Source organism: Buchnera aphidicola (Cinara cuneomaculata) (assembly GCF_900698865.1).
Taxonomy (GTDB): domain Bacteria; phylum Pseudomonadota; class Gammaproteobacteria; order Enterobacterales; family Enterobacteriaceae; genus Buchnera_F; species Buchnera_F aphidicola_AA.
On record NZ_LR217695.1, the window covers coordinates 346,029 to 403,699 of the forward strand.

Sequence of the window (57,671 nt, forward strand, 5' to 3'; positions counted from 1 at the left end):
AAATCACTATTTTAAAAATAGGAATAAAATATGACCTTGATTAATAACAATAATAATATAAGATATGATAATTCCTTAATACCTTTTGTAATTGATAAAAGTTATCAAGGTGAACGTTCTTATGATATTTTTTCACGATTATTAAAAGATAGAATAATTTTTATAACTGGCGCAATCAACGATCATCTTGCTAGTATTATTATATCGCAAATATTATTTTTAGAATCAGAAAATAAAAAAAAAGATATTTTTTTATATATTAATTCTCCTGGAGGAATAATAACATCCGGTCTCTCAATTTATGATACCATGCAATTTGTTAAACCGGATATAAATACAATATGTTTAGGTCAAGCTTGTTCAATGGCCGCTATACTATTATGCGCAGGAAAAAAAGGAAAACGATTTTGTTTACCTCATGCTAGAATTATGCTGCACCAACCTCTGGGTGGATTTCAAGGACAAGCATCAGATATTATAATACATGCTAAAGAAATAAAAAAAATAAAAAAAATAATAAATAATTTATTATCTTATCATACACAACAATCTATTGAAAAAATAACACAAGATATAGAGCGTGATTATTTTTTTTCTCCACAAGAAGCTATTAAATATGGTCTTATCGATTTTATTTTAAAAAATAGATAATGAAATTTATATAAAAATTAAATAATAAATGATTATAGAGAAAAATATGGATAATACTGTTAATAGTCAAAATCATATATTTTGTTCATTTTGCAAAAAAAAAGAAAATGAAGTAACAAAAATTATTAGTGGACCATCAGGACATATTTGTGACCAATGTGTTTTACTATGTTATGATATTTTAAATAAAAAAAATTTAAATACAAATAAATCAATCATTCCTTTACCTACACCAAAAACTATAAAAAAATATTTAGATAAATTTATCATAGGCCAAAAAAAAGCTAAAAAAATAATTTCTGTCGCTGTATATAATCACTATAAAAAATTAAATTCTTTAGTAGATAAAAATACAGTACACATAGAAAAAAGTAATATTTTATTAATTGGACCTACAGGAACAGGTAAAACTCTAATTGCAGAAACATTAGCAAAATATTTAAAAGTACCTTTTTCTATTTCAGACGCTACAACTCTAACAGAAGCAGGTTATGTAGGGGAGGATGTCGAAAATATTTTAAGAAGATTAATAGAAAATAGTAACTATGACATTAAGCAAGCAGAAAGAGGAATTATATATATTGATGAAATTGATAAAATTACAAAAAAAACAGCAAATGTTTCAATAACTCGTGATGTATCCGGAGAAGGTGTACAACAAGCTTTGTTAAAAATTCTTGAAGGAACAGTGGCTTCTGTACCTATTACTGGCGGTAGAAGACATCCACAACAAGAAACCTGGAAAATTGATACTTCTAAAATTTTATTTATTTGTGGAGGATCATTTTTTGGTTTAAAAAATATTATATCAAATCGTATTTATAATAAATCTAATATTGGATTTTATAAAAATAAAAAAAAAAATGTTTTTATTAAAAATCATCATAACTTAAGTAATAAAACTGTACATACACAAGATCTTATTAAATACGGATTAATACCTGAATTTATTGGAAGATTACCAATAATAGTAAAACTCCATGATTTAACGCAAGACGATTTAATAAAAATATTAAAGAAACCAAAAAACGCTTTAATTAAACAGTATAAACAGTTATTTTTATTCGATAATATTAAATTAAAATTTGATAATTCTGCTGTAATAGAAATTGCTAAAAAAGCAATAAGAAAAAAAACTGGAGCTAGAGGATTACGCTCTATTCTAGAATATTCTTTATTAAAAATAATGTATAAAGCACCTACTTTAAAAAATATAAAAAGTATTTATATTGATGCATCAGTTATTCAAGGAAAAAGTTCACCTAAATTATTTTTTTTAGAAAAAAAAATATAAATAAAATAACGATTTATCAGAAAAAATATAAAAATAAACATAAACTCTATTTATAAACATCTTAATTAAAATATACAACTATAAACATTATGTTTATATATCAATACTAACAGAGAGAAATATATATGAATTCTGGGTATTCTGAAAATATTAATATTCCAATACTACCTTTACGAGATATTGTAATTTATCCATATATGGTGACTCCTTTATTTATCGGTCGCAAAAATTCAATAAAATGTATAGAATTTTCAATGCAACATGATAAAAAAATACTACTAATTACACAAAAAAAAGCAACAATAAAAAATCCAAAAAAAAGTGATTTATTTGCTATCGGTACAGTAGCAAAAATTTTACAAATTTTACATTTACCGGATGGAACAATAAAAATATTAATTGAAGGAAAAAAACGAGCAAAAATAAAAAATATAAAAAAAAATGATACTTGTTATATTGCACAAATTAATTACATTAAATCTATTAATATAAAAGAAAAAGAAAAAAAAGTATTAATTAATTTAACAATTAATCAATTTAAAAAATATATTAATATAAATAAAAAAATGTCTCCAGATATAGTAAAAATACTAAAAAAAACCAATAATATAGAAAAATTAAGTGATATTTTATCACATCACATGCCGTTAAAAATACAAGATAAACAATCTTTATTAGAAATGTCTCATACTAGTAAACGTTTAGAATTTTTAATTAGCATTATGAAATCTGAAATAGATTTATTGAAAGTAGAAAAAAGAATTAGAAATAGAATTAAAAAACAAACAGAAAAAAATCAAAGAGAATATTTTCTAACTGAACAAATGAAAGCTATTCAAAAAGAACTAGGATATCCTGAAAATTCTATTGATGAGAATAAAAAATTAAAAAATAAAATAAATTTAGCTAAAATGCCAAAAGAAGCAGATATAAAAACACGAACAGAATTAAAAAAATTACAAATGATGTCACCCATGTCAGCAGAAGCAACAGTTGTAAGAAACTACGTTGAATGGATGATACAAATACCATGGCATAAAAAAAGCAAAACGAAAAAAAATCTTAAAACTGCTCATAAGATATTAAATATCGATCATTTTGGTTTAAACGAAGTAAAAGAACATATTTTAGAATATTTAGCCGTACAACACCGAACAAAAAAAATTAAAGGACCAATTCTTTGTTTAGTAGGTCCACCAGGTATCGGAAAAACTTCATTAGGAAAATCTATTGCTCGAGCAACAGGAAGAAAATATGTTCGTATGGCTTTAGGGGGTATTAGAGATGAAGCAGAAATTCGAGGACATAGAAGAACATATATTGGATCTATGCCCGGAAAATTAATGCAACAAATAACTAAGTCAGGTGTAAAAAATCCTTTATTTTTATTGGATGAAATTGATAAAATGGCATTTGATATACGAATAGATCCAGCCGCTGCTTTGTTAGAAGTATTAGATCCTGAACAAAATAATTCATTTAATGATCATTATTTAGAAATAGATTATGATTTATCAGAAGTTATGTTTATCGCTACTTCTAATTCAATGAACATACCTACTCCTTTATTAGATCGTATGGAAGTTATACGATTATCAGGATATACTGAAGAAGAAAAAATAAATATCGCCAAAAAATATTTACAACCAAAACAAATGAAAGAAAATGCTCTAAAAAAAACAGAATTATCTATTAATGATAGTGCATTAATAGATATTATTAGATATTACACACGAGAATCAGGTGTAAGATCTTTAGAAAGAACAATATCAAAAATTTGTAGAAAAACTGTAAAAAAAATTTTATTAAATAAAAATTGCAATAAAATTATTATAGATAAAAAAAATTTAAAAAATTATTTAGGTATTAAGAAATATGCGTATGGAAAAATAAGTAAAAATAATCAAATAGGACAAGTAACTGGATTAGCTTGGACAGAAATGGGCGGAGATTTATTAACTATTGAATGTACTAGTGTACCGGGTAAAGGAAAATTAATATATACCGGATCACTTGGAAAAATAATGAAAGAGTCCATACAAACAGCTTTAACCGTTATACGAGCACAAGCGCATAAATTATGTATTAAACAAGATTTTTATAATACAATCGATATTCATATACATGTACCGGAAGGTGCAACTCCTAAAGATGGACCGAGTGCCGGAATAACAATGTGTACCGCTATAGCCTCGTGTTTAACGAATAATCCAGTTAAATCAAATATTGCAATGACAGGAGAAATTACTTTACGAGGACAAGTATTAAATATTGGCGGATTAAAAGAAAAGTTAATAGCTGCCCATCGTGGAGGAGTAAAAACAGTATTGATACCTTTTGGAAATAAAAGAGAATTATCAAAAATTCCGAAAAATATTTTATCTGGTTTAAATATATATCCAATTAAGCACATTCAAGATATCCTCACATTAGCTTTAGAGAAAAATCCTTATGTCAGTAACATAGATAAATAAAAAAATGTGAAAAAATTGAATAATTTTCATTATACATAACACAACTAGCAAATTTTATTTTTTTTTGCTAGTTATTAATCAATTTTTAAATATAAAAATATCCTAAATAATTAAATAATATTCCAAAAAGGTCTATACAACAATGTCCTTGTTACAACATTTTTATAAGAAAAAAATTTTAATAATCATTACAATTGGGATCATATCTTCTACAATATTAGGTAGCATGTCAAATTTATTTATACGTAATAATCAATTACCTATTTTAGAAATTAATAAAGAAAAAATTTATCCTGAAATATTAAAACTAAATTACTATATAAACAAACACATTAATGATAAAAATATTAAAAATATATTATCACATCATATTCAGAAACAAGAATATTCTCAATATATTTTCAAACAAACAATTATAAAATTAATTAATGAATCGCTTCTAAAGCAATATGTCGATAAAATCGACTTACATATATTAAAAAAACATGCAATAAAAATAATCATGTCTTCAAAATATTTTCAAACAAATAATTCTTTTGATTATACAAAATATTTAAAATTTATTAATTCCATAATGTATTCAAATAATAAATATGTTGATGCATTAAAAAAAAAAATTGCAGTACAATATTTTATTAAAATTTTATTAAAATCAATGATTATACTAAAATCAGATATAAACAAAAAATTAAAAAAAATAATAGATAGAAAAAATATACAAATTACTAATTTTAAAATTCATCTTACAGATCTTATAAAAAAAAATAGTATATCTACAATCAAACGATCTTTGTATTTAAATAAAGATAAATTTTATAATCCTGAATTTTATGAAATAAAGATAATACATTTAAAAAAAAAAACTACTAAAAAAAATCTTAAATATCATACAAATTTATATTTAAATCAAATAAAAAAAAAATATCATTATACATGCATACAAACAAATGACCTAAAAATAGCACATACATTAATACATAAAATTAAAAAAAATCAAGATAATAAAAAAATTAATAATATAATCTTAAAAAAAAATAAAAAAAAATTTAATTTTATAAATTTAGGATGGATAAAAAAAAAAAACATACCTCATTTTATTAAAAATTGCCACTTAAAAAAAATTGGCGACTATTCTAAAATAATTTTATATAAAAATAATTTTTTTATATTTAAATTAAATGATATAAAATATATAAATACTACAAAATCAGAAATAATTAAAAATTATATTAAAAAAATAATAAAATTTAATAATATATTTTTTAAAAATATAATAAAAAAAAATAATCTTAATTTTTTATTAAAAAATCACCATTTAAAATTAAAAAAATTATGTTCTCAAAAAGTATTAAAAATATACATAACTAAACCGATGATATATAAAAACTTAATTAAATATTCTCATTCTAAAGCATTTAATAAATATATAAAAAAAAATTTTTCTTATAAAGAAATTCATAATCAAACATCACCTATAAAAATATATAAAAATATAAATAATCATATTTATTTAATACAAATTAATTCTAAAAAAATATCAAATATTCAACAAAAACAAATAATTTATCAAGAATTTTTAAAAAATTTAATACTAAAAACGACACAAGAAAAAAATTCTTTATTAATAAAAAAATTTTTATTAACTAATAATAATAACAAAAAAAATTTTTTAAAAAAAAATCACATATATATTAATCAAAACAACACATTATCTTATCAAAAAAACAAAGAAATAATTAAAATTATTAAACAATTACCTAAACCAAAAAAAAATAATTTTATATATTTTTTGTTACGTGATTTTAGAAAAAACGATACATTAATAATACTAACGAATGAATTTTTTAAAAAATTCAATACCATTGAAAAAAAAATTATCATAAAACAAGCTAAAGAATACATGAAAATAAAAATTATTAATACTATTTTACAAAATTTATATAAAAAATCTAAAATCATATATAATTCTAATGAAAAATAATCTCTACTAAATAAAATCATAATGAAAAAATTTATCTAACTAAATTAGAAAAACATTATTTATATTTCGCTATGGATAAATAAATATCCATGATAGTTTTTAAACATCTCATCAATATATAAAAAATAAGGTAAATATGTGGAATTATTTAAAGAATTGAAATGGTACTTTATACAAGAATGGAAAAGATATACGGGAGCATTAATATTACTCTCTATAATGACAATATTACAATTATTACCATCTAAAATAATAGGAAATACAATAGATTTAATTTTAAATTATCATTCTTCTAATCAAGATATAATATTAAAAATATTACAAGTCGTATTAATATCTATTGTTGTGTATACATTACGATATTTTTGGAGAATTTTATTATTTGGTGCATCAAATCAACTAACATCTCAATTACGAGAAAAATTTTGTTCTGCTTTGCTACAACAGGATGCATTATTTTATTCAAAATATAGAAACGGTGATCTTATATCTCGAGCAACAAATGATATTGATAGAATTGTATTTGCTGCCGGAGAAGGAATACTCACTATTATTGACTCCTTTGTTGTAGGATGTTCTGTAATTGTAATGATGTGTATACAAACTAATTGGAAATTATCTTTTTTTTCTTTAATTCCTATGCCAGTAATGGCTATTATGATCAAAAGATATGGAAAATTACTATATATAAATTTTCAACAATCACAAAAATATTTTTCTTTTTTAAATAATCAAGCCCAAGATAGTCTCAGTAATATCCATATGATACGAAATTTTGGATTAGAAGAAACAGAAATAAAAAAATTTTCTACCGTAGCTCATAATGTCGGTAAACAAGATTTTCAAGTATCAAAACTAGATGCTCAATTAGATCCGATTATTCATATTTCAGTGGCATTATCTAATTTATTTGCAATATTAGGAGGCAGTTTTTTAATTACAAAAAATCAATTAACATTCGGACAATTAACTAGTTTTATTTTATACTTAGGATCTATGATTTGGCCAATATTAGCGTTTGCTTGGATGTTCAATATATTAGAAAGAGGAAATGTTTCTTGGAAAAGAATAAAAAAAATAATTTCATATAATAAACAACAAAATATTCAATCAAATATTTTTAATATAAATTTATTACAAAATTTAACTATAAATATAAAAAATTTTTCCTTTCCTGACAGAAAAAATAATTCGTTGTATAATATAAAATTATATATACCTCATTGCACAACTTTAGGAATTTGCGGTCCTACAGGATCCGGAAAAACTACTTTAATTCGATTAATTCAACAACATTTTATTTTATCAAAGGGATATATCCGATATCATAACTATAATATAAAAGATATATCTCTAAAAAATTGGCGTAAAATTATATCTGTTGTAAGTCAAACACCATTTTTATTTTCTGATAGTATATTTAATAACATTGCATTTGGAAAAAATAATGCTTCTATTCAAGAAGTTAAATATGCAGCTAAACTTGCTTGTGTTCATGATGATATAAAAAAATTACCACATGGATACTATACTCAAATTGGAGAAAAAGGTATAAAATTATCAGGAGGTCAAAAACAACGTATTACAATTGCTAGAGCTTTTTTAGCGCCATCAAAAATTTTTATATTAGATGATCCATTATCATCAGTAGATCACGATACAGAATATAAAATTATTAAAAATATTCATAAATATACACAAAAAAATAAATTAACCACTATAGTATCTACACATAGACTATCAATATTAGAACAATTTGATAATATTATTGTTTTAAAAAATGGTACTATTTTACATGAAGGTTCACATAAAAAATTACTATCTACAAAAAATTGGTATTCTAAAATGTATAATTATCAAAAATTTAAATAAAACAATTTTTTATATGATATTTTCCCTTATACAGGAACAACAGAATGGAAGAAAAGCAGTACTCTTCATGGAAGATAATAAAAAGATTATTATCTTATTATTCCAAAAAAAAACATTTATTACTATTTTCATGTACATTAATTTTCTTATCTACAATAACAGAAATTTCTAGTCCAATTATATTAAGTAATTTTATTAATAATATTTTAAAAAATAGAATAGTTAAAATAGAATCAATAATATTTCTAACAATTTATTTTATAACATTACAACTATTATCATCATTATTTAACTATCTTTATAGTATATATTTTAGTAAAATATCTACTGATATTGTTCAAGAATTAAGAATTAAAATGGTTGAAATTGCATTAAAACAACCCATGAAAATATTTGACCAAAAACCAATCAGTTCTATAGTTACTAAAATAACTAGCGATACGGAGTCAATAAAAGAATTTTATGAGGTAATTGTATCGTCATTTATAAAAAGTTTTATACTATTTAGTATCATTCTAACTACAATGTTTATTTTAGAATGGCGTATGGCATTGATTAGTTCTATAATAGTACCAATAATTATTATAATAATTACCACTCATCAATATTATAGTAAACCAATCATCAAAAAAATAAAATACTCATTATCAAAATTAAACAACACTATTAGTGAAATTATTAATGGAATAGCAATTATTCAACAATTTAATCAAGAAAAAAATTTTATTAAAAAAATTAAAATTATTAATAATATTAATTATTCAAATAACATGAAAATGTTGAAAATAGATGGATTACTACTCCGACCATTATTAAATTTAATATCTTCAATTATTTTATCTGTTATTATATTAATAATAAAATTATTTCCCACTGAAATTATAAAAATTAGCATTTTGCATACTTTTATAAATTATTTACGATATCTAAACGAACCGATCGTTGTTATTGCAAACCAACAATCTTTATTACAACAAGCTATCGTTTCATCAGAAAGAATTTTCCGATTCATTGATTCACCCATACAGATATACGGAAAATATACTGATCCATTAAAAAGCGGTAAAATAAAATTACATAATATATGTTTTTCCTATCCTAATACAAAAAAAACTATATTAAAAAATATAAATATTAATATACCAGATAAAAGTTGTATAGCATTAGTAGGTAAAACAGGAAGTGGTAAAACCACATTATCTAACTTAATTTTAGGACATTATCCAACTACAAGCGGAATTCTGTATATAGATGATAAACCAATTAATTCACTTTCTAACGAAACATTACGAAAAAATATTTCTATTGTCCAGCAAGATCCGACTATCTTATATGATAATTTAATCAAAAATGTATCTTTAAATCGAAATATAACACGCGAAAAAGTTATTCAAGCACTACATCAAAGTCAACTAAAAGAATTAATTGACACACTCCCTAATGGATATATGTCGATATTAGGACAAGGCGGTAATAATCTTTCACAAGGACAAAAACAACTAATTGGTATAGCTCGTATATTAGTATCTAATCCTAAAATATTAATTTTTGATGAAGCAACCGCTAGTATAGATTCAGAATCTGAACAAAAAATACAAAAAATATTATCTTCTATTCGAAAAAAATCTACAGTAATAATTATTGCACATAGATTATCTACTATAATAGATTCCGATCTTATCATAGTATTAGATCATGGAAAAATAGTTGAAAAAGGAAATCACAATCAATTATTACAGAAAAAAGGATTATATCATACTATGTATACTTATCAAAATAATAACAACTCTCTATAAACGAGAGTATATATAGCATAAAAAATATTTTTAAAATCTGCTAGAGATCTAATAACACCTATATTATTTAATTTGGCTGCTTCTTTCCAGACCTGACCAGTTATTTAAATAGATAGCGTTATTATAACCTCTAACAGATTATTAAAATATAATACAAAATAATATAAGTAATAATAGTTAATAACCATTAAATATTAATTTATTATATAAGTCAAGAAAAATTTAGATATTAATATATAAATTTTTAAATACATATTTTATTCTACGGAGAAAAATGAAATACCAAATTTTATCTAATAAATGGCGCCCACAAAGTTTTAATCAAATAATAGGACATAAATATATAATCAATATCTTGAAAAATAGTTTAGATTTACAACGAATTCATCAATCATGGTTATTTTCTGGTATGCATGGAGTAGGAAAAACAACTATAGCTAGAATATTAGCTAAAAGTTTAAATTGTAACAATGGAATTACATCTCAACCATGTCGAATTTGTAAAAATTGTATTTCAATAGAAAAAGGAAATTTTTTAGATGTTATAGAACTAGATGCTGCATCTAAAACAAAAGTAGAAGATATTAAAACCATACTAGATTCTACCAAATATCCTCCTATAACCGGAAGATTTAAAATTTATTTAATTGATGAAATACATATGCTATCTAAAAATAGCTTTAATGCATTATTAAAAATTCTAGAAGAACCACCTAAATATATAAAATTCATTTTAGCGACAACACATGTTAAAAAAATACCAAATACAATCATTTCTCGTTGTCTTCATATACATTTATCCGCTATTACTAATAAACATATATCTAATTATTTGAATGATAAATTAAAAAAAGAAAATATTCATATTAATAAAGAAATATTAGATCTCATTTCTAATTCTGCTCAAGGTAGTATTAGAGATGCTATTAATACTCTTGAATTAATAATGTGTTCAAATAACAATAAATTAATAAAAAAAAAAACTATTAATCAATTATTAGGAACATTCGGTAAAAAAAAGATATTATTATTAGCAAAAAATATTATTACAAATAATATTGACGATACATTAAAAATAATAGATGATGCAGAACAACAAGGGATACAATATAATAATATCGTACTATCACTAATTACTTTTTTTCATCATTTATCTATAGTAAAGATTGCTTCATCTCAAAAAAAATATTTAACAGATAAATTATCTGAATATGATAAAATCATTTATACTTTATCTAAAAAAATTTTATTTAAAGACATACAGATCTATTGTAAAATTCTTATTCAAGGAGAAAAATATATAAGATATGCTCCAAATCCTAAAATTGGTATAGAAATAATATTATTTCAAATTTATCAATATATAATAGATAAACATAATATTTAATTAAAATATTTATTAAAATAAACCTTAACAAAAATTCAATGTAATGAAAAAAAATATGTTTACCAATGAAAAAATCAATGAAATAATGAAACAAGCTAAAAAAATTCAACAAAACATCGAAAAAATACAAAAAGATATCACTACTACTAGTATTACTGGAAAATCAGGAATTGATTTAGTATCTGTAGTTATGAATGGAAATTATATATGCAAATCTATTATAATAAATGATGAATTATGGAATGAAAACAATAAATTATTACTACAAGATTTAATTGTTGCAGCAGTTAATGATGCCGTTACAAAAATTTCAAAATTACAACAAAAAAAAATGTCAATAAACTCTAATTTTTTACAACCAAATAATAAATAAAATAATTTTTAACCTTTAAAAATCAGTTATACTATATAATAAAATATTATTTTTAATACATATATATTATAAAATACAATAGGATTTAAAATGAATAATAATAATAAAAAAACTCATATATTTAAATCAGAAGTAAAAGAATTATTACATCTCATGATTCATTCATTGTACTCCAATAAAGAAATTTTTTTAAGAGAGCTGATATCAAATTCATCTGATGCAATAGAAAAAATAAGATTTGAAAAATTATATAATCCAGAAAAATATATAAAAAATTCATACATTCCAAAAATACAAATTTCTATTAATAAAACAGAAAAAAAAATTATTATTTCTGATAATGGTATCGGGATGAGTCCTGAAGAAGTCATAAAAAACTTAGGTACAATAGCAAAGTCTGGGACAAAATCTTTTTTAAATCAAATTAAAAATATAAAAAATAAAGAAAAAAATGAATTTATTGGTCAATTCGGAGTAGGATTTTATTCATCTTTTATTGTTTCTGAAACAGTTTCTGTATACACAAAACATGCATCAAATACTACAGATTCTGGTACATTATGGATATCGAACGGACAAGGAGAATATTCTATAGAAACAGTTTCAATGAAAGAATATGGTACAAAAATTGTCTTATCACTTAAATCATCAGAACAAGAATTTTTAGAAACTTGGAAAATTAAACAAATTATAAAAAAATATTCTGATCATATTTCGATACCTATTGAAATTGAAAATTATGACGAAAAAACCAAAACAATTTCTTGGGAAAAAATTAATGAAGCACAAGCTTTATGGACTCAAAATAAAAATAATATTACAAAAGAATCATATCAAAAATTTTATAAATATATTACTAATGATACCGAAAACCCCTTAATTTGGAGTCATAATAAAGTTGAAGGTAACCAAGAATACATTAATTTATTATATATTCCTAAAAAAGCAACATGGGATATGTGGCATCGTGAAAATAAACACGGATTAAAATTATATGTAAAACATGTCTTTATTATGGATGAAGCAACACAATTTTTACCAAATTATTTGCGTTTTGTTAAAGGTATTATAGATTCTCAAGATTTACCTCTAAATATTTCGAGAGAAATATTACAAGATAGCGCAATAACCCATATTTTACGTAAAACATTAACTAAACGTATTTTAAATATGTTAAATAAATTAGCTACAGATAATAATAAAAAATACCAAAAATTTTGGAATATATTTGGATTAGTTATAAAAGAAGGTATAGCTGAAGATTCCGAAAATCAAAAAATAATTTCTAATCTATTAAGATTTTCATCCATCAGCACTCAAAATAAAGAACAAAATTTATCTCTAAAAAACTATATTCATCAAATGATTGACGGACAAAAAAAAATATATTTTATTACTTCTGATAGTTACAAATCTGCTTTAAATAGCCCACACTTAGAAATATTTAAAGATAAAAAAATTGATGTATTATTACTATCGGATAGAATTGACGAATGGATGATGAATTATCTAACTGAATTTAATAATATAAAATTTCAATCGGTCAGCAAATCGGATGATTCTCTTGAAAAATTAGTTTCAACAAAAAATAATGATACTGATAATGAATTAAATAATTTTATTATAAAAATAAAAAAAATATTAAAAAATAAAATTAAAGATGCCCGTATAACATATCGATTAAAAAATACACCAGCAATAGTGTTAACGGATTCCGCTGATATGAGTACTCAAATGGCAAAAATATTTAGTGCAGCAGGACAACCTGTACCTAAAATAAAATATATATTAGAAATTAATCCAAAACATCCTTTAGTTGAAAAAATAAAAACAGTAAAAGATGAACAAGAATTTTCTAATTGGATTGAATTATTACTTGAACAAGCTATATTAGCTGAAAAAGGTAGCTTAGATAATCCTCATGTCTTTATTAATAGAATTAATAATTTACTTACACTATAACAAATTAAAGCAAAGAAATAGTCAATATCATCTGTGAAGAATTAAATAATTTTTAAGGAAAAATTTTTTATGACACGTATTATTATACTCGGAGCGCCTGGAAGTGGAAAAGGAACACAAACACAATTATTATCCCAATATTTTTGTATACCTTTTATTTCTGCTGGAGAAATATTACGTCAAGAAATTAAAAATAACAAACAAAATAAAAAATATATAAAAAAAACAATAAATAAAGGAAAATTGGTAAATAATTCTTTTATTATAAAATTAATAAAAAAAAAAATTCAAGAAAAAATTTATTTAAATGGATTTATACTGGATGGTTTTCCTAGAACAATTGAACAAGCAGAATTTTTAAATAAAGATATAAAAATAAAATTTATAATATATTTAAAAATTAAATTAACAAACATTCTGAATAGAATTGAAGGAAGATTAATACACGAACCATCAGGTAGAACCTACCACAAAATACTAAATCCACCCAAAAAAAAAAATTTAGATGATTTAACTGGAGAAATTTTAACTAAAAGAAAAGATGATAATAAAAAAATAATTAGCACAAGAATAAAAGAATATGAAATATTTACTAAACCTTTAATCCAATGGTTTAAAAGAGAAACATTAACAAATTCAATTAAATATTTTGAAATAAACTCTAATAACTCTATTCAAAAAATACATCAAGATATAATCAAGAAATTAAATATAAATTTAAAAAATTAATTAAATTTTTGTGCGCTCTACAGGAATTGAACCTGTAACCTACAGCTTAGAAGGCTGTTGCTCTATCCAAGTTGAGCTAAGAGCGCGAAAAGTATATATTCTTGATAAATCACATTATAGACAATACAATATAAAATATCAATATAAAACTGTATATAGGTAAAAATACGTCAGTTTATCCATATCAAAATGAATAAAGATATAAATTATTATTTTTTATATTTTTATTCATTTTATTTTGATTACATAGGCATATTTAAAATAATAAAAATTAAAATAAAACTATAAAAATCCAATCTAGATAACTTATATTTATATCAATCAAAAATAAAACAAGATCTATATATAGAACTATTTTTAGTTTAATTTAAAATTTAAAATTTATATTAATAAACTGTAAAATAAAATATTTTTATATATATATAAAAAAATATATTTATATTATTTTTTTGTAAACGTATACGTTGAATTTATACGATTATCCTCAATAACAACTCCTAACGTTAATAACTTTTTCCGGATAATATCTGCCAAATGCCATTTTTTATCTAATCGATAAATATGACGCATATGTACCAATTTTTTAATAATAAAAATATCTATTTTATGTTGTTTATGATTAGGAAATAAAAACTGTTTAGGATCCTGATATAATAAACCTAATATATTACCAAAATAAATGAGATCTTGAGCTAATACATTCGATAACAAAATATTTTTTTGTTTAATTTTATTGATATACTTGGATAATTTTTGTAAAAGCAAACAGACTTTAGGAGTATTAAAATCATCATTCATAGCTGCATAAAACTGATTTTTAAATAAATTACGTGTTTTAATTTCATAATCATCTGGTATAGAACAGACCATAGTACAATTTAATAATGAAGTATATATTTTAGTTAATATATTTTTTGATAAATATAGTTTTTTTTCCGTAAAGGATAACGGATGACGATAATGTGTTAATAAAATATAATACCTAATAATCTCAGAATCGTATTTCTCTAATAAATCACGTATAAAAACTGTATTTGATAATGATTTTGACATTTTCTGGTTATCAATAACAACCATTCCTACATGAATCCAAAAAGGAACAGAAAAAGAACGATTTAAACTTTTTAATTGTGCTATCTCATTTTCATGATGCGGAAACAATAAATCAATCCCTCCCCCGTGAATATTTACTCTATTTTTGAAAAATTTATTGATTATCGCAGAACATTCAATATGCCAACCAGGGCGACCTGGTCCCCACGGAGTTTTCCAAAAAGGATCAGAATTATTCGTATGACTTTTCCATAAAACAAAATCATTAGAATGATTGAAATCAACAGAACAACAAGATGCTGGATTATTACTACCATAATTTTTTAATCTATGAGATAAAAATCCATAATTTTTATATTTATTAATAGAAAATAATACATCTCCGTTATTCTTAATATAAGCATATTCTTTTTTTAATAAAATATTTATTGAAGAAATGATATCTATCATGTATTCTGTTACACGAGGTTCATAATCGGGTATTTTTAAATTTAAACGTAAAAAATCTTCATGCATCAATTTAATCATACGATCAACAAATAAATTAATGGATTCTTTTTGATTATTTGCTTTATAAATAATTTTATCATCAATATCTGTAATATTACGTACGTAAAAAATCTTATAACCTATATGTTCTAAATAACGTATGATAATATCAAAAACTAAGAAAGTACGTGCATGACCGATATGACATAAATCATATACTGTAACACCACATACATAAATATTAATAATTTCTGTATATAAAAATTTAAATGGCTCTTTTTTTTTAGTTAAAGTATTGAAAATTTTTAACATACTAATACTCTTAATATATATAAATAAAATTTATATAATCAATGTTATATAAAAATTAAGTATATAAAATAATAAAAATTCAATCATACAATTATTTGTAATATAAATATATACATATTTATTTTATTTAATAATTAAAATGAAATATAATATATAAAATTCATTTAAAATGATATGATTTAAAAATAAATAAAATAATTAAAATTAGATAAATAAGAGAATATCAATGAATAATAAATTAGAAAAAATGTTAAAATTTCCTTGCACGTTTACTTATAAAGTAATAGGGTTAGCACAACCAGAACTTACAAATAATATTATTAAAATTATACAAGCACATATACCGGGAGATTATGCACCACAAATAAAATCAAGTAATAAAGGAACATATTTATCAATATCTATAACAATTTGTGCTCAAAATTTTAAACAAATAAAAAATTTATATAAAGAACTTAGTAAAATTCATTTAGTTAGAATGGTATTATAAAAAATTTTGCGATGCGAAATTTTTAAAATCCGCACCGCAAAAGTACTACTAATACATTAGATTAATAAAAATCTTTAAAATAATTTATTATAAACTAACTACATTAGCAGCTGATGGCCCTTTTGCGCCTTCGGTAATTTCGAACTCAACACTTTGACCTTCCGCCAAAGTTTTAAATCCGTTGCTTTGGATAGCAGAAAAATGAACAAAAACATCTTTGCTTCCATCTTCCGGTGTAATGAAACCAAAACCTTTAGATTCATTAAACCACTTTACATTACCTTTAATCTTAGACATCTATATATTACCTTAGAATGAAAAATGTAAACTAAAACTTATACCTATAGTAAATGCACAATTTATAAAATAAATCTATTATATATATAATATATATATATTTTTTTAATAAAATATTTCAATTAAAAATTAAAATTTAAAAACAATAGATATAAATAAGAATGTAAAAATTTTAAAAATATGATAGAAAATCAAAAAAATAATACCTGGCAATTTCCTACTCTCACACAAGGAGACCTTGTACTACCATCGGCGTTGATACGTTTCACTTCTGAGTTCGGAATGGATTTCAGGTGGTACCATATCACTATTTTTACCAGGTTTTATTTTTTAGAAAAACACCTCTGGTGTTGTAAGGTTAAGCCTCTCGGGTCATTAGTACTAGTTAGCTGAACATATCACTATGCTTACACATCTAGCCTATCTACGTCGTAGTCTCCAACGTCCCTTCAGTAAATATATTTACATATATTTCAGGGAAAACTAATCTTGAGGCAAGTTTCGTGTTTAGATGCTTTCAGCACTTATCTTTTCCGTATTTAGCTACCGGGCAATGCCATTGGCATGACAACCCGAACACCAGGGATACGTCCACTTCGGTCCTCTCGTACTAGAAGCAGCCCCTCTCAATTTTCCAACGCCCACGGCAGATAGGGACCGAACTGTCTCACGACGTTCTAAACCCAGCTCGCGTACCACTTTAAATGGCGAACAGCCATACCCTTGGGACCTGCTTCAGCCCCAGGATGTGATGAGCCGACATCGAGGTGCCAAACACCGCCGTCGATATGAACTCTTGGGCGGTATAAGCCTGTTATCCCCGGAGTACCTTTTATTTGTTGAGCGATGGCCTTTCCATACAGAAACCACCGGATCACTAAGACCTGCTTTCGCATCTGCTCGCATTATCATGCTTGCAGTTAAACTGGCTTATGCCTTTGCACTAACCTCACGATGTCCAACCGTGATTAGCCAATCTTTGTACTCCTCCGTTACTCTTTGGGAGGAGACCGCCCCAGTCAAACTACCCACCAGACACTGTCTCTGTATCGGATAACGATACTAGATTAGATAACCAATTTTTATAGGGTGGTATTTCAAGGTCGACTCCTTTGACGCTAGCGCATCAAATTCTCTGTCTCCCACCTATCCTACACAACAAAAATCAATTATCAATGTCAAGCTATAGTAAAGGTTCACGGGGTCTTTCCGTCTTGCCGCGGGTACACTGCATCTTCACAGCAAATTCAATTTCACTGAGTCCTGGATGGAGACAGCCTGGCCATCATTACGCCATTCGTGCAGGTCGGAACTTACCCGACAAGGAATTTCGCTACCTTAGGACCGTTATAGTTACGGCCGCCGTTTACCGGGGCTTCAATCAAAAGCTTTAGGTTTCCCTTAACTTCATTATTTAACCTTCCGGCACCGGGCAGGCGTCACACCGTATACGTCCACTTTCGTGTTTGCACAGTGCTGTGTTTTTAATAAACAGTTGCAGCCAGCTGGTATCTGCGACTAACTTAAGCTTCAAAAGTAAATTTTTACACTTATATGTTAGCGTGCCTTCTCCCGAAGTTACGGCACTATTTTGCCTAGTTCCTTCATCCAGGTTCTCTCAAGCGCCTTAGTATACTCTACCTAACCACCTGTGTCGGTTTCGGGTACGATTTATTTTTTATGTATATACTTAGAGGATTTTCTTGGAAGCGTGGTATTAGTTACTTCATTATTTAAATAATTCGTATTCGTACCTTAGATTTTTATATAGAAAATCGGATTTTCCTAATTTTCCATCCTACATACTTAAACCGAGACTACCAACACCCGGATAACCTAACCTACTCCGTTTCCCCATCGCAATAAAAAACAAGTACCAGAATATTAACTAGTTTCCCATCGACTACGCCTGTCGGCCTCGCCTTAGGGGTCGACTTACCCTGCCCCGATTAACGTTGGACAGGAACCCTTGGTTTTTCGGCGAGCAGGTTTTTCACCTGCTTTATCGTTACTCATGTCAGCATTCGCACTTCTGATACCTCCAACATTTTTTTCAAAACATCTTCACAGGCTTACAGAACGCTCCCCTACCCAATAAAATAAATCTTTATTGCCGTAGCTTCGGTACATAATTTAGCCCCGTTATATCTTCCGCGCAAGCCGACTAAACCAGTGAGCTATTACGCTTTCTTTAAATGATGGCTGCTTCTAAGCCAACATCCTGGATGTTTATGCCTTCCCACATCGTTTCCCACTTAATTATGATTTGGGGACCTTAGCTGACGGTCTGGGTTGTTTCCCTCTCCACAACGAACGTTAGCACCCGCTGTGTGTCTCCCGTGATAACATTCTTCGGTATTCGGAGTTTGCGTTGATTTGGTAGGCCGGGATGGCCCCCTAGTCAAAACAGTGCTCTACCCCCGAAGATGAGTTCACGAGGCGCTACCTAAATAGCTTTCGGGGAGAACCAGCTATCTCCCGGTTTGATTGGCCTTTCACCCCTAACCACAAGTCATCCGCTGATTTTTCAACATCAGTCGGTTCGGTCCTCCAGTTGGTTTTACCCAACCTTCAACCTGCTCATGGCTAGATCACCGGGTTTCGGGTCTGTATCTTGCAACTAAAAATAATAGTACGCCCATTTAAGACTCGGTTTCCCTACGGCTCCCCTAAAAGGTTAACCTTGCTACAAAATACAAGTCGCTGACCCATTATACAAAAGGTACGCAGTCACTTTAAATATATCTAAAAGCTCCTACTGATTGTACGTATTTGGTTTCAGGATCTATTTCACTCCCCTAACCGGGGTTCTTTTCGCCTTTCCCTTACGGTACTAGTTCACTATCGGTCATTCAGGAGTATTTAGCCTTAGAGGATGGTCCCCCTATCTTCAAACAAGATTTCTCGTGTCCCGTTCTACTTTTCGAATCCTAGAAAAAAAATATTTCGTATACAGGACTATCACCTTGTATCGTCAGTTTTTCCAAACTATTCTACTATATTTGAATTCTTTTTTGATTCTGGGCTGATCCCGTTTCGCTCGCCACTACTCAGGGAATCTCAATTGATTTCTTTTCCTCAAGGTACTTAGATGTTTCAGTTCCCTTGGTTTGCTTTATTAACTTATTTTATTTGGTTAATAATGTTGTCTAAACAACGGGTTTCCCCATTCGGAAATCACCGGATAATAACGCTTCATATCAGCTCACCGATGCTTATCGCAGATTAGTACGTCCTTCATCGCCTCTGAATGCCAAGGCATCCACCAAACACGCTTATTATGCTTAACCTTACAACCCACAGGTGTTTTTCTAAAATTTCTATCATATCTAAATTTTTAAAGAACTGCACTATTAATCTATTTCAATTAAACAAAATGATTATATCATATATTTTTTTTTTAGTATACAAAAATATTTTTAATTTTTGTCCTCTAGGGGATTTGAACCCCTGTTGCCGCCGTGAAAGGGCGATGTCCTAACCACTAGACGAAGAGGACATAAAAAAACCATAACATATTTATTACTTTTAATGTTACAGAATGTATTTAAAGTGTCAAGTGTTTTTTTTAAATTCTATAAAATATATATGTTAAAAACATTTTTATTATAAAGAAAAATAATATTATTAAATAAGTTAATTAATTAACTTATTTATACAAACTAATTAAATTATTTTTTTAATAAAATCAATGTTTTTTTTAATATTTGGTAATACATTAAACCAGACATAACAAGAATAAGCCGCTTGAGCTACTAACATTCCTAAACCATCCGATACATATTGACTACCTAAAGATTTACATAATGATAAAAAGGGAGTTAAAAGGCGCGTTTTAGAATAAGATATATCATAACATTTAGTATTATAAAAAACTAAATTTTTTGGAAAATTAGGAATTTGATTATATAAACCACATGAAGTAACATTAATAATAATATCAATATTATTAATAGAAATATCAGTTGAAAATAAACAAATATCTCCAAATATTTTAAATCTATCTACCAATTTAATTGCTTTACTAACTGTTCTATTTAATACATATATAAAACATTTTTCTTTTAATAAATGATACACAATAGAATAAGCAGCTCCACCAGAACCTAATAATAATATTTTAGAATATTTTTTAATATACTGTAATCGCTTTAAATCAAAAATTAAACCTATACCGTCCGTATTATCACCCAAAATACTTTGATCTGATATCTTCATTAACGTATTAACAGAACCTGAAATTTTTGCTATTTTTGTATATTGATTTGGTATAATAAAAGCTTTTTTTTTAAAAGGAACAGTAATATTACATCCTAAACCTTTATTTTTAAAAAAGTTTGTTACTTGTTTAAAAAAATTTGATTTTGTACATAAAAAAGAGTTATAATTATAATTAATTTTTATTTCTTTAGAAAAATTTTTATGTATTAACGGAGATAATGAGTGATGTACCGGATTTCCGAATAAAGCAACGTAATTCATCTTTTTATTAAAATTTGTGATATTCATATTTACTCCTATAAAATATAAAAAAACTACTATTAAATCGATAAAAAATTAATTAATCTATCAATATATTAAATTCTATATAATAATATTTATGTCAATACATAAAATTTTACAATTTCCAGATAATCGTTTACGTTTAAAATCAAAACCCATAAAAAAAATTAATAAAAAAATAATAAAAATTATACATGATATGTTTGATACTATGTATGCCAACAACGGAATTGGTTTAGCAGCACCACAAATAAATATATTAAAAAAAATTATCGTAATTAGTTCACTCACATCAAATCAATCAGAATTAATTTTAATTAACCCTATAATTTTAAAAAAAAATAAAAAATATATACATACACAGGAAGGTTGTTTGTCTATACCTCATAAAACAGCGATAATTAATAGATCTAGTTACATAAAAATACAAGCTTTCAATCATCTCGGTAAATCATTTATATTAGAAGCTAAATCGTTATTGTCTATTTGTATTCAACATGAAATGGATCATCTAATCGGGAAATTATTTATAGATTATATAAAATAATATATATCTTCTATAAGATAAATTATCATATTTATTATATGTTAAAAAAAAAATTAAAAATTATTTTCGCGGGCAGCAATGAATTTTCATTTGCACACCTTTATTCATTATTTTATTCTATACATAAAATTCAAGCCATCATTATTAAACCGGACAATATTTTTTATAAAAAAAAAGAAAATCAATATTCAAATATTAAAAAATTTGCAATTCAACATAGTATTCCAATACTACAAACAAATAATTTAAACAAAAAAAAATTTTATCTATCTATTTATAAAATACGTGCAGATTTGCTAATTGTATCCTCATATGGATCCATTATACCCGATAAAATCTTGCAACTATTCCCATTAGGAGGTATTAACATACATGCTTCTTTACTACCCCGCTGGAAAGGAGCAGCACCTGTTCAATGGGCAATATTATCAGGAGATGATTACACCGGAATGAGTGTTATCAAAATGACCTCTAAAATTGATTCCGGCGAAATAATTTATCAATTATCTTGTCCTATTCATATAACTGACAACACGATAACATTATGTGCTAAATTAATTCCTATTTCATTACAATGTATGTATCAATCATTAAATATTCTATTAACACCTCATATAAAAAATCGTTATTCAACAAAAAATATTGTCGAAACTATAGCGCCAAAAATAAAAAAAACAGATGCTAAAATATGTTGGTCCCTTCCGGTAATACAAATAGATCGATTAATTAGAGCTTTTATTTTATGGCCGTGTTGTTATTTTTTAATCAATAATATTTGTATAAAGATTAAAAAAGCTTCTATTTTATCATTTAAGAAGAAAAATTTTAAAAACGGAGAAATTATTAATGTCAGCGTTACGGGAATAGAAGTAAATACTCAAAAAGGAGTATTAAATATAGAAAAAATACAAATACCCGGTAAAAAAACTCTACATATAAAACAAATTTTAAATTCCAATAAAAAATTTTTTATTAAAAATACTATATTAAAATAAATTTATAACTAATTTATATACTAAATAAATAATTTTTAAATAAAAAAGAACGGCATAAAAATGCCGTTTTATTTAACTAATATATTAAAAGTATAATACAAATGCTGTTTAATAATTTTTATGAATTTCGATCTACTAACTCTATATATGCTAATGCAGCATTATCACCTTTTCTAAAACCATATTTTAATATACGTAAATAACCACCGGGACGAGAATAAAAATGAGGACCTAGCTCACGAAATAATTTTTTTACTGTAAAAATATCACGAATACGAGAAAATACTATTCGACGATGAGCAACAGTATCATATTTTGATATTGTGATAATAGGTTCTATAAAACGGCGTAATTCCTTCGCTTTAGGTAAAGTAGTTTTAATATGTTCATATTTAATTAACGAACACGTCATATTTTTTAACATAGATTGTAAATGACTACGTTTTCTATTTAATAATCGTCCTATTTTTCTATGTCTCATAATTTATATAGCCTTTTTAAAATATGTAATAATTTTGATATTAGTGTCAAAAAATACTATCCTGCAAAAGCATTTAATTTTCAATAAGATCCTTAGGAGGCCAGTTATCTAACTTCATTCCTAATGATAAATCTCGAGCTGCTAATATATCTTTAATTTCCGTCAATGATTTTTTTCCTAAATTAGGAGTTTTTAATAATTCAACCTCAGTTTTTTGAACTAAATCACCGATGTAATGAATACTTTCTGCTTTTAAACAATTCGCAGATCGTACTGTTAATTCTAAATCATCAACTGGACGTAATAATACAGGTTCAAATTCAGGTTTTTCTTCTTTTACTTCTGGTTCACGTACTCCTCTTAAATCTACAAAAGATTCTAATTGTTCTGCTAAAATAGTAGCTGCTTTTCTAATAGCTTCTTCTGGATCAATTGTTCCGTTTGTTTCCATATCTATGATTAATTTGTCTAAATCAGTTCTTTGTTTTACTCTAGCAGCCTCAACGTGATACATTATTCGTTCTATAGGACTATACGCTACATCCAAAAATAACTTTCCAACAATACGATCATTTTTCATCAAGTCTTTTTTAGATTGAGCAGTAACATATCCTCTTCCACGCATTACTTTCATATGCATATCAATAAAAATATCCGGACAGGTAATATTACAAATAACATGATTTAAATTAAGAATTTCTGTAGAAGCGTCATGATCAATATCTGCAGCAATTACTGGACCGATCCCATTCTTTTTTAAGTGCAATATAACTTCATCTTTTCCAAATAGTTTTATCGATAAACCTTTTAGATTCAATAATATGTCTAATACATCTTCTTTGATGCCTTCTTTACATGTATATTCATGTAAAACACCATTTATTTCAACTTCAGTTACAGCACATCCTGACATAGAAGATAATAAAATTCTTCTTAACGCATTACCTAACGTATATCCAAAACCACGTTCTAATGGTTCTAATATAATTTTAGCATGCGTTGAACTAATTTGCTCAACATTAACTAATCTAGGTTTTAAAAAATCTTCTACAAATTCCTGCATTTTGTCTCTTCTCTGGATATAAATTCTATTTAGAATATAATTCTATAATCAAATGTTCATTAATATCTGAAGATAAATCGTTACGTTCAACAGCACGTAAAAAAATACCTTCCATCATTTTATAATTTACTTTTAACCAACTAGATGGTTCTCGTTGTTTCATAATTTCTATTGCAGCCTGAATTCTTAATTGATTACGAGATTTCTTACGAATAGATATTTTATCATCGACAGAAACTTGAAATGAAGGAATATTAACTACTCGATTATTAACGCAAACAGATTTATGATTAATTAATTGACGTGATTCAGCACGTGTTGTACCGAAACCCATACGATAAACTATGTTGTCTAAGCGATTTTCTAGTAAAAATAATAAATTCTGTCCTGTATTACCTTTTAATTTAGAAGCTTTTTTATAATAATTATGAAATTGTCGTTCTAATATCCCATATAAGCGTCGTAATTTTTGTTTTTCTCGTAATTGTTTAGCATATTCAGATAATCGTAACTTACGTAATCCATGTTGACCAGGAGCTTGATCAATATTACATTTTGATTCAATAGCGCGTACTCCAGATTTTAAAAATAAATCGGATCCCTCTCGTCGACTTAATTTTAATTTAGGACCTAAATATTTTGCCATATATATTAATTTCCTATATTCATTTATATGTAATAATTACACTCTACGTTTTTTAGGAGGCCTACATCCGTTATGAGGAATAGGCGTTACATCAGTGATGTTAGTAATACGAAAACCAGAAGCATTTAATGCACGAATAGTAGATTCACGACCTGGACCAGGACCTTTAATCATAATTTCTAAATTTTTTATTCCATAATCTTTAACACGATCTACACATTTTTCTGCAGCTACTTGTGCCGCAAACGGGGTTGATTTTCTAGACCCTCTAAAACCAGAACCACCAGAAGTAGCCCAACCTAATGTATTACCTTGACGGTCAGTAATAGTAACAATAGTATTATTAAATGATGCATGGATATGCGCAACACCATCTAAAATTTTTTTTTTTATACGTTTTTTAGAAATACTTATTTTTTTTTTTAACATAATTTATTGTCTTTTTAATTATCTACTTTTTATTAATTTTCTAGGTCCTTTACATGTACGAGCATTTGTTTTAGTTCTTTGTCCACGTACAGGAAGATGTTTACGATGACGTAATCCTCTATAACAACCAATATCCATTAATCTTTTAATATTAATAGTATTTTCTCTACGTAAATCTCCTTCTACTAAAAGATTCGATATAATCAACCGTAAACTTTCAATCTGCTGTTCATTTAATTCATTAACTTTAATATCATATCGAATACTAGCATCATTACAAATTTTTTTTGAAGCAGATATTCCGATTCCATAAATTTTAGTTAATGCTATTAATATATGCTTATAATCAGGAATATTAATTCCAGCAATTCTTGTCACAAATATTTCTCCGTATATATATAGTGTACTAATAAATGATTAATATCTAGGATAAACTGTTTATTCTTATTTATTGAATTCATGATACATTCATAAAATATAATACTATTGTATTAACCTTGTCTTTGTTTATGTTTTGGATCATTGCTACAAATAACACGAATTACATTTTTTCGACGTATAATTTTACAACTACGACATAATTTTTTTACTGATGCGCGAACTTTCATAAATTCTCCAAAATTTAAAAACATATGATTTTTAATTTTTTAAATATAAATTTGCTTTTTTTAATATTTTTTTATATTGAGTTGACATCATTAACGTTTGTATTTGAATAATGAATTCCATAAGGACTACTACTACTATTAATAAAGAAGTACCACCAAAATAAAAAGGTACTTTCAACCATTCGCGCATAATATCAGGTACTAAACATATAAATACAGTATATATAGAACCAATCGTTGTCAATTTTAAAACAATTTTTTTAATATATTGCATGGTACGTATACCAGGCCGTATGCCAGGAATAAAAGCACCAGATTTTTTTAAATTCGTAGCTGTATCTTGTACATTAAACATGATACTAGTATAAAAAAAACAAAAAAATATAATTAATATTACGTTGGCAAACATATAAATATTTCGATTAAATTTAAAAAAATCTAAAAATTTTGTTACATAATAAACATTATTAAATATATGACGACAATACGTTATAATAATTGATGGAAATAAGAGAACACTAGATGCAAAAATAACAGGAACTACCCCGGCCATGTTAATTTTTAACGGTAAATAACTATGATGTAACGCATGCATTCGTCGACCTTGTTGACGTCGAGCATAACATACAATAATTTTATGCTGACTTTTTTCTATAAAAACTACTATAAAAATAGTAAATATCATTACTAATGATATAAAAAATATATATAAAATATTCAAATAACTAAAGTGCATGGTTGAAAATATATGAATTACAGACACCGGTAAAGTAGAAATTATTCCAAAAAAAATAATTAAAGAGACACCATTACCTAAACCTTTTTCAGTAATAAATTCTCCTAACCACATTAAAAATATTGTTCCAGTTACTAAACTAATCACTGCTATCACATAAAAATAAAAATCCGTAAATATAAAAATATTTTGCATCCCTGAAATAAAAGGTAATCCAAAAATAATACTAATAGATTGGATAACTGCTAGTAATAGAGTTAAATATTTAGTATATTGATTAATTTTTTTATTTCCAATTTCTCCTTCTTTTTTTAAATTACGTAAACGTGAAGAAATTAATGTTAATAACTGTATTATAATAGAAGCAGAAATATAAGGCATGACTCCTAATGTAAACACTGAAACACGATTTAAAGATCCGCCAGAAAACATATTAAACATTGTTAATAAAGAACTATTTTTATAAATAAAAAATTTTTCTAAAACTTTTATATTAATACCTGGAATAGGAATAAAAGAACCTATACGAAATATTATAATAGCTACAAAAACAAACCACATTCTTTTTTTTAAATTATATAATGTAGACATGATATATTTTCTATTAGTAATAAATTATTTAAATAAATAATGATATATTTAATTTTTAATAATACCTCCTACTGCTTCAATACAAATACGAGCTCCTTTAGTAACAGTAATTCCGGAGATTACTATCGGTTTATTAATCATTCCTACTTTAATAATCTTAACATATTTAATATTTTTTTTAATTAAATTTACTTTTTTTAAAACAGTAAGATCAATCATATTAAAGTGAGATATTTGATTTAATTCAAATAATCGAATTTCGTCTACAAATTTTTTTTTCTGAGAAATAAAACCAAATTTTGGTAATCTTCGATATAATGGTGTTTGACCTCCTTCAAAACTTTTACGAATTTTTCCTCCAGATCGAGATTTCTGGCCTTTATGTCCTCTACCTCCCGTCTTACCAAAACCAGATCCAAGACCTCTACATATACGTTTTCTTTTTTTTTTTTTAAATATAGAATTTGATAATAAATTTAAATACATTATTAATTCCTTGAATTAAAAGTTACCATATAAAAAACTTTTTTTATCATACCACGAATAGCAGAAGTATCTTCTCGCTCTACAATATCACCAATATGACGTAAACCTAATCCTTTCATAGTAGCTATATGTTTTGGTAAACGACCAATTTGACTTTTTATTTGTGTTATAAAAATTTTTTTCATAAATAAATATACCGTGTATTTTAAGTTTTAACAATAAACTTACCAAGTTTTTTAGCAATCATATCTGGTGATCGAACTTTTTTTAAACCATTAATAGTTGCTCGTACTACATTAATTGGATTAGTAGATCCATATATTTTAGCTAAAATATTTTGAATACCGATGACCTCCAATACAGATCTCATCGCACCTCCTGCAATAATACCTGTACCTTCTGATGCAGGCTTCATAAATACATTAGATCCAGTATGGGATCCGTATACAGAATGTTGTATCGTATTTTGAAATAATGGAACTGAAATCATATTTTTTCTTGCTTTTTCCATAGCTTTCTGGATTGCTGAAGGAACCTCACGAGCTTTTCCATAACCAAATCCAACTTTTCCATTACCATTACCTACTACGGTCAGTGCAGTAAAAGAAAATATTCTTCCTCCTTTAACTGTTTTGGATACACGATTCACCGAAATTAATTTTTCTTGTAATTCACTAGATAATTTTTTATCAAAATTCATATATATCTCCATTTTTAAAAAATTAAACCGGATATACGAGCTGATTCGGCTAATTCTTTTATTCGGCCGTGATATTTAAAACCAGAACGATCAAAAAAAACAGTTTTTATTCCTTCTTTTAATGCTCGTTGCGCAATCAATTGACCAATTATTTTTGCAGAATATTTATTACCAGTATAAACATCATTAATATTTAATTTTTTAAATTCTAACGTAGAAGCATATACAAGTATTTGTGCTGTCTTATAAGAAATAATTTGTGCATATACATGTTTAGAAGTTCGGTGTACTACTAACCGAAACATACGACGACTATATAGATTTTTACGTATTTTAGTATAACGTCTAATACGTGAATATTTTTTATTTAATTTTCCTTTCATGCTACTTTTTTTTCGCCTCTTTAATACGTACTTTTTCATTAGAATAACGAATACCTTTACCTTTATATGGTTCAGGAATACGATAAGATCGTATGTTAGCAGCTACTTGTCCTACCAGTTGTTTGTCTATTCCAGTTAAAACAATTTCATTTTGAGGTAATATTAAAGCTTTTATTGTATTCGGAATTTTATAAATAATAGGATGTGAAAATCCTAAATATAATTTTAAAATATTAGTGTTTTCCATTATAACACGATAACCAATACCAACTAAGTTTAATTGTTTTTTAAAACCTTCAATCACTCCTACAATCATAGTATATACTACAGAACGATGAGTTCCGGCTTGCATCCAACCGTATGATTTAGATAAATGATTATGTGAAAAAAATAATAAATTATCTTTTTTAATAATTTTAATACATTCATGCATTTTACGAACTAATGAACCTAACGGTCCCTTAACAATAACTTCTAAACCAGAAATTTGAACGGTTACATTTTTTGGAATCATTATAGATGATTTAGCAATACGAGACATTTTTGTATTCCTCTATACTAATATTACAAACAATATTAATCTACATAGCATATAACTTCTCCGCCTAATCCTTTTTGTCGTGCAATCCGATCAGTCATTAAACCTCGTGATGTAGATATAATGGCAATACCTAAATTATTCATTACAATAGGTAATTTATACTTTGTACAATATGTACGTAAACCAGGACGACTAATGCGAGAAATATGTTCAATCACCGCTTTTCCATTATAATACTTCAAAAAAATTTTTAACTGCATAATTTTTACATTTTGAATTATATAATTATTAATATATCCTTCATATTTTAATACTTGTATAATATTTTTCTTAATTTTAGAAAATGGAACAATTATAAAAATTTTATTTGCATTTTGACCGTTACGAATACAAGTTAACATATCAGCTATCGGATCTTGCATACTCATAAAATATACCTTATATATTTAAATTAAATTAATCAATAAAATATTGTTATATTTTACCAACTTGCTTTTGTTAAACCCGGAATTTCTCCTCTCATAGCTGCCTCACGCAATTTCATACGACTTAATCCGAACTTACGTAAAAATGCATGCGGACGTCCAGTTTGTCGGCAACGATTACGTTGTCGAGATGGACTAGAGTCTCTAGGTAAAGTTTGTAGCTTTAACACGGCATTCCAACGATCTTTATCAGACGATGTTTTAGATTTTATAATCTCTTTTAATTTAGAACGTATTATACGATACTTTAACGCCAACTTAATTCTTTTAATTTCTCTTTCTTTCATAGATTGTTTGGCCATATCATTTACCTAAATAATTTTATTTTTGAAAAGGAAAGTTAAACGCAACTAACAAAGACTCACATTCTCGATCTGATCGAGCATTCGTTGTAATAGAAATATCCATACCTCGAATGGAATCAATTTTTTCATAATTAATTTCTGGAAAAATAATTTGTTCACGAATACCTAAACTATAATTACCTCTTCCATCAAATGATTTACGTGACATACCTCTAAAATCACGTATACGCGGAATTGCAATAGTAATAAGTTTATCAAAAAAATCCCATTTTCTTCTACCTCGTAAAGTAACTTTGCAACCAATAGGATATCCTTTACGAATTTTAAACGATGCAATAGACTTTTTAGCTACAGTAATAACTGGTTTTTGACCAGAAATTTGAGTTAAATCATGTATAGCATGTTCTAATAATTTTTTATCTGTAACTGATTTTCCCACGCCCATATTTAAAGTAATTTTTTCAATTCTGGGAACAGCCATTATTGTAGAATACTTAAATTCATTCATTAATTTAGGAACAACATAAGCAAGATAATGACGATATAATCTAGACATAAAAATACCTTATATTTATTTTAATAATTCTTTATTTGATTTATACCGACGTATTTTTTTACCTGACACCCAAAAAAATTCTATTTTATCTGATTTATTAATTTTTTTATTAAAAATTGATACATTCGATATATGAATAGGTGATTCATGTAAAATAATTCCACCAGATTGTTGTCTTTCTGGAATGGATTTTTGATGTTTCTTTACCATGTTAATTCCTTGCACTATCAACGTACAATTATTGCGATATATTTTTTTTACTATACCAATTTTACCTTTATCTCGTCCAGTTAAGACTATTACCACATCATTAACGTGTATTTTTGCAGCCATAATTTAATTTCCTATTATAAAACTTCTGGAGCCAAAGAAATAATTTTCATAAAAGATTCTGTTCTTAATTCTCTTGTCACTGGACCAAATATACGAGTTCCAATAGGCTGATTAGTAGCATCATTCAAGATAACACACGCATTACTATCAAAACATATCATAGATCCATCTATTCGACGAATTCCTTTCTTAGTACGTACTACAACTGCCTTCATAACTTCACCTTTTTTTACTTTACTACGAGGAATTGCCTCTTTAATCGCTACCTTTATAACATCACCGATGCGAGCATAACGTCGACGAGAACCCCCTAAAACTTTTATACACATAACTAAACGTGCGCCAGAATTATCAGCAACATTTAATGTTGTTTGTACTTGAATCATATCTATATATTCCTATAATTAAAAATTTATAAAATAAATCATATAACAAATTAATAAATATACATGTTAAAATAACATAATAGAAGACATGAAACTATCTTTATATAACGCTCATGCCTCCTGATTATAAAAATAAAAAAATTTTTAAATAATAGAATTTTCTATAACACGTAGTACAGTCCAAGATTTTGTTTTAGATATTGGACGACATTCACATATTTCAACTAAATCTCCAATCTTGCAAATATCTTTTTCATCATGTACACATAATTTGGTTCTTTTATTAACAAATTTACCATAAATAACATGTTTTACTCTACGGTCTATAGTAACTATAGTAGATTTTTGCATCTTATTACTAGTTACATAACCCTGTAAAATATTTTTTTTTTTATTCATAGTTGATGATTTGTCCTATTCGTTAAAATTGTTTTAATACGTGCGATTTTTCTTCTAACCTTTTTTATTAAATGTGTCTTTTTTAACTTTCCGGATGATAATTGAAGACGAATATTAAATTGTTCTTGTAACAATTCTAATAATTTTTTTTTTAAATCTTGTTTGTCACTATTATATTGAGTTATTTTATGCATAAATTACATTACCGATTTAGAAACAAAAATAGTTTTAATAGGTAGTTTTGATGAAGCGCGTTTAAATACAGATCTAGATTCTTGTTCTGATATACCTTCAACTTCATATAATATTTTACCTGGCTGCACTAAAGCTACCCAATATTCAACATTACCTTTACCTTTGCCCATACGTACTTCTAGAGGTTTTTGTGTAATGGGTTTATCTGGAAAAACACGGATCCACATTTTACCTTGACGTTTTACTGACCTAGTAATTGTTCTACGAGCAGATTCAATTTGTCGAGACGTTAATCGACCTCTATCAATAGCTTTCAAACCGTATGTTCCAAAACTAATTTTATTATCAACAGATAAACCTCGATTTTTTCCTTTGTGCATTTTTCGAAATTTTGTACGTTTTGGTTGTAACATATAGATAAATCTCCATAATATTACCTACGATATTTGCGGGAAAATTTTTTCATTGAATTAAATTTTTTTTTATCTTGTTTATGACTTAAAACCATATCACCTAATATTTCGCCTTTAAAAATCCATACTTTAACACCAATCACGCCGTACGTGGTATGTGCTTCTGAAGTACTATATTCAATATCCGCCCTTAATGTATGCAAAGGCACTCTACCTTCTCGATACCATTCCCTACGTGCAATTTCAACACCTCCTAACCTACCACTTATTTCAACTTTGATCCCTTTAGCTCCTTGTCGAATAGCATTTTGTACTGAACGCTTCATAGCTCGACGAAACATAATCCGTCTTTCTAACTGTGAAGCGATATTATCAGCTACCAATCTAGCATCTAATTCCGGTTTTCTAATTTCCGAAATATTAATTTGAGTCGGTACATTAGTTAATTTAGAAATTTCGATACGTAATTTTTCAACATCTTCACCTTTTTTGCCGATGACAATTCCAGGCCTAGCTGTATATATAGTTAGTTTAATACTTTTTGATAATCGTTCAATAACAATTTTTGAAATCAAAGCTGTTATTAATTTTTTCATTATAAAACTACGGACTTTAAAATCACTATCTATATAGTTAGGAAATTCTTTTTTACTAGCAAACCAAATAGAATTCCAAGTTCTAATAATACCTAATCGCATACCATTAGGATGTACTTTTTGGCCCATTACTATCCTCCAGAATGTATAACATCAGATAAAATAATTGTCATATGACTAGTTCTTTTTAAAATTCGATCAGCCCTACCTTTTGCTCGAGGCATCATACGCTTTAAACTACTACCGCCATCAACAAAAATTTTTGAAATAATCAATATTTTTATATTACAACCGTAATTATGTTCCGCATTAGAAATTGCAGACTGCAATAATTTTTTTATTAAAAAAGCTGATTTTTTATTTAAATTCGACAAAATACGTAATGCTAATAATGCATTTTTACCGCGAATAATATTAGCAACTAAACGAATTTTTTGAGCAGAAGAACGAATTTGATTATATTTAGCTAATATATTCATATTATATTTCTTTATTTTTTTATTTAAGTGGTTTTTTAATTTTTTTATCTGCAATATGCCCTCTATAAGTTCTCGTAACAGAAAACTCTCCCAATTTATGACCTACCATTTCTTCTATAACAAACACTGGAACATGATTACGACCATTATGTACTAATATAGTTAAACCAATCATATTTGGAAAAATAGTAGATCGTCGAGACCATGTACGAATTGGTTTTTTTTTTCCTTCTTTTAATGATTTTTGAATCTTATTTAATAAATGAGCATCAATAAAAGGTCCTTTTCTAAGCGAACGAGGCATAAGTTTATCCTATATAATTATTTTTTTCTATGACGTATAATAAATCTTTCAGTTCGTTTATTTTTTCTAGTTTTTTTACCTTTTGTTTTTAAACCCCACGGACTAACAGGATGTTTACCAAAATTTCTTCCTTCACCACCTCCGTGCGGATGATCAACAGGATTCATGGCTGTACCCCGTACAGTAGGTCTAACACCAAATCGACGAGTAGCACCAGCTTTTCCTAAAATACGTAACATATGCTCTGAATTACCTACTTCACCTATAGTAGCGCGACATTCTATATGAATTTTTCTTAATTCTCCTGAACGTAAACGAATAATTACATACCGATCTTCTTTAGAAATTAATTGAGCATAATTACCTGCAGATCTAGCAATTTGACCTCCTTTACCAATTTTCATTTCAATATTATGTATGATAGTTCCAGTCGGAATATTCTTTAATGGTAAAGAATTTCCTAACATAATAGAAGCAGAAGATCCAGATTCTATAATATCACCTACTTTAATACCTTTAGGTTCCAAAATATAACTTCTAGTACCGTCACGATATAACAATAAAACTATATTAGATGATCGATTAGGATCATATTCAATTCTTTGAACTGTCGCTTTAATATTATCCTTACATCTTTTAAAATCAATACAACGATATAATCTTTTATGTCCGCCGCCTATATGACGCATAGTTATGCGACCATAATTATTTCTACCTCCTGTTTTATTTTTTTTATGTAATAAAGGAGCATAAGGTCTGCCTTTGTATAAATTAGGATGAACAACTTTTATTACATGACGCCTGCCAGGTGATGTTGGTTTACATTTTATAACAGCCATATAAACTCCTATTATATTTATTTAGAATGTCCTAAAAACTCCAAATTTTGACCGGATTGTAAAACAATATATGCTTTTTTCCAATCACTACGTTTAAATATCTTATTTTTTTGACGTTTTCTTTTACCTTTAACGATTAATGTATTGATTTTATATACTTTAATATTAAAAATTTTTTCAATAGCTGATTTAATTTCACATTTAGTAGAATTTTTTAAAACTTTTATCACTACAGTATTATTTTTCTGCATATTATTTGATGATTTTTCAGAAATATGCGGCGCTAATATTATTTTTAATAATCTTTCCGTTAGAGTCATCGAAACATAACCTTAATTTTTTTAATCGCCGATACCGTTAATAAAATGTTATCATACGACATTAAACTGATAGGATTAATAGATTGTGCATTTAAAATACATACAAAATACAAATTTCGAGATGCATAAAGTAAATTACGACTTATATTATCAGTAATAATTAAAACACGTTTAAAATTCATAGATTGTAATTTTTGATATAAAACTTTCGTTTTAGGAGATTTTATATCAAAATCTGTAAATATAAATAAACGATTTTGTCTAATTAATTCCGAAAAAATACTTTTTATAGCGCCTTGATACATTTTTTTATTTATTTTTAGTAGATATTTTTTAGGTTTGGCTGCAAATGATACACCCCCAGACCTCCAAATAGGACTTCTTAATGATCCTGCACGAGCCCTACCCGTTCCTTTTTGTCTCCATGGTTTTTTTCCTGATCCCGATACCTCTGATCTACTTTTCTGAGCTTTACTACCTTGTCTTTTACGAGCTAAATAAGCCACTGTAATTTGATGAATAAGCGGTTCATTATATGAAACATTAAAAATACGTTCAGGTAACCTACATGTTACACCAGTATCATGACATACGACTTCCATATTTTTATACTCCTTTATTTTTTCTTCACAGCAGGCTTTAATATTACATCTCCGCCGATAAAACCAGGAACAGAACCTTTAATCAAAATTATTTTTTTGATAGCATCTATTTTTATAACTCTTAAATTTTGAATAGTATTACGTACGTTACCTAAATGACCTGACATTTTTTTACCTTTAAAAACATGACCGGGGGTCTGATTTTGACCAATAGATCCTGGTACACGATGAGATAAAGAATTACCATGAGTAGCATCTTGCATTCTAAAATTCCAACGTTTAACTGTACCCGCAAAACCTTTTCCTTTAGTAATACCCGTCACATCTACTTTTGCAATATTTTTAAAAAAATCAATTGTTATTCTTTGACCGTATTTAAATCGTGATATTTTCTGACATCTAAATTCCCATAAACCTCTACCAACAGGTACATTATTTTTAATAAAATGACCACGTTCTGGTTTTAAAATTCTATTTTTATTTTTAGTTCCTGTAGTAACCTGAATAGATTCATAATTATCAGTTTCTAATGATTTAATTTGTACTATCACATTATCAAGTACTTCAACAACAGTCACTGGAACTGATGAATTATCATCCGCAAAAATACGTGTCATTCCTAACTTTTTACCAACTAAACCTATCATAGATTATGTAACCTTATTAGTTAATCATTGATATTTTATGATTATTTTCAATTAATCTAAACTAATTTGAACATCAACACCCGCAGCAAGATCTAAACGCATTAAAGCATCAACAGTTTTTTCTGTCGGCTTTACAATATCAATTAATCGTTTATGAGTTCTAATTTCATATTGATCTCGAGCATCTTTATTAACATGCGGTGATATTAAAATAGTAAACCGTTCCTTACGAGTAGGTAAGGGTATAGGCCCTAATACTTTAGCACCGGTGCGTTTAGCTGTAGCTACAATTTCTGTAGTAGATTGATCAATTAAACGATGATCAAAAGCTTTTAAACGAATACGAATTCTTTGATTCTGCATAAATACAGAACTCCTTATTAAAAAAATCTACCTTCATAAATTTAATTGAATAAAATTTTTATATTTAAAGTTATATGATTATTAAAAAATTTAAAAATCACTTTATTACAATAAAATTTTTTACATAAATATCAAGATATCTGCATTTCAGCCATTAAAATATCAAGAAAAGAGAAAATACTCTATTCTTGACAAAATATTAAAATGTTGATACATAATAAAATTTATATAAAAATTATGCAATCACTTTTGTGACTACACCTGCTCCGACAGTACGCCCACCTTCTCGAATTGCAAAACGCAGTCCTTCAGCCATCGCAATTGGATGTATTAAAGTAACGACTATTTTTATATTATCTCCAGGCATGACCATTTCTACATTATCCGGTAATTCAATGGATCCTGTAACATCAGTAGTACGAAAATAAAATTGTGGACGATATCCTTTAAAAAAAGGAGTATGTCTTCCACCTTCTTCTTTAGATAAAACATATACTTCAGATTCAAATTTTAAATGAGGATGAATAGTTCCGGGTTTTGCTAGAACTTGTCCGCGCTCAATATCATCACGTTTAGTACCTCTTAATAAGATTCCGACATTTTCTCCAGCACGACCTTCATCTAGTAATTTACGGAACATTTCCACACCTGTACATATTGTCTTAGTAGTTGATTTGATACCAACAATTTCAATTTCTTCACCCACTTTCACAACACCTCTTTCAATACGGCCAGTTACTACAGTACCTCTACCGGAAATTGAAAAAACATCTTCTATTGGTAATAAGAACGGTTCATCAATTGCTCTAATTGGTACCGGAATGTACGTATCTAAATAACCTGCTAATTCAATAATTTTATCTTCCCAAACTTTATCACCTTCCAAAGCTTTTAGTGCTGACCCACGAATTATCGGAATATCTTCTCCGGGGAAATCATATTGAGTTAATAAATCACGAACTTCCATTTCTACTAATTCTAGTAATTCTTCGTCATCTACCATATCACATTTATTTAAAAATACGATAATGTGCGGTACACCTACTTGTCTACCTAATAAAATATGTTCTCTAGTTTGAGGCATTGGACCATCAGTTGCCGCTACAACTAATATTGCTCCATCCATTTGAGCAGCTCCAGTAATCATATTTTTAATATAATCTGCGTGACCAGGACAATCCACATGAGCATAGTGACGTACATTCGTGTCATATTCAACATGCGAAGTATTTATAGTTATACCTCTAGCTTTTTCTTCTGGAGCGTTATCTATTTGTTCAAACGCGCAAGCCGTACCACCAAATCGTTTCGATAACACAGTTGTAATTGCTGCTGTTAAAGTTGTTTTACCATGATCTACATGTCCAATAGTTCCTACATTAATATGTGGTTTAGAACGATTAAATTTTTCTTTTGACATAACTTAGTCCTTAATTATTTAAATAATTTCTACCGATTAAAATTATTAAAATTGTTATTATTTTTTATATATATTAAACTGATCGATTTGAAATAATCGAATCACGAATTATAGCAGGAGCTTCCATATATTTCATAAATTCCATAGAATAAGAAGCTCTACCTTGTGTTTGAGACCTTAAATCAGTTGCATAACCAAACATTTCTGATAAAGGAATATATGCTCTAATATTTTTTCCTCCAATAGCATCATCAACCATTCCTTCAATAATACCACGTCGCCGGTTAATATCTCCAATAACATCTCCCATATATTCTTCAGGCGTTTCTACTTCTACCTGCATAATTGGTTCTAATAAAATCGGATTAGCTTGTTTAAAAGCCGATTTAAATGCATACGAAGCTGCTAATTTAAAGGCTAATTCAGAAGAATCAACATCATGATATGAACCATCGTGCAAACGAACTCCGATATCTACAACCGGATATCCCGCTAAAGGACCGGATTTTAACTGTTCTTGAATACCTTTATCGATAGCTGAAATATACTCTCCTGGAATTGAACCGCCTTTAATATCATTCACAAAAGAATATCCGGAACTATTTGATTTTAAAGGAAAAATATCAATAACTACATGCCCATATTGACCCCTTCCTCCAGATTGTTTAATATGTTTGCCGGTAATATCAACTACTTCTTTTAAAATCGTTTCACGATACGCAACTTGAGGCTTACCTATATTAGCGTCTACTTTAAACTCACGTTTCATACGATCAATAATGATCTCTAAATGCAATTCTCCCATTCCAGCAACAATAGTCTGATTAGATTCATGATCTGTCCATACTCGAAAAGACGGATCTTCTTTAGCTAATCTATTTAATGCTAATCCCATTTTTTCCTGATCTGCCTTGGTTTTTGGCTCGACAGCAATAGAAATAACTGGTTCTGGAAAATCCATTTTTTCTAAAATAACTGGAGAAGAGATATCACATAACGTGTCTCCTGTTGTAACATTTTTTAAACCAATCGCCGCAGCAATATCTCCCGCTCGAACTTCCTTAATTTCTTCACGTTTATTAGCATGCATTTGAACAATTCGACCAAATCGTTCAGTATGATTCTTAACAGAATTTAAAACTACATCTCCTGATCGGACAACTCCTGAATAAACACGAAAAAATGTTAAATTCCCAACAAAAGCATCAGATGCAATTTTAAAAGCTAAAGCGGAAAAAGGCTGCGAATCATCTGATCGATGAATAGAATTAAAATGATTCTTGTCTTTAACAAAATCTTTAATATCATCAGTATCTTTAGGTGAAGGTAAATACTCAATAATTGCATCTAATAACGCTTGTACACCTTTATTTTTAAACGCTGATCCACATGTTATTAATGTAATTTCATTATTTAAAGCTCTAATCCTTAATCCTTTTTTAATATCTTTTTCATTTAAATATTCATTTTGTAAATACTGTTCCATTAATTGATCATTTGCTTCGGCAGCAATCTCTATTAAATTTATATGCCATTTTTTAGAAATAGATAACAATTCTTGAGGAATATCTAAATATTGAAAAGTTATTCCCTGATCTTGTTCCGACCACTTAATTGCTTTCATTTTTACTAAATCAATTACACCTTCAAAATTTTCTTCTGCTCCAATAGCTAATTGAATTGGAACAGCAATAGTACTTAATCGTTCACGAATCTGATCAACAACTTTAAAAAAATTAGCACCCATTCGATCCATTTTATTGACAAAAGCGATTCTAGGTACTTTATATTTATTAGCTTGTCTCCAAACTGTTTCAGATTGAGGCTGAACACCCCCAACCGCACAGTAAATCATAACAACACCATCTAATATTCGCATAGATCGTTCTACTTCGATGGTAAAATCAACATGTCCTGGAGTATCAATAATATTAATTCTATGTGATAAAAATTGTTTGGCCATACCTGACCAAAAAGTAGTAGTAGCTGCTGAAGTAATAGTAATACCACGTTCTTGTTCTTGTACCATCCAATCCATGGTAGCAGCACCATCATGAACTTCACCAATCTTGTAATTAATTCCAGTATAAAATAATATACGTTCTGTAGTAGTTGTTTTACCGGCATCAATGTGTGCACTAATCCCAATATTTCGATATTGAGTAATAGGTGTTATACGCGCCATAAAAATCCTTGTAGTATATTCTTACTAAAATAAAATAAAAAATTTATTTCAAATAGAAATATTATTTATAAATAAATTAAGTTTACCAACGATAGTGTGCGAATGCCTTGTTAGCGTCAGCCATTTTATGAACTTCTTCACGTTTTCGTACGGCTGATCCTTTATTATCTATTGCATCTAATAACTCATTCGTTAATCGAACTGACATTGATTTATCTATACGTTTACGAGCTGCACTAATTATCCATCGCATAGCTAAAGTATTTTTTCTTGTAGGACGAACTTCTATAGGAACTTGATATGTAGATCCTCCAACACGACGAGATTTAACTTCTACAGAAGGTTTGACATTATTTAATGCAAGTGTAAAAATATCTAATTCTTTTTTTTTTAATTTTTTAGATAAAGCTGATAAAGCAGAATACACAATCTTTTCTGCAAGAGATTTTTTACCATTAATCATTAATATATTAATAAATTTAGCTAACAAATCCGAAGAGAACTTAGGATCCGGTAAAATCTTTCGTTGAGCTACTATACGACGACGCGGCATAATTAAACTCCTAAATAATATTTATATTTTTATTTTTTTAACACCGTATTTAGATCGACTTTTTTTTCGATCCTTAACACCGGAACAATCTAAAGAACCTCTCACAACATGATACCGTACTCCAGGCAAATCTTTTACTCTACCTCCGCGAATCAAAATAACAGAATGTTCTTGCAAATTATGACCTTCACCTCCAATATATGCAGTAACTTCATAGCCATTAGTTAATCGAACACGACATACTTTTCTTAATGCAGAATTTGGTTTTTTAGGAGTGGTAGTATATACTCGAGTACATACTCCTCGTTTTTGCGGACAACCCGATAATGCAGGTACATTAGTTTTTACTAATTTTCGTGATCTAGGATAACGAACTAATTGATTAATTGTAGACATATATTCCCCAAAATATTTTATATTTATATACAACGTATATAATATTAAATTAAAAATATTCAATATAGAGATATCTCTATTATTTTTGTTAAAAATAATTATTTACCAAGTCATGTTCGACTTGTGACCTGCGGTCAAATAAACAAAACTTTGATAATTCGATAATATTAAACGTTTTTTTTTTGCTATAGTCAATAATCCTCTAGCAGACAAATCATCCTGCAAAAAATATACTAAATTAAAATTATCATATATTTTTTTAGAATTATCATTATTTACTAAACTTAATATTACGCCATCTTGAATACATATTAAATCATCAAATACTGAACTAAATGATAATAAAGAAGACATAGATATGTTATATGGAGAATTTGATAAAATATGTAACATAATTTTTAATTCTCACCATGTAAAAATAAAATCAAATTGATTTATTTTTTTTTTAATACATACACGATTCAAAAATTTTACTGGTAACAAAAAATCATCATTATCTTTTAAACCACGTTGATATGCTGATCTTTTACAAAAAAAAAAATTTTTTATTTCATATAATAATAAAATTTTAAATGAAAGAGAATAGTTATGTAAACAAATCAATTCCGGTTTTTGAAATTGCATTAACTGTAATACACCATCATCAATAAAAAATAGAGCAATTTTATTGCTAAATAAAGAATAAGAAATAATCAAATCTAATCCTTCTTTACTAAAAGTATCCCCGTGAGGAGCTCGCGAAAAAATAAAAGCAACTGATTTCATAAAATTCATTTATTATTATAATTAAAATTGTATAATACGATCACAATCATGTATTGAATGAGATAATTCACTTAAAGTTATCCAGTTAAATATAGAAGAAACGTTATGTTGAATTTTTTCAATTTTATTCATAGATTCACTTAAAAAAATTCCTCTCCTATAAGCAGAACTAGGACAAACACATAAAGAAATATTATATTTTTTTTTTAACTGGATCCATCCACGTAATATATTAAATTCATGCTTGGGAGGATGCATCATGCAGTTAGCGTTATATACGCCCGAAGCATAAAAAAAAACTTTTTTTATACAGAAATTTGATAAAATAATTGATTTAATAAATAAAAAAGCAGTTATAGCATTTTGTGTACCATAAGGTAAACCAGTTACAAACACAATATAATTCATATGCCAACCACAACAATAAATTGTATATAATAAGATTTATTATTTAATAAAATATTTATGTAAATAGTTTATTAATAATTAAAATATTAAATAATAATAATAATTATTATTATACTTGAAAAAATAGTTATATATTATAATTATTTTGTATAATGCTCAAATATTGTATCTATAAATCTAATACTTGTAAAACGTTATATAAATTTTTTTTACTAATATCTAATGCAGTTTTTGCACCAAATTTAAGTATATGAATTAAATAATCCTCATCTTTTCGAAATTTAAAATATAATTTCTGTATTTTTGAAATTGTATCACATACAATTTCTGATAACTGTTTTTTAAAATCATAATATCGATAATTTTTAAATTCACATTCTAGTATAGAAATATTTTTATTTGTTAAAACGGAAAGAATAGATAATAAATTAGAAATACCAGGTTTATTATAAATATCATATTTTATATAATAAACAGGATCTGAATCAGTCAATGAACGCAATAATTTTGCCCGTATCAAATCAAGATTATCTAATAAAAAAATTGTATTGTTAAAATTTTTATCTGATTTAGACATTTTTTTTGTAGGTTCTTGTAGAGCCATAATTTTATATTTTTTGGATTCTTTTAAAATATGAGGAATAACAAAAATATTCCCATATTTAGAATTAAAACGATGAGCAATTTTTTGAACTAATTCAATATGTTGTTTTTGATCTAAACCAACGGAAACACCATCTGTACGATACAACAAAATATCCGCCGCCATTAATACCGGATAACAAAATAAAGATAAATTAATATTTTTTTTATCCACTAAAAATTTTTTTTTAAATTGAGTCATACGCGATAATTCCCCAAAATAAATAAAATTACTTAAAATCCAGTATAATTGACTATGTGTATAAACATGAGATTGTACAAAAATTGTACTATCATTCGGATTAACTCCGCAAGATAAATATAACGCTACCATATCTAAAATACTCGTAGAAAAACTATTTTTAATATAATTATCATGATTTCTTGTCGTTAAAGCGTGTAAATCAGCAATACAAAAAAAACATTGATACTTTTTTTGTATAGTTTTCCAATTACACATCGTGCCACAATAATTACCAAGAGTTAGTAATCCCGTAGGTTGAATTCCTGTAAACATTACATCTTGTGTTGTAATATTTAACATACATTAATAATCCTTAAAAATTATATTTTATATATATACAATATGCTTACTTATATATGGTATTACCAATTGCTATAAAATAGCAATATCTTTAAGTGCTTTTATTGTTTTTAAATAATCCTGAGAATGAAAAATTGTAGATCCAATTACTACATAATCGGCTCCTGATTGAATTATCTTAACAATGTTTGATAAATTAATACCACCGTCCACTGAAAGTATAATACTTTTTTTTTTTTTATTAATTAAATATCGTACGTGTTGAATTTTTTTTAAAATATATGATAAAAAAATTTGACCACCAAAACCTGGATTCACAGACATAATTAAAATTAAATCTATCTTCTCTATTATATAATCTAAATGATGTAAAGAAGTTGCAGGATTTAAAGCTATACCTACACTGCAACCAATTTTTTTAATTAATTGTATAGTTTTATCTAGATGGTTAGTAGATTCAGGATGAATCGTAATAAATTTAACGTTCAAATTAAAAAATAGAGGAATCAAAGAATCTACAGGAGAAGCCATTAAATGTACGTCAAATAAAACCTTAATTTTATTATCTTTAATGGATTTTAATATACAAGGACCCATTGTTAAATTAGGAACATAGTGATTATCCATTACATCGAAATGAATTAAATCACAACCAGCACGTATCATAGTTTTTATATCATGCCCTAAATAACAAAAATTTGCAGATAAAATAGATGGAATAATCAAAAACTTGTTCATGAATTTCCTCAATTACGATGAATATATTTTGATATAAAAAACTAACTTTATTTTTATAAAATTTATTAAAATAGACTTTTATTGTTAAGAACATATATTTTTATATACCAAAAATTAAAAATTATATATTTTATTCTGACATTTACGAATTACATCTAATAATACCGATTCGGATACAGATGAAATAAGTTGAACTTTACCAAGTGATACCGGAATAACTAATCTCATCATTTTATTTAATACTTTTTTATCTCGTAACATAAGGACGAGATACTCGTCTGGTAACATGTTTTTAGGACCCTTGATTGGTAATCCTGCATTGTAAAGAAGTTTTACAATTCTAAAAAAAATATTTTCATCTAATAAATGTAACTGAACAGATAAATAAGCTGCCATAACAATACCAACAGAAACTGCATAACCATGCAACCATTTCCCGTATCCAGTATATGTTTCAATTGCGTGAGCAAAGCTATGTCCTAAATTCAGAAAAACTCGTATATTATTTTCTTTTTCATCATGTTTAATTACATACGCTTTAAATTTACAGCATTTATTGATACAAAATAATAATTCTTTTTCTTGTAAATTTAATATTTTAAATAAATTTTCTTCTAACCAAATAAAAAATTTTTTATCAAAAATAATAGCGTATTTTATAATTTCAGCTATTCCAGAAATAATATGCACTTTAGGCAATGCCAATAAAAAATTTATATCAATAAATACACCTTTAGGTTGCCAAAACGAACCTATCATATTTTTTCCTAATTTATGGTTAACACCTGTTTTGCCGCCTATAGAAGCGTCAACTTGTGCTAATAAAGTAGTCGGAATCTGAAAAAAATTAACTCCTCTTTGATATATTGATGCAACAAAACCAGTAATATCACCAATAACACCTCCACCTAATGCAATTAAAGTAACATCACGACTATATGTTTTATCTAATAAAAAATATATTATTTTTTCTACTACCCTTAAATTCTTATGACATTCTCCATCTTTAATAATAAAAACTGGTATATTTTTTATAATATCATGAATATAAAAAAATTTTTTTGTAAGAATAACTTTATTAATAGTGTTATTAGTAATAATAACACTATTCTTATTATTTAAGAAAATAGTAGATAAAGACAAATTTTTTGATATTTTATTATAAATATGTATATCGTAACTTTTACGACGTAAATTAACACTAACTTTATATATCATAATTATCTAACTTATATGTTATTTAAAATCTAATTAAATTAAAACATTAATTAATGCTCAATAAGATTACGAAAATTCCTAATAATACTAGATGCAATAAAAGATATTTTTTGATTATTTGTATCAACTATAAAATCAGAAATATTTTCATAAATCGGATCACGTATTTTTGATAATGATTTTAATATTTTTTTATCTTCACTATAAATATGAGATAGTAAAGGTCTCTTTTTATCTAAATGTGTTCTTGCTAATTGCTCTTCTACTGTAGTCCGTAAATAAACTACAAATCCTCTAGAAACTAACAAATTTCTAGATTTTACAGAAAGTACTGATCCCCCGCCTGTAGATAATATTATACCGACTTTATTAGTTAATTCATTAACAATTTTTTCTTCTCGTATACGAAATTCAGCTTCACCTTCTACGTCAAAAACCCAATTTATATCTACTCCTGTTCTTTTTTCAATTTCATGATCAGAATCATAAAATTTCATCTTTAAAAAACGAGATAAATGACGACCAATAGTACTTTTACCAGCTCCCATGGGACCAATTAAAAAAATATTTTTTTTCTTATATTGATTCATACAAACTCCTAAAATAGGATATATTATTATGATAATAAATCATCTATATAATCAAATTTTTTTATATATGTAATTAAATTACAAGAATAATATAAAATATGTATACAATTATAACTCTATAAAAATAATAAAAAACTTGATTTTAAAAATACTTTTCCATACTATGTAATATATAGTATTATACTCATAATAGACACACGGTGAGATGTCCGAGCGGTTTAAAGAGCATGCCTGGAAAGTATGTATACGATAAAACGTATCAAGGGTTCGAATCCCTTTCTCACCATAAAAATTTATCTAAGTAAAATATCAATAATTAATTTGATATAATTTATATACTTCTTATAAATATAATAATCATTAATAATATGAATGTTGACCTGAAATATGATCTGTTACATCTTCTATTCTTGAAATTTCAGGAAAATATTTTATTAATTTTTTTTCTATACCAATCTTTAAAGTAGTATTAATCATTGAACATCCATTACAACCCCCTAAAAACTTTAAAAAAACTACACCTAAACTATTTACTTTAATTAAAGTTACTGAACCACCATGTAATAATAATTTCGGATTAATTTTAATATATAAAAAATTTTTTATTTTACATTCTAATTGAGAAAATTTTTTCGATTTTTTTAATAATTTTGCATTTGGAGCATGCAAAGTAATTTTTGAACCTAAATCATTTGTAATAAGATCTATTTTAGAATTTTTTAAAAATGGTATTAAATATTTACGAAAATAAATTTTAAATTTAATATAAGAAATTTTTTTATCTTTAACATTATCAATATCTTGATTACTACAATATGCCATACCGCATTCAGCATACATAGTACCCGGTGAATTAACAAAAACTCTAATATTCGTTCCTACTTTTTTTTTAGATAATAAACTAATTATATATTTTTGTGCTGAGTCAGATATCGTAATCATAGAATTATTCTATATAATATGTTATTGTATATAATTAAAAAATAAATAAACACGTGTTCCTAATAATAAAAAATATATAAGTATTTTTTTATAAAAAAAATCTCAATAAGTTTTTCATTATATACATGATTATACCAATAAAATGCAAAAAATAATACGTCAATCTATATTCGGAAATGGAAAAATACATTTAGTTTTGTTACATGGATGGGGATTAAATTCAGTTGTTTGGAATAAAATTATTCCTATCTTAAAACGAAATTTTACCTTACATATTATTGATTTACCTGGATTCGGAAAAAATATTCATTGTCCAATTATGAATTTTGAACAAACATCTACGAGGCTATTAAAAATAGTAACGAAAAAAGCTATCTGGTTAGGATGGTCATTAGGAGGATTATTTGTACATTATTTAGGATTACATTATCCAAAGCATACACAAGCAGTAATTTATACTGCTTCATCACCGTTTTTTATACAAGAAGAAAAATGGCCCGGTATATCCATAAATCTATTAAACTCAATAAAAAAAAATATTTTGACAGATTATGAAAAATTTTTATTAAAATTTATCGTAATACACGTTATTGATATCAATATAAACAATATTTATAATTTTAAAATTAAAAAATTTTTATTTAAAAAATATCCTAGTCCAACAAAACAAGCAATTGAAATAGGATATCACTGGTTAACAACAATTGACTACAGAAATACAAAATTATCCCCAAATATTCCGACATTTCGAATATATGGAGAATTAGATAACATAGTACCTATTAAAATAAAAAAAATAATAGATAATTTATGGAATAATAATAATTCTTGCGTTATAACCGGAGCTAAACACGCACCATTTTTATCACATCCTATTATTTTTTGTAATATTTTAAATGAATTTATAAAAAATCTATCTATGATTTAAATCATAATAATATATTTATATGGATACTACTATATTTTAATAAATAATTTAAAAAGGAATATCTTCATCATCAAAATCAATTTTAGAAGTCGTATCTATTAAATGAGATTTATTCTTAAATTCATTAGAAATATTATGAGAAATATTTTCTATAGATGATTTTGTAGATAAAGTACTATCATCTGACATATCTTGTGTTTCTAAAACAGATAATGACGACGATGTATTATTAATATTACGGGAACCTAACATTTGCATCGAACCAGTCACACTAACTACTATTTCAGTAGTATAACGATCCATACCGCTTTGATCTTTCCATTTACGAGTCTGTAAAGATCCTTCAATATACACTTGTGATCCCTTTTTTAAATATTGACCCGAAATTTCAGCAATTTTACCAAATAAAACAACACGATGCCATTCAGTTTTTTCTTTTATTTCACCTGTATTTTTATCTTTCCATGTGTCAGAAGTAGCTATATTAAGATTTACTACAGCACCTCCATTAGGCATATAACGTACATCTGGATTTTGTCCTAAATAACCAATTAAAATTACTTTATTTACACCTCTACTTGCCATACAATTTAACCTAAATATAATTGATATAAATTTATTATAATCTTAAATTATACCATATTATAAATAATAATTTCATTAAAATAAATGCTTTTTTTAAAATTAAATATATAATAATATATATTATTATATATTAATACTAATTAATATGATAAATATATGTCTTATTTTATAAATAAACCATATAAAAATATAGATATTTTTAATATATTATATTTTTACTACCTAAAATATATAAAATCCAATATGCAAATAAAAAATTCACATAAATTTTCTGTTGCACCTATGTTAAAATATACAGATCGACATTGTCTATTTTTCTATAGACAACTTACAAGGTTCACCTTTTTATATACCGAAATGATTACAACACATGAAATGATCTATAATAAAAATTTATTTACAAACAATCAAGTTAATATGATCAATCCACTAGCTATTCAATTAGCAGGAAATAATCATATTCATTTTAAAGAATGTGCAAAAATAGCATATTCCATGGGATTTAGTGAGATAAATTTAAATATCGGTTGTCCTTCTAAACATGCTCAATATGGTAATTTTGGCGCACGTTTAATGCATCAACCTAAATTGATTTATTTATTAATAAAATCTATATATTTTACCGTACCAACCCCCATTAGTCTAAAAATTAGATTAGGAACAAATAAACATAATCAATATGAATTTCTTAAAAATTTTATTCAACAAGTATCTAAAAATAGATATTGTACCAAATTTATTATACACGCTAGGATCGCAGACCTAAAATGTAATAGTCCAAAAAAAAATCGTAATGTACCTGCGCTAAACTATCAATATGTTTATCAAATTAAAAAAGATTTTCCAAATTTAAAAATTATTTTAAACGGCGGGATAAAATCTATTATAGAAATACAACAACATTTAAAATATGTAGATGGTATTATGATGGGTCGAGAAATATATAAAAATCCACTCTTATTATATGAAATAGACGAAAAAATATTTTTACATAAAAAATATATGAAACTTAAACAATGTTTTGAAAAAATGTCAACTTATATAACCAACGAAAAGAATAATGGAATAAAAACAATTCATATAATAAAACACATGGTAAATATTTTTTATAATCAACCATATTCAAAAAAATGGAAATTATATTTTTTAAAAAATATAAATTGTCCAAATAATATAGAAAATTTATTTCAAAAAATATATAAAATATTAAATATAAAATAATAATAATATTATTACATTATGTTTGTTATAGATAACTACTCTTATATCATAAATAATTCATATATCAATAATACCACTAATGATAAAAAACAAAATAACTAATATCTTTAAAAATATATATTTTATATATTTTTGTTTTATATTTTTAATATAATTAAATATTATATATATAAATTATTAATAAAAACTTTTATTTTTAAATATCAATATTTGATATAAAAATATTATTTACATAATAAATTATTATATACATTTAAAAATTTATGTAAGAGAATTAACTATTTATGATAGATTTAATAAACAATAAAAAATCATTTAAAATACCTCCACATTCATTAGAAGCAGAACAATCTGTATTAGGAGGATTAATGTTAGATAACCAACAATGGGACATAGTTTCTGAATATATTGTTACTGAAGATTTTTATAGTCGACAACATCAAATAATTTTCTGCGAAATGAAATATTTAATTGAAAAAGGATCTCCTATAGATTTAATTACTTTATCGGAATCATTAGAGCAAAAAGGAGAACTGAATAACGTAGGAAGATTTTCTTATTTAGCAGAGATTTCTAAAAATACCCCTAGTATTACTAATATCATCTCTTATGCAGAAATAATCCGTGAACGTGCCATTATACGTGAAATTATTTTAACAGCTCATGACATTGCGTATGCCGGATATCATCCAAAAGGCCGAACAAGTATAGAATTATTAGATTATGCGGAATCTAGTGTTTTTAAAATTTCAGAAACGCGCACGACAGACGGTAGTGGTCCAAAAAATATAGAAAAAATTTTAGATACAACTATTCAATCTATTGAAAAACTTTTAAAAAAACCTCACAGTGGAATAACGGGATTAAATACAGGATATCATGACTTAAATAAAAAAACATTTGGATTACAGCAATCAGATTTAATAATTATTGCTGCTCGACCGTCCATGGGTAAAACAACCTTTGCTATGAATTTATGCGAAAATACAGCTATGTTATACGAAAAACCAATTTTAATTTTTAGTCTCGAAATGCCCGGAGAACAAATTATGATTCGTATGTTAGCTTCTTTATCTAGAGTTAATCAATCTAAAATTCGAACTGGCCAACTAAATGATGAAGAATGGAGTAGAATATCTAGTATTATAAGTATTTTATTAAAAAAAAAAAATATCTATATAGATGATTCATCCGGACTTACTCCAAATGAAGTTCGTTCTCGTTCACGTAAAATATATAGAAAAAATAATGGATTAAGTTTAATTATGATTGATTATCTTCAATTAATAAAAATACCAGCATTATCAGGAAATAGAACTTTAGAAATAGCTGAAATTTCTAGAACATTAAAAGCATTAGCAAAAGAATTAAATATTCCTATTATTGCTTTATCCCAATTAAACCGATCGCTAGAACAAAGATCTGATAAAAGACCTGTTAATTCAGATCTTAGAGAATCAGGTTCATTAGAACAAGATGCAGATTTAATCTTATTCATTTATAGAGACGAAATCTATCATGAAAATAGTGAATTTAAAGGCATTGCTGAAATTATCATCGGTAAACAACGAAACGGGCCTACCGGCACTATTCGGTTAACATTTAACGGTCAATGGTCTAGATTCGATAATTATACTAATCAAAAATATCATCTTTGATAAAAAATAATAATTAATATTTTATATTATGAAAATAATATATTTTATATATAAAACAATATCCATGATAATTATTTAATTTAATGAATAATTATCATGGACATGATAAATAATTTTATTTATGTACACATATCAGTAAAATTATTTATAATCTGTTTATTAACTTAATGTATGCTATATTATATATATTATATTTAATAATATTAGTTAATATAAAATACGACTATGTGATAATATAAATGCTATTAACTTAACATCCATAATAAATATTATTAAAATAAAAATATGATCGTATTATCTATTGATTACGGCACTAAAATTATCGGTGTAGCTATGGCAGAAACAAAATTAAACTATTCTGTTCCACTACAATCCATTGCTAACGATAAAAAAAATATGTTTTGGGAAAAAATTAACACTACAATTAATTATTGGAATCCAAAATATATAATTATCGGATATCCATACAATATAAATAAAAAAATAAATAAAAAAATTAAAAAATTTAGCAAAATACTACATAAAAAATATAATAAACATATTATTTTATATAACGAAAATTATTCAACTACAGAAGCTAATTTTTTTTTAAAAAATTATGTAAAAAAAAAAAATCATTCATATTGCATACATTCCGTTGCTGCTAAAATAATTCTTGATAGTTGGCTAACAACTCAGCATAATTCAAAATAAATACATATATTCTTTTAAATCACCAATACTAATAACACACCTAAATAATTATCATCATAATAAATATAATAATTCATCTTAAATCCTATGTATAATACAAAATTAGATATATTACCACCTATTTGTCTATATATTCATATACCTTGGTGTATAAAAAAATGTCCGTATTGTGACTTTCACTCATATAAATATTCATATAAAATATCAGAAAAAACATATATAAAACATTTACTACAAGATTTAAATAATGATATAAAGATCATATCAAATCGATCTATTAAATCAATTTTTATTGGAGGCGGTACACCAAGTTTGCTGAAAAGTAGTACATTTTCATATCTATTAATGGAAATAAAAAAAATCATATATATTCCAGAAAAAATAGAAATATCCATAGAAATTAGTCCGGATATCAATCAAATAACTAAATTAGTAGAATACTACTACGCAGGTATTAATAGGTTTTCAATCGGTGTACAAACATTAAATGATATTTTGCTAAAAAAAATTGAACGAAAATATAATAAAAAAAAAGTTATTCAATTAATTAATTCTATTAGCCATATAACAGATAAAAATTTAAATATAGATTTAATCTACGGACTTCCTCAGCAAACTATTCAAAACGCTTTAGAAGATTTATATCAAATTATTATTTTAAAACCAGAACATATATCGTGGTATCAGTTAAATATTGAACCAAATACTAAATTTTATACACAAAATATTCATCTACCTTCTCTTCAAACAATAAAAATAATGCACGAGGAAGGAAAAAAATTATTAAAAAATTATGGATACATACAATATGAAATTTCTTCTTATTCTAAAAAAAAAAAATATCAATGCAAACATAATTTAAATTATTGGAATTTTGGTGATTATATTGGTATTGGATGTGGAGCTCATGGAAAAATAACCCAACGAAATAAACAAATCATTCGTACCATAAAAACTAAACATGATCACATCTACACACAAAAAAAATATATACAAAAAAAATATATCGTTTCTAAAAAAGATATTCCGTTCGAATTCTTTTTAAATAAATTTCGATTATTAAAACCAGTTTATTATAAAGATTTTGAAAATCAAACGTACCTGAACAAAGATAAAATTGCTAAAAAAATTATTATAGCTATAAAAAAAAGATATTTAATAAAAAATACCGATTCATGGTCTGTTACTGATTATGGACGAAAAAAACTAAATTCATTACTATCAATATTTTTATAAACAATAAAACTAAAAAAACAATTAATAATTTTTGATCATTATGATTAATTAATAACTTGATATTTATAATCAAAAATATTTTTTTTTAATAAAAAAGCTTTTTTTTTAAATTTAGTGTCACCCTGTAACTCTAAAAGAGGAGCCATTGCTGTTTCAAAAAAAACACGACGAAATCTAGAACATAAAGAAAATAAATCATGTATTTGTTTAGAATATAACGGACAATCTGTTACAATATGTATAAAACCTTTATAAATAATTTTTTTTAAAATTAAAATTATAAAAAAATTATTTATTAATCTTCTCTTATGATGTTTAGTTTTAAACCAAGGATCCGGAAAAAATATTTGTAAAATATTAATCATCTTATCAGGAATCATATAAATAAAAACTTCAACAGCATCATGAAAAATTATTTTCACATTTTTAAGATTATTAATATAAGCATACTTAATAGCTGTTAATACACTTTTTAAATGTACTTCTATTCCAATAAAATTGATATGAGGATTATTTAAAGCTTTTTCTATAAATAATTGTCCATCACCAAATCCAATCTCTATAATATAGAGTTGATTTAAAGAAAAAAAATCTGATAATTTTAATTGAACATTATCAACATTAATTCCATACATATTCCAGCACATTAAAAAATATTCTATATTTCGTATTTTTATATTCCTCCGTCTTGTTACATAACTTTTAATTGATTTAGAAAAATCGTTTTTTTTTTTAAAAAAAAAATTATTCATTGAAATAATCATATCATTATCACCTGTAAAAAAAATTATAAAAATATATAAACAAAATCTATCACTTTAAAAAATATTTTATTAATCTATTAAATTTATATACAACAATATCAATTATATTAAATAACTAAATTAGGATTAATATGTTATTTTCACAAAAAATACTGAACTGGTTTCATATTTATGGAAGAAAAAACTTACCATGGCAAAAAAAAAATATATATCTTATTTGGATATCTGAAGTTATGTTGCAAAGAACACAAGTTAAAACAGTCATTCCGTATTTTAAAAAATTTAAAAAAAAATTTCCTAATCTTCAAGTACTAGCATTCGCTCATATAGATGAAATTTTATATTTATGGAGCGGTTTAGGATATTACCAGAGAGCTTATAATATACATAAAACAGCTATTATTATTCAAAATGCATATAATGGAATTTTTCCAAATAATTTTAATGAAATATTAAAATTACCGGGGATAGGTAAATCAACAACAGGAGCAATTTTATCATTTGCATATAATTTTGGATACGCAATTTTAGATTGCAACATAAAACGCATATTAATACGATACCACAATATAAATACAGATCACAAAAAAAAAAATCAATTAGAATTAATGTTATGGTCGCTTATTAATAATTATCTTCCAATTCACCAATCTCGTGCATTTAATCAAGCTATGATGGATATTGGAGCATTAATTTGTACTCATCGAAATCCTCAATGTAATTTATGTCCTTTAAAAAATTCGTGTTTGTATTATCAAAATCCAGTAAATTTAAAACAAAAAATATACTATAAAAAAAATAAAATTGGTATACTCTTTTCAATTATAGAATATAATAATCAGTATTTATTAAAACAATACAATCAAATTTCTATCTGGAAAGGTTTATTTTACTTTCCTATAACATTTTTTTCAATATCCGATACAACATGGAGAATATCTAAAAAAAAAATAAATAATTTAAATATAGAAATCAATCCATTCATACATTACATTAGTAACACAAAATTATATATTTATTCACATTTAATAAATATTAATAAAAAAATATTACATACAGATATCAATCAAAAAAGAATATGGTACAATTTTTATAAAACTAAAAAGTTTGGTATTCCAGCTCCTGTACGCAAAATATTAAAATTAATACAAAATAATTCATTAAAAAAAAATATGAAAAAAAAAAATATACGTATAATTTTTTGTTCTTTTTTACAAAAAAATGCAGAAGGTTTAGATTATCCATTTTTTACAGGACAAACAGGAAAAAAAATTTATCAAGAAATTTCTAAAGAAGCTTGGTGTTATTGGCTGACGGAACAAACAAAGATTATAAATGAAAAAAAATTAAATATGTTTATAAAAACAGATAGGACCTATATAAAAAATAAAATGAAAAAATTTTTATTTACTAAAAAATAGTAATAAAAATAATTCATATATAAAAACATTATATTTTAAAATAATAAAATAACATTTTCAAAAAATATGGTTAATATTATAAATAATATTATTCATATAAATAATTATTTGTTCTAATAAAAAAATTTTTTTTTTATTAGAACGATACTTTAACTGTAAATATTTTATTTTACTCATATAATCTTTAATATAAACTGCATTAATTTTATATTTACAGTGTAATTTCCATCTCTTAATTTCACTAAAATTTAATATATGTACAAAATTTCTAGCTTTTAAACGAAAAAAAATTTCCTCTACTCTAGTATCAACAAATTTCGGAAACCATTGCGTCCAGTTTATCGGTGTATTATTATGTATGAAAGAAAATAAACGTTTATCTGAAGAATGAAAGAAATTTTTATATAACATTAAATCGACATCGTCATCCTTTTCCTCAAATTTATTTAATGAAAAATATGATACAATCCAATTCTTTAAATGTATATTATTTTGTAATAAAAAAAAATTTTTTTGACATCTTAAATAATTTATATTAACCCGATCACAATCTTTAATAGACATAGAGTTATATGCAAAAAACAGAGGAGATTTATTAATATAGATAATTTGCACTCCACAATTAAATAATTGATTGATACTCACTGTTTCATGTATAGAACGTGAATATAAACGAAATATTTTTTTAAAATTCATAGATAAATTAATAATAATTAAAACATTTTTATATAATGGATGCATACCTAAAAACATAACACAACCAAAATTATTATTTATAGATCCAAAAAAACTAGATAAATAAAAAAATGGTTTATTATAATTTTTAGAAATAAAATAAAATATAGATTTTTTTTGAGATATTCTATATAAGAATAAAAAAAATTTTTTATTCTTTTTATATAAGTACTTTACTATAGAAATAGTAGCCATAACATCAGAATACGCATTATGGGCATCAGTATGAACAATATCATTAATATATGTTATATCAGATAATTTAAAACTCACAGATCCGTTAGAATTATAACGCCATAACATTATATCAGGATAAAAAATATAAAAAGCGCGTAAAATATTTAAAACATCCCAACTAAAATTACCGTTTTTCCAACTCCATTCATATGGATCCAGCAAATTTCTATAAAAAATATTACGTGTTATTAAATTATCAAAATTAATATTATTATATCCTATAATACATACATTTCTTTGCGAAAAAATATCATAAATTTTTTTAGCAAAGAAATATTCATTCATACCATTTTTTTGTGTATCTTGAGGTAATATTTTAGTAATTAAAATAGACTCAGGGTCTGGTAAATAATCTAAAGGGGGATAACAAAATAAAATTACTTTATTATAAATAAAATTAAAATTATTATCAGTCTGAATACTACAAAATTGAGAAACTTTATCCAAAGATACATTTAAACCAAAAGTTTCATAATCATAAAAAATAAAAGATTGATTAATCGTATTATTATCTTTAAGAAACATAATATTAAATTATTAAAATATTTTGATATACCTAACAACTGACTCGTTACAAACTATAAGTCTATTTTTTTAAAAAAATATATTATCTCCCCTGACTGGACTCGAACCAGTGACATACGGATTAACAGTCCGCCGTTCTACCAACTGAACTACAGAGGAATATGTTATATATAACA

At 25.7% G+C, this 57,671-nt stretch carries 65 protein-coding genes, 4 tRNA genes, 2 rRNA genes and 1 other RNA gene; 20 read left to right on the plus strand and 52 right to left on the minus strand.

All coding sequences use genetic code 11. The features are described 5' to 3' along the window. Nucleotides 1-30: 30 nt before the first annotated feature. From APCICUMA2628_RS01520 to APCICUMA2628_RS01545, 6 genes are all read left to right on the plus strand, one after another. Nucleotides 31-651 carry an ATP-dependent Clp protease proteolytic subunit gene (locus APCICUMA2628_RS01520; protein WP_154027586.1) on the plus strand — a complete coding sequence of 207 codons (621 nt, stop codon included), beginning with the start codon at nt 31-33 and terminating at the stop codon, nt 649-651. Nucleotides 652-697: 46 nt separating this feature from the next. After that, nucleotides 698-1,945 carry an ATP-dependent Clp protease ATP-binding subunit ClpX gene (clpX, locus tag APCICUMA2628_RS01525; RefSeq protein ID WP_154027588.1) on the plus strand — a complete coding sequence of 416 codons (1,248 nt, stop codon included), beginning with the start codon at nt 698-700 and terminating at the stop codon, nt 1,943-1,945. 125 nt (nt 1,946-2,070) lie between these two features. Continuing rightward, nucleotides 2,071-4,419: an endopeptidase La gene (lon, locus tag APCICUMA2628_RS01530; protein WP_154027590.1), complete on the plus strand. Its 2,349-nt coding sequence runs from the start codon at nt 2,071-2,073 to the stop codon at nt 4,417-4,419. Nucleotides 4,420-4,561: 142 nt separating this feature from the next. Beyond that, nucleotides 4,562-6,400, plus strand: coding sequence for a SurA N-terminal domain-containing protein (locus tag APCICUMA2628_RS01535; RefSeq protein WP_154027592.1), 1,839 nt, complete (start codon nt 4,562-4,564; stop codon nt 6,398-6,400). Nucleotides 6,401-6,538: 138 nt separating this feature from the next. Then, a complete protein-coding gene (locus APCICUMA2628_RS01540; RefSeq protein WP_154027594.1) occupies nt 6,539-8,272 on the plus strand; it encodes an ABC transporter transmembrane domain-containing protein in 1,734 nt (577 codons plus the stop codon). Between the two features lie 44 nt (nt 8,273-8,316). Then, nucleotides 8,317-10,068 carry an ABC transporter transmembrane domain-containing protein gene (locus tag APCICUMA2628_RS01545; RefSeq protein ID WP_154027596.1) on the plus strand — a complete coding sequence of 584 codons (1,752 nt, stop codon included), beginning with the start codon at nt 8,317-8,319 and terminating at the stop codon, nt 10,066-10,068. 38 nt (nt 10,069-10,106) lie between these two features. Here APCICUMA2628_RS01545 and ffs read toward each other — a convergent pair. Beyond that, nucleotides 10,107-10,201: signal recognition particle sRNA small type (ffs, locus tag APCICUMA2628_RS01550), an RNA gene on the minus strand. A gap of 141 nt (nt 10,202-10,342) precedes the next feature. On the opposite strand from ffs, the gene dnaX reads away from it, so the two are divergent. From dnaX to APCICUMA2628_RS01570, 4 genes are all read left to right on the plus strand, one after another. Next, entirely contained in the window at nt 10,343-11,455 is a 1,113-nt protein-coding gene (gene dnaX, locus APCICUMA2628_RS01555) for a DNA polymerase III subunit gamma/tau (protein WP_154027598.1), read from the plus strand. 43 nt (nt 11,456-11,498) lie between these two features. Beyond that, nucleotides 11,499-11,828 (plus strand): YbaB/EbfC family nucleoid-associated protein, encoded by a 330-nt coding sequence (locus APCICUMA2628_RS01560; RefSeq protein WP_197730074.1) that lies wholly within the window; start codon nt 11,499-11,501, stop codon nt 11,826-11,828. 90 nt (nt 11,829-11,918) lie between these two features. Then, nucleotides 11,919-13,790 carry a molecular chaperone HtpG gene (gene htpG, locus APCICUMA2628_RS01565; protein ID WP_154027602.1) on the plus strand — a complete coding sequence of 624 codons (1,872 nt, stop codon included), beginning with the start codon at nt 11,919-11,921 and terminating at the stop codon, nt 13,788-13,790. 69 nt (nt 13,791-13,859) lie between these two features. Then, nucleotides 13,860-14,519 carry an adenylate kinase family protein gene (locus APCICUMA2628_RS01570; RefSeq protein ID WP_154027604.1) on the plus strand — a complete coding sequence of 220 codons (660 nt, stop codon included), beginning with the start codon at nt 13,860-13,862 and terminating at the stop codon, nt 14,517-14,519. An 11-nt stretch (nt 14,520-14,530) separates the two neighbouring features. Here APCICUMA2628_RS01570 and APCICUMA2628_RS01575 read toward each other — a convergent pair. Both APCICUMA2628_RS01575 and cysS read right to left on the minus strand, forming a co-directional pair. Further along, a tRNA-Arg gene (locus APCICUMA2628_RS01575) sits at nt 14,531-14,605 on the minus strand. 355 nt (nt 14,606-14,960) lie between these two features. After that, nucleotides 14,961-16,373, minus strand: a complete 1,413-nt coding sequence (cysS, locus tag APCICUMA2628_RS01580) for a cysteine--tRNA ligase (RefSeq protein WP_154027606.1) — start codon at nt 16,371-16,373, stop codon at nt 14,961-14,963. A 226-nt stretch (nt 16,374-16,599) separates the two neighbouring features. Here cysS and ybeD point away from each other — a divergent pair, with 226 nt between their 5' ends. Then, the gene (gene ybeD / locus APCICUMA2628_RS01585; RefSeq protein ID WP_154027608.1) at nt 16,600-16,863 is read left to right on the plus strand and encodes a DUF493 family protein YbeD; all 264 of its coding nucleotides are present in this window, start codon (nt 16,600-16,602) and stop codon (nt 16,861-16,863) included. 87 nt (nt 16,864-16,950) lie between these two features. Here the strand turns inward: ybeD and cspE are convergent, their stop codons facing one another. The 5 genes from cspE to aroE all read right to left on the minus strand — a co-directional run bounded on the left by cspE (nt 16,951) and on the right by aroE (nt 21,669). After that, a complete protein-coding gene (gene cspE / locus APCICUMA2628_RS01590) occupies nt 16,951-17,160 on the minus strand; it encodes a transcription antiterminator/RNA stability regulator CspE (protein ID WP_025369112.1) in 210 nt (69 codons plus the stop codon). 204 nt (nt 17,161-17,364) lie between these two features. Next, a 5S ribosomal RNA gene (gene rrf, locus APCICUMA2628_RS01595) occupies nt 17,365-17,481 on the minus strand. A 33-nt stretch (nt 17,482-17,514) separates the two neighbouring features. Next, a 23S ribosomal RNA gene (locus APCICUMA2628_RS01600) occupies nt 17,515-20,450 on the minus strand. 137 nt (nt 20,451-20,587) lie between these two features. Continuing rightward, nucleotides 20,588-20,659 (minus strand) — tRNA-Glu (locus APCICUMA2628_RS01605). 167 nt (nt 20,660-20,826) lie between these two features. Next, nucleotides 20,827-21,669 carry a shikimate dehydrogenase gene (aroE, locus tag APCICUMA2628_RS01610; protein WP_154027610.1) on the minus strand — a complete coding sequence of 281 codons (843 nt, stop codon included), beginning with the start codon at nt 21,667-21,669 and terminating at the stop codon, nt 20,827-20,829. A 91-nt stretch (nt 21,670-21,760) separates the two neighbouring features. On the opposite strand from aroE, the gene def reads away from it, so the two are divergent. Further along, on the plus strand, nt 21,761-22,210 hold the full coding sequence (def, locus tag APCICUMA2628_RS01615) for a peptide deformylase (RefSeq protein ID WP_154027612.1): 450 nt from the start codon (nt 21,761-21,763) through the stop codon (nt 22,208-22,210). Between the two features lie 38 nt (nt 22,211-22,248). Then, nucleotides 22,249-23,205, plus strand: a complete 957-nt coding sequence (gene fmt / locus APCICUMA2628_RS01620) for a methionyl-tRNA formyltransferase (RefSeq protein WP_154027614.1) — start codon at nt 22,249-22,251, stop codon at nt 23,203-23,205. A gap of 118 nt (nt 23,206-23,323) precedes the next feature. On the opposite strand, the gene rplQ is transcribed toward fmt, so the two are convergent. The 39 genes from rplQ to aroK all read right to left on the minus strand — a co-directional run bounded on the left by rplQ (nt 23,324) and on the right by aroK (nt 46,550). Continuing rightward, nucleotides 23,324-23,686, minus strand: coding sequence for a 50S ribosomal protein L17 (gene rplQ, locus APCICUMA2628_RS01625; protein WP_154027616.1), 363 nt, complete (start codon nt 23,684-23,686; stop codon nt 23,324-23,326). Between the two features lie 73 nt (nt 23,687-23,759). After that, nucleotides 23,760-24,749, minus strand: coding sequence for a DNA-directed RNA polymerase subunit alpha (locus APCICUMA2628_RS01630; protein WP_154027619.1), 990 nt, complete (start codon nt 24,747-24,749; stop codon nt 23,760-23,762). A 25-nt stretch (nt 24,750-24,774) separates the two neighbouring features. Beyond that, nucleotides 24,775-25,395 (minus strand): 30S ribosomal protein S4, encoded by a 621-nt coding sequence (rpsD, locus tag APCICUMA2628_RS01635; protein WP_154027621.1) that lies wholly within the window; start codon nt 25,393-25,395, stop codon nt 24,775-24,777. Between the two features lie 36 nt (nt 25,396-25,431). Next, the gene (gene rpsK / locus APCICUMA2628_RS01640) at nt 25,432-25,824 is read right to left on the minus strand and encodes a 30S ribosomal protein S11 (RefSeq protein WP_154027623.1); all 393 of its coding nucleotides are present in this window, start codon (nt 25,822-25,824) and stop codon (nt 25,432-25,434) included. Nucleotides 25,825-25,842: 18 nt separating this feature from the next. Then, nucleotides 25,843-26,202 (minus strand): 30S ribosomal protein S13, encoded by a 360-nt coding sequence (gene rpsM / locus APCICUMA2628_RS01645; protein ID WP_154027625.1) that lies wholly within the window; start codon nt 26,200-26,202, stop codon nt 25,843-25,845. Between the two features lie 113 nt (nt 26,203-26,315). Beyond that, nucleotides 26,316-26,432 carry a 50S ribosomal protein L36 gene (gene rpmJ, locus APCICUMA2628_RS01650; protein WP_154027627.1) on the minus strand — a complete coding sequence of 39 codons (117 nt, stop codon included), beginning with the start codon at nt 26,430-26,432 and terminating at the stop codon, nt 26,316-26,318. 31 nt (nt 26,433-26,463) lie between these two features. Then, on the minus strand, nt 26,464-27,759 hold the full coding sequence (gene secY, locus APCICUMA2628_RS01655) for a preprotein translocase subunit SecY (protein WP_154027629.1): 1,296 nt from the start codon (nt 27,757-27,759) through the stop codon (nt 26,464-26,466). Nucleotides 27,760-27,807: 48 nt separating this feature from the next. Continuing rightward, a complete protein-coding gene (gene rplO, locus APCICUMA2628_RS01660; RefSeq protein ID WP_154027631.1) occupies nt 27,808-28,245 on the minus strand; it encodes a 50S ribosomal protein L15 in 438 nt (145 codons plus the stop codon). 2 nt (nt 28,246-28,247) lie between these two features. Then, nucleotides 28,248-28,430, minus strand: a complete 183-nt coding sequence (gene rpmD / locus APCICUMA2628_RS01665) for a 50S ribosomal protein L30 (RefSeq protein ID WP_154027633.1) — start codon at nt 28,428-28,430, stop codon at nt 28,248-28,250. Between the two features lie 20 nt (nt 28,431-28,450). Further along, nucleotides 28,451-28,945, minus strand: coding sequence for a 30S ribosomal protein S5 (gene rpsE / locus APCICUMA2628_RS01670; protein ID WP_154027635.1), 495 nt, complete (start codon nt 28,943-28,945; stop codon nt 28,451-28,453). A 14-nt stretch (nt 28,946-28,959) separates the two neighbouring features. Then, complete coding sequence (rplR, locus tag APCICUMA2628_RS01675) at nt 28,960-29,328, minus strand: 50S ribosomal protein L18 (RefSeq protein WP_172598579.1); 369 nt, start codon at nt 29,326-29,328, stop codon at nt 28,960-28,962. A gap of 1 nt (nt 29,329) precedes the next feature. After that, the gene (rplF, locus tag APCICUMA2628_RS01680) at nt 29,330-29,869 is read right to left on the minus strand and encodes a 50S ribosomal protein L6 (RefSeq protein ID WP_154027639.1); all 540 of its coding nucleotides are present in this window, start codon (nt 29,867-29,869) and stop codon (nt 29,330-29,332) included. A gap of 35 nt (nt 29,870-29,904) precedes the next feature. Then, nucleotides 29,905-30,297 carry a 30S ribosomal protein S8 gene (gene rpsH / locus APCICUMA2628_RS01685; protein ID WP_154027641.1) on the minus strand — a complete coding sequence of 131 codons (393 nt, stop codon included), beginning with the start codon at nt 30,295-30,297 and terminating at the stop codon, nt 29,905-29,907. A gap of 53 nt (nt 30,298-30,350) precedes the next feature. Beyond that, nucleotides 30,351-30,656: a 30S ribosomal protein S14 gene (rpsN, locus tag APCICUMA2628_RS01690; RefSeq protein WP_154027643.1), complete on the minus strand. Its 306-nt coding sequence runs from the start codon at nt 30,654-30,656 to the stop codon at nt 30,351-30,353. Between the two features lie 19 nt (nt 30,657-30,675). Continuing rightward, nucleotides 30,676-31,215: a 50S ribosomal protein L5 gene (gene rplE, locus APCICUMA2628_RS01695; RefSeq protein WP_154027645.1), complete on the minus strand. Its 540-nt coding sequence runs from the start codon at nt 31,213-31,215 to the stop codon at nt 30,676-30,678. 15 nt (nt 31,216-31,230) lie between these two features. Then, nucleotides 31,231-31,548 (minus strand): 50S ribosomal protein L24, encoded by a 318-nt coding sequence (gene rplX / locus APCICUMA2628_RS01700; RefSeq protein ID WP_154027647.1) that lies wholly within the window; start codon nt 31,546-31,548, stop codon nt 31,231-31,233. Between the two features lie 14 nt (nt 31,549-31,562). Beyond that, complete coding sequence (rplN, locus tag APCICUMA2628_RS01705) at nt 31,563-31,934, minus strand: 50S ribosomal protein L14 (RefSeq protein WP_154027649.1); 372 nt, start codon at nt 31,932-31,934, stop codon at nt 31,563-31,565. A 144-nt stretch (nt 31,935-32,078) separates the two neighbouring features. After that, the gene (rpsQ, locus tag APCICUMA2628_RS01710) at nt 32,079-32,333 is read right to left on the minus strand and encodes a 30S ribosomal protein S17 (protein ID WP_154027651.1); all 255 of its coding nucleotides are present in this window, start codon (nt 32,331-32,333) and stop codon (nt 32,079-32,081) included. Continuing rightward, nucleotides 32,330-32,527, minus strand: a complete 198-nt coding sequence (rpmC, locus tag APCICUMA2628_RS01715) for a 50S ribosomal protein L29 (RefSeq protein WP_154027653.1) — start codon at nt 32,525-32,527, stop codon at nt 32,330-32,332. Before rpmC ends, rpsQ begins: the two co-directional genes overlap by 4 nt. A 3-nt stretch (nt 32,528-32,530) precedes the next feature. Then, a complete protein-coding gene (rplP, locus tag APCICUMA2628_RS01720; protein WP_154027655.1) occupies nt 32,531-32,941 on the minus strand; it encodes a 50S ribosomal protein L16 in 411 nt (136 codons plus the stop codon). Nucleotides 32,942-32,961: 20 nt separating this feature from the next. Continuing rightward, nucleotides 32,962-33,666, minus strand: a complete 705-nt coding sequence (gene rpsC / locus APCICUMA2628_RS01725) for a 30S ribosomal protein S3 (RefSeq protein WP_154027657.1) — start codon at nt 33,664-33,666, stop codon at nt 32,962-32,964. A 2-nt stretch (nt 33,667-33,668) separates the two neighbouring features. Further along, nucleotides 33,669-34,016 (minus strand): 50S ribosomal protein L22, encoded by a 348-nt coding sequence (gene rplV, locus APCICUMA2628_RS01730; protein WP_154027659.1) that lies wholly within the window; start codon nt 34,014-34,016, stop codon nt 33,669-33,671. Between the two features lie 19 nt (nt 34,017-34,035). Then, entirely contained in the window at nt 34,036-34,320 is a 285-nt protein-coding gene (rpsS, locus tag APCICUMA2628_RS01735) for a 30S ribosomal protein S19 (protein ID WP_154027661.1), read from the minus strand. A 17-nt stretch (nt 34,321-34,337) separates the two neighbouring features. Beyond that, entirely contained in the window at nt 34,338-35,159 is an 822-nt protein-coding gene (gene rplB / locus APCICUMA2628_RS01740) for a 50S ribosomal protein L2 (RefSeq protein ID WP_154027663.1), read from the minus strand. Between the two features lie 17 nt (nt 35,160-35,176). Next, nucleotides 35,177-35,479 (minus strand): 50S ribosomal protein L23, encoded by a 303-nt coding sequence (gene rplW / locus APCICUMA2628_RS01745; protein WP_154027665.1) that lies wholly within the window; start codon nt 35,477-35,479, stop codon nt 35,177-35,179. Continuing rightward, on the minus strand, nt 35,476-36,081 hold the full coding sequence (gene rplD, locus APCICUMA2628_RS01750; protein WP_154027667.1) for a 50S ribosomal protein L4: 606 nt from the start codon (nt 36,079-36,081) through the stop codon (nt 35,476-35,478). Before rplD ends, rplW begins: the two co-directional genes overlap by 4 nt. 14 nt (nt 36,082-36,095) lie before the next feature. Then, nucleotides 36,096-36,728, minus strand: a complete 633-nt coding sequence (gene rplC, locus APCICUMA2628_RS01755; protein ID WP_154027669.1) for a 50S ribosomal protein L3 — start codon at nt 36,726-36,728, stop codon at nt 36,096-36,098. Between the two features lie 51 nt (nt 36,729-36,779). Further along, nucleotides 36,780-37,091: a 30S ribosomal protein S10 gene (gene rpsJ / locus APCICUMA2628_RS01760; protein WP_154027671.1), complete on the minus strand. Its 312-nt coding sequence runs from the start codon at nt 37,089-37,091 to the stop codon at nt 36,780-36,782. 235 nt (nt 37,092-37,326) lie between these two features. Continuing rightward, nucleotides 37,327-38,511, minus strand: coding sequence for an elongation factor Tu (gene tuf, locus APCICUMA2628_RS01765; protein WP_154027673.1), 1,185 nt, complete (start codon nt 38,509-38,511; stop codon nt 37,327-37,329). Nucleotides 38,512-38,584: 73 nt separating this feature from the next. Then, nucleotides 38,585-40,696, minus strand: a complete 2,112-nt coding sequence (gene fusA / locus APCICUMA2628_RS01770; protein WP_154027675.1) for an elongation factor G — start codon at nt 40,694-40,696, stop codon at nt 38,585-38,587. A gap of 82 nt (nt 40,697-40,778) precedes the next feature. Continuing rightward, nucleotides 40,779-41,249 (minus strand): 30S ribosomal protein S7, encoded by a 471-nt coding sequence (gene rpsG, locus APCICUMA2628_RS01775; RefSeq protein ID WP_154027677.1) that lies wholly within the window; start codon nt 41,247-41,249, stop codon nt 40,779-40,781. A 21-nt stretch (nt 41,250-41,270) separates the two neighbouring features. Continuing rightward, nucleotides 41,271-41,645 (minus strand): 30S ribosomal protein S12, encoded by a 375-nt coding sequence (gene rpsL / locus APCICUMA2628_RS01780; RefSeq protein WP_154027679.1) that lies wholly within the window; start codon nt 41,643-41,645, stop codon nt 41,271-41,273. Nucleotides 41,646-41,747: 102 nt separating this feature from the next. Further along, on the minus strand, nt 41,748-42,038 hold the full coding sequence (gene tusB, locus APCICUMA2628_RS01785) for a sulfurtransferase complex subunit TusB (RefSeq protein ID WP_154027681.1): 291 nt from the start codon (nt 42,036-42,038) through the stop codon (nt 41,748-41,750). A 12-nt stretch (nt 42,039-42,050) separates the two neighbouring features. Beyond that, nucleotides 42,051-42,410 (minus strand): sulfurtransferase complex subunit TusC, encoded by a 360-nt coding sequence (gene tusC / locus APCICUMA2628_RS01790; protein ID WP_154027683.1) that lies wholly within the window; start codon nt 42,408-42,410, stop codon nt 42,051-42,053. A gap of 21 nt (nt 42,411-42,431) precedes the next feature. After that, nucleotides 42,432-42,818, minus strand: a complete 387-nt coding sequence (tusD, locus tag APCICUMA2628_RS01795) for a sulfurtransferase complex subunit TusD (RefSeq protein WP_154027685.1) — start codon at nt 42,816-42,818, stop codon at nt 42,432-42,434. Nucleotides 42,819-42,987: 169 nt separating this feature from the next. Beyond that, nucleotides 42,988-44,004, minus strand: a complete 1,017-nt coding sequence (gene trpS, locus APCICUMA2628_RS01800; RefSeq protein ID WP_154027687.1) for a tryptophan--tRNA ligase — start codon at nt 44,002-44,004, stop codon at nt 42,988-42,990. 72 nt (nt 44,005-44,076) lie between these two features. Continuing rightward, nucleotides 44,077-44,742 (minus strand): ribulose-phosphate 3-epimerase, encoded by a 666-nt coding sequence (gene rpe / locus APCICUMA2628_RS01805; RefSeq protein ID WP_154027689.1) that lies wholly within the window; start codon nt 44,740-44,742, stop codon nt 44,077-44,079. Nucleotides 44,743-44,856: 114 nt separating this feature from the next. Then, nucleotides 44,857-45,960 carry a 3-dehydroquinate synthase gene (gene aroB, locus APCICUMA2628_RS01810; RefSeq protein WP_154027691.1) on the minus strand — a complete coding sequence of 368 codons (1,104 nt, stop codon included), beginning with the start codon at nt 45,958-45,960 and terminating at the stop codon, nt 44,857-44,859. A gap of 50 nt (nt 45,961-46,010) precedes the next feature. Beyond that, entirely contained in the window at nt 46,011-46,550 is a 540-nt protein-coding gene (gene aroK, locus APCICUMA2628_RS01815; RefSeq protein WP_154027693.1) for a shikimate kinase AroK, read from the minus strand. 199 nt (nt 46,551-46,749) lie between these two features. Between aroK and APCICUMA2628_RS01820 the strand changes: the two genes are divergently transcribed. Then, nucleotides 46,750-46,836: transfer RNA gene (locus tag APCICUMA2628_RS01820), tRNA-Ser, on the plus strand. Nucleotides 46,837-46,910: 74 nt separating this feature from the next. Here APCICUMA2628_RS01820 and APCICUMA2628_RS01825 read toward each other — a convergent pair. Further along, nucleotides 46,911-47,492, minus strand: a complete 582-nt coding sequence (locus APCICUMA2628_RS01825; RefSeq protein ID WP_154027695.1) for an NfuA family Fe-S biogenesis protein — start codon at nt 47,490-47,492, stop codon at nt 46,911-46,913. A gap of 142 nt (nt 47,493-47,634) precedes the next feature. Here APCICUMA2628_RS01825 and APCICUMA2628_RS01830 point away from each other — a divergent pair, with 142 nt between their 5' ends. After that, nucleotides 47,635-48,420 carry an alpha/beta fold hydrolase gene (locus APCICUMA2628_RS01830; protein ID WP_154027697.1) on the plus strand — a complete coding sequence of 262 codons (786 nt, stop codon included), beginning with the start codon at nt 47,635-47,637 and terminating at the stop codon, nt 48,418-48,420. Between the two features lie 48 nt (nt 48,421-48,468). Here the strand turns inward: APCICUMA2628_RS01830 and ssb are convergent, their stop codons facing one another. Then, complete coding sequence (gene ssb / locus APCICUMA2628_RS01835; RefSeq protein ID WP_154027699.1) at nt 48,469-49,005, minus strand: single-stranded DNA-binding protein; 537 nt, start codon at nt 49,003-49,005, stop codon at nt 48,469-48,471. 156 nt (nt 49,006-49,161) lie between these two features. Here ssb and dusA point away from each other — a divergent pair, with 156 nt between their 5' ends. The 4 genes from dusA (at nt 49,162) to hemW (ending at nt 53,813) form a co-directional block, all read left to right on the plus strand. Next, on the plus strand, nt 49,162-50,226 hold the full coding sequence (gene dusA, locus APCICUMA2628_RS01840; protein WP_154027701.1) for a tRNA dihydrouridine(20/20a) synthase DusA: 1,065 nt from the start codon (nt 49,162-49,164) through the stop codon (nt 50,224-50,226). 284 nt (nt 50,227-50,510) lie between these two features. Next, nucleotides 50,511-51,884 carry a replicative DNA helicase gene (gene dnaB, locus APCICUMA2628_RS01845; RefSeq protein ID WP_154027703.1) on the plus strand — a complete coding sequence of 458 codons (1,374 nt, stop codon included), beginning with the start codon at nt 50,511-50,513 and terminating at the stop codon, nt 51,882-51,884. 285 nt (nt 51,885-52,169) lie between these two features. Beyond that, complete coding sequence (gene ruvX, locus APCICUMA2628_RS01850; RefSeq protein WP_154027705.1) at nt 52,170-52,577, plus strand: Holliday junction resolvase RuvX; 408 nt, start codon at nt 52,170-52,172, stop codon at nt 52,575-52,577. An 87-nt stretch (nt 52,578-52,664) separates the two neighbouring features. Beyond that, on the plus strand, nt 52,665-53,813 hold the full coding sequence (gene hemW / locus APCICUMA2628_RS01855) for a radical SAM family heme chaperone HemW (protein WP_154027707.1): 1,149 nt from the start codon (nt 52,665-52,667) through the stop codon (nt 53,811-53,813). Between the two features lie 44 nt (nt 53,814-53,857). Here the strand turns inward: hemW and trmB are convergent, their stop codons facing one another. Further along, nucleotides 53,858-54,577, minus strand: coding sequence for a tRNA (guanosine(46)-N7)-methyltransferase TrmB (gene trmB, locus APCICUMA2628_RS01860; protein WP_154027709.1), 720 nt, complete (start codon nt 54,575-54,577; stop codon nt 53,858-53,860). A gap of 131 nt (nt 54,578-54,708) precedes the next feature. Between trmB and mutY the strand changes: the two genes are divergently transcribed. Beyond that, nucleotides 54,709-55,998, plus strand: coding sequence for an oxidative damage protection protein (gene mutY, locus APCICUMA2628_RS01865; RefSeq protein ID WP_154027711.1), 1,290 nt, complete (start codon nt 54,709-54,711; stop codon nt 55,996-55,998). Between the two features lie 57 nt (nt 55,999-56,055). Here the strand turns inward: mutY and sbcB are convergent, their stop codons facing one another. Further along, nucleotides 56,056-57,495: an exodeoxyribonuclease I gene (sbcB, locus tag APCICUMA2628_RS01870; protein WP_154027713.1), complete on the minus strand. Its 1,440-nt coding sequence runs from the start codon at nt 57,493-57,495 to the stop codon at nt 56,056-56,058. An 86-nt stretch (nt 57,496-57,581) separates the two neighbouring features. Further along, nucleotides 57,582-57,654 (minus strand) — tRNA-Asn (locus tag APCICUMA2628_RS01875). Nucleotides 57,655-57,671 lie beyond the last annotated feature (17 nt).

What these genes read in the sequence shown, in the direction of transcription:
- APCICUMA2628_RS01520 (WP_154027586.1), top strand. Translation starts at nt 31, where the DNA reads ATGACCTTGATTAATAACAATAATAATATAAGATATGATAATTCCTTA.
- clpX (WP_154027588.1), top strand. Translation starts at nt 698, where the DNA reads ATGGATAATACTGTTAATAGTCAAAATCATATATTTTGTTCATTTTGC.
- lon (WP_154027590.1), top strand. Translation starts at nt 2,071, where the DNA reads ATGAATTCTGGGTATTCTGAAAATATTAATATTCCAATACTACCTTTA.
- APCICUMA2628_RS01535 (WP_154027592.1), top strand. Translation starts at nt 4,562, where the DNA reads ATGTCCTTGTTACAACATTTTTATAAGAAAAAAATTTTAATAATCATT.
- APCICUMA2628_RS01545 (WP_154027596.1), top strand. Translation starts at nt 8,317, where the DNA reads ATGGAAGAAAAGCAGTACTCTTCATGGAAGATAATAAAAAGATTATTA.
- dnaX (WP_154027598.1), top strand. Translation starts at nt 10,343, where the DNA reads ATGAAATACCAAATTTTATCTAATAAATGGCGCCCACAAAGTTTTAAT.
- APCICUMA2628_RS01560 (WP_197730074.1), top strand. Translation starts at nt 11,499, where the DNA reads ATGAAAAAAAATATGTTTACCAATGAAAAAATCAATGAAATAATGAAA.
- htpG (WP_154027602.1), top strand. Translation starts at nt 11,919, where the DNA reads ATGAATAATAATAATAAAAAAACTCATATATTTAAATCAGAAGTAAAA.
- APCICUMA2628_RS01570 (WP_154027604.1), top strand. Translation starts at nt 13,860, where the DNA reads ATGACACGTATTATTATACTCGGAGCGCCTGGAAGTGGAAAAGGAACA.
- cysS (WP_154027606.1), bottom strand. Translation starts at nt 16,373, where the DNA reads ATGTTAAAAATTTTCAATACTTTAACTAAAAAAAAAGAGCCATTTAAA.
- ybeD (WP_154027608.1), top strand. Translation starts at nt 16,600, where the DNA reads ATGAATAATAAATTAGAAAAAATGTTAAAATTTCCTTGCACGTTTACT.
- cspE (WP_025369112.1), bottom strand. Translation starts at nt 17,160, where the DNA reads ATGTCTAAGATTAAAGGTAATGTAAAGTGGTTTAATGAATCTAAAGGT.
- aroE (WP_154027610.1), bottom strand. Translation starts at nt 21,669, where the DNA reads ATGAATATCACAAATTTTAATAAAAAGATGAATTACGTTGCTTTATTC.
- def (WP_154027612.1), top strand. Translation starts at nt 21,761, where the DNA reads ATGTCAATACATAAAATTTTACAATTTCCAGATAATCGTTTACGTTTA.
- fmt (WP_154027614.1), top strand. Translation starts at nt 22,249, where the DNA reads ATGTTAAAAAAAAAATTAAAAATTATTTTCGCGGGCAGCAATGAATTT.
- rplQ (WP_154027616.1), bottom strand. Translation starts at nt 23,686, where the DNA reads ATGAGACATAGAAAAATAGGACGATTATTAAATAGAAAACGTAGTCAT.
- APCICUMA2628_RS01630 (WP_154027619.1), bottom strand. Translation starts at nt 24,749, where the DNA reads ATGCAGGAATTTGTAGAAGATTTTTTAAAACCTAGATTAGTTAATGTT.
- rpsD (WP_154027621.1), bottom strand. Translation starts at nt 25,395, where the DNA reads ATGGCAAAATATTTAGGTCCTAAATTAAAATTAAGTCGACGAGAGGGA.
- rpsK (WP_154027623.1), bottom strand. Translation starts at nt 25,824, where the DNA reads ATGTTAAAAAAAAAAATAAGTATTTCTAAAAAACGTATAAAAAAAAAA.
- rpmJ (WP_154027627.1), bottom strand. Translation starts at nt 26,432, where the DNA reads ATGAAAGTTCGCGCATCAGTAAAAAAATTATGTCGTAGTTGTAAAATT.
- secY (WP_154027629.1), bottom strand. Translation starts at nt 27,759, where the DNA reads ATGTCTACATTATATAATTTAAAAAAAAGAATGTGGTTTGTTTTTGTA.
- rplO (WP_154027631.1), bottom strand. Translation starts at nt 28,245, where the DNA reads ATGTATTTAAATTTATTATCAAATTCTATATTTAAAAAAAAAAAAAGA.
- rpmD (WP_154027633.1), bottom strand. Translation starts at nt 28,430, where the DNA reads ATGAAAAAAATTTTTATAACACAAATAAAAAGTCAAATTGGTCGTTTA.
- rpsE (WP_154027635.1), bottom strand. Translation starts at nt 28,945, where the DNA reads ATGAATTTTGATAAAAAATTATCTAGTGAATTACAAGAAAAATTAATT.
- rplR (WP_172598579.1), bottom strand. Translation starts at nt 29,328, where the DNA reads ATGAAAGGAAAATTAAATAAAAAATATTCACGTATTAGACGTTATACT.
- rplF (WP_154027639.1), bottom strand. Translation starts at nt 29,869, where the DNA reads ATGTCTCGTATTGCTAAATCATCTATAATGATTCCAAAAAATGTAACC.
- rpsH (WP_154027641.1), bottom strand. Translation starts at nt 30,297, where the DNA reads ATGAGTATGCAAGATCCGATAGCTGATATGTTAACTTGTATTCGTAAC.
- rpsN (WP_154027643.1), bottom strand. Translation starts at nt 30,656, where the DNA reads ATGGCCAAACAATCTATGAAAGAAAGAGAAATTAAAAGAATTAAGTTG.
- rplE (WP_154027645.1), bottom strand. Translation starts at nt 31,215, where the DNA reads ATGTCTAGATTATATCGTCATTATCTTGCTTATGTTGTTCCTAAATTA.
- rplX (WP_154027647.1), bottom strand. Translation starts at nt 31,548, where the DNA reads ATGGCTGCAAAAATACACGTTAATGATGTGGTAATAGTCTTAACTGGA.
- rplN (WP_154027649.1), bottom strand. Translation starts at nt 31,934, where the DNA reads ATGATTCAAGTACAAACAACATTAAATGTTGCTGATAATTCTGGCGCA.
- rpsQ (WP_154027651.1), bottom strand. Translation starts at nt 32,333, where the DNA reads ATGAATAAAAAAAAAAATATTTTACAGGGTTATGTAACTAGTAATAAG.
- rpmC (WP_154027653.1), bottom strand. Translation starts at nt 32,527, where the DNA reads ATGCATAAAATAACTCAATATAATAGTGACAAACAAGATTTAAAAAAA.
- rplP (WP_154027655.1), bottom strand. Translation starts at nt 32,941, where the DNA reads ATGTTACAACCAAAACGTACAAAATTTCGAAAAATGCACAAAGGAAAA.
- rpsC (WP_154027657.1), bottom strand. Translation starts at nt 33,666, where the DNA reads ATGGGCCAAAAAGTACATCCTAATGGTATGCGATTAGGTATTATTAGA.
- rplV (WP_154027659.1), bottom strand. Translation starts at nt 34,016, where the DNA reads ATGAATATATTAGCTAAATATAATCAAATTCGTTCTTCTGCTCAAAAA.
- rpsS (WP_154027661.1), bottom strand. Translation starts at nt 34,320, where the DNA reads ATGCCTCGTTCGCTTAGAAAAGGACCTTTTATTGATGCTCATTTATTA.
- rplB (WP_154027663.1), bottom strand. Translation starts at nt 35,159, where the DNA reads ATGGCTGTTATAAAATGTAAACCAACATCACCTGGCAGGCGTCATGTA.
- rplW (WP_154027665.1), bottom strand. Translation starts at nt 35,479, where the DNA reads ATGACTCTAACGGAAAGATTATTAAAAATAATATTAGCGCCGCATATT.
- rplD (WP_154027667.1), bottom strand. Translation starts at nt 36,081, where the DNA reads ATGGAAGTCGTATGTCATGATACTGGTGTAACATGTAGGTTACCTGAA.
- rplC (WP_154027669.1), bottom strand. Translation starts at nt 36,728, where the DNA reads ATGATAGGTTTAGTTGGTAAAAAGTTAGGAATGACACGTATTTTTGCG.
- rpsJ (WP_154027671.1), bottom strand. Translation starts at nt 37,091, where the DNA reads ATGCAGAATCAAAGAATTCGTATTCGTTTAAAAGCTTTTGATCATCGT.
- tuf (WP_154027673.1), bottom strand. Translation starts at nt 38,511, where the DNA reads ATGTCAAAAGAAAAATTTAATCGTTCTAAACCACATATTAATGTAGGA.
- fusA (WP_154027675.1), bottom strand. Translation starts at nt 40,696, where the DNA reads ATGGCGCGTATAACACCTATTACTCAATATCGAAATATTGGGATTAGT.
- rpsG (WP_154027677.1), bottom strand. Translation starts at nt 41,249, where the DNA reads ATGCCGCGTCGTCGTATAGTAGCTCAACGAAAGATTTTACCGGATCCT.
- rpsL (WP_154027679.1), bottom strand. Translation starts at nt 41,645, where the DNA reads ATGTCTACAATTAATCAATTAGTTCGTTATCCTAGATCACGAAAATTA.
- tusB (WP_154027681.1), bottom strand. Translation starts at nt 42,038, where the DNA reads ATGTTACATATTTTATCAAATTCTCCATATAACATATCTATGTCTTCT.
- tusC (WP_154027683.1), bottom strand. Translation starts at nt 42,410, where the DNA reads ATGAAATCAGTTGCTTTTATTTTTTCGCGAGCTCCTCACGGGGATACT.
- tusD (WP_154027685.1), bottom strand. Translation starts at nt 42,818, where the DNA reads ATGAATTATATTGTGTTTGTAACTGGTTTACCTTATGGTACACAAAAT.
- trpS (WP_154027687.1), bottom strand. Translation starts at nt 44,004, where the DNA reads ATGTTAAATATTACAACACAAGATGTAATGTTTACAGGAATTCAACCT.
- rpe (WP_154027689.1), bottom strand. Translation starts at nt 44,742, where the DNA reads ATGAACAAGTTTTTGATTATTCCATCTATTTTATCTGCAAATTTTTGT.
- aroB (WP_154027691.1), bottom strand. Translation starts at nt 45,960, where the DNA reads ATGATATATAAAGTTAGTGTTAATTTACGTCGTAAAAGTTACGATATA.
- aroK (WP_154027693.1), bottom strand. Translation starts at nt 46,550, where the DNA reads ATGAATCAATATAAGAAAAAAAATATTTTTTTAATTGGTCCCATGGGA.
- APCICUMA2628_RS01825 (WP_154027695.1), bottom strand. Translation starts at nt 47,492, where the DNA reads ATGATTACGATATCTGACTCAGCACAAAAATATATAATTAGTTTATTA.
- APCICUMA2628_RS01830 (WP_154027697.1), top strand. Translation starts at nt 47,635, where the DNA reads ATGCAAAAAATAATACGTCAATCTATATTCGGAAATGGAAAAATACAT.
- ssb (WP_154027699.1), bottom strand. Translation starts at nt 49,005, where the DNA reads ATGGCAAGTAGAGGTGTAAATAAAGTAATTTTAATTGGTTATTTAGGA.
- dusA (WP_154027701.1), top strand. Translation starts at nt 49,162, where the DNA reads ATGTCTTATTTTATAAATAAACCATATAAAAATATAGATATTTTTAAT.
- dnaB (WP_154027703.1), top strand. Translation starts at nt 50,511, where the DNA reads ATGATAGATTTAATAAACAATAAAAAATCATTTAAAATACCTCCACAT.
- ruvX (WP_154027705.1), top strand. Translation starts at nt 52,170, where the DNA reads ATGATCGTATTATCTATTGATTACGGCACTAAAATTATCGGTGTAGCT.
- hemW (WP_154027707.1), top strand. Translation starts at nt 52,665, where the DNA reads ATGTATAATACAAAATTAGATATATTACCACCTATTTGTCTATATATT.
- trmB (WP_154027709.1), bottom strand. Translation starts at nt 54,577, where the DNA reads ATGATTATTTCAATGAATAATTTTTTTTTTAAAAAAAAAAACGATTTT.
- mutY (WP_154027711.1), top strand. Translation starts at nt 54,709, where the DNA reads ATGTTATTTTCACAAAAAATACTGAACTGGTTTCATATTTATGGAAGA.
- sbcB (WP_154027713.1), bottom strand. Translation starts at nt 57,495, where the DNA reads ATGTTTCTTAAAGATAATAATACGATTAATCAATCTTTTATTTTTTAT.